This window comes from Tepidicella xavieri, from assembly GCF_004363315.1.
Classification (GTDB): Bacteria; Pseudomonadota; Gammaproteobacteria; order Burkholderiales; family Burkholderiaceae_C; genus Tepidicella; species Tepidicella xavieri.
This window is the reverse complement of sequence record NZ_SNYL01000017.1, coordinates 1-48,129: the sequence shown is the minus strand read 5'-3', so window position 1 is coordinate 48,129 and position 48,129 is coordinate 1. Positions and strand designations below refer to the sequence as shown.

Sequence of the window (48,129 nt, the reverse complement as noted above, 5' to 3'; positions counted from 1 at the left end):
AGGGCTGCCAGGGGCTGGAAATGCGGATCCAGCCGGTTGAAAGCCGACGCAGGCAGAGCCTCGGCTGCTTCGATGGGCACTTTTTCAACGGCCTGCTAAGGCGGCGCGGGCGACTGTCTCCCTGAGGACAAACGGCCTGCCGGCAGGCCGCTAGAGTGCGGGCCATGCGCACATTTCCGACCCTGGACGCCCTCGATGCTCTGGTGGGCGAGACCGTCGCCGTCAGCCCTTGGCTGGAGATCACACAGGAGCAGGTCAACCGTTTTGCCGATGCCACGGGCGACCATCAATGGATTCATGTGGACCCGCAGCGGGCCCGCCTAGGCCCCTTTGGGGGGCCGATCGCGCACGGCTTCCTGACCTTGTCGCTGATGCCCCGTTTCCTGGAATCGTCGTTGCGGGTGGAGGAGGTGCGCATGGGCGTGAATTACGGGATGAACCGGGTGCGCTTCACGGCGCCGGTGCCTGTGGGCAGCCGGTTGCGGGCGGTGTTGCGCTTGCTGGCCTGCGAGCCGGTCGAGCCCCGAGGGCGGCAACTCACCTGGGACGTGACGGTGGAGCGCGAAGGCAGCGACAAACCCGTGTGCGTGGCCGAATTCCTGGCCCGGCTATACGCCTGAAGCGGCCCCGGCAGGGGCGAGGGCCGCGCCCGCAAACCCCTGCTGTCGCCAGGCCTCGTAAGCCACCACGGCCACCGCATTCGACAGGTTCAGGCTGCGTTGGCCGGGTCGCATGGGCAGGCGCAGCCGCTGGGGCGCGGCGAAGGTGGCCAGCAGTTCCGGGGGCAAGCCCCGGGTTTCCGATCCAAAGACCAGCCAGTCGCCCGGCTGGAAAGCCACGTCATGCACCGCCCGGGTGCCTCGGGTGGTGAGGGCAAACAGCCGTTCGGCTGCGGGCTGCGTCTGTTGCAGAAAGTGGTTCCAATCGGCGTACCGGCGCACGTCGGCGTACTCGTGGTAGTCCAGCCCGGCCCGTCGCATCAGCCGGTCCTCCATCGAAAACCCCAAGGGCTCCACCAGATGCAGGGTGCACCCGGTGTTGGCGCACAGCCGGATGGCATTGCCGGTATTGGGTGGGATTTCGGGGTGAACGAGCACGATGTGGAACATGGGGCAGGCATTATTCCATGGGCTCGGCCAGCCAGTGCTGCGCCGAAGGGGCCGGCGTGCGGGCAAAGACCACCGCCCCGACCGACGCCGCCCCCGCTTCGCGCAGGCGCTGGGCGGCGGCTTGCAGGGTGGCGCCGGTGGTCATCACGTCGTCCACCAACATCCAGTGCCGACCGGCAATATGGGGGCGCTCCTGGGCGGCCACGGCGAAGGCCAGCCGCGCGTGGGCCTGGCGCTCGGCGCGGTCCAGCTCATGCTGGGTGCGCTGGGTTTCACGACGCAGCAGGGCATGAGGGCGTACCGGGCGGTGCAGGCGGCGGCCCAACTGGCGCGCCAGCTCGGCCGCCTGGTTGAAACCGCGTTCCCGCAGACGAGAGGGGGCCAGCGGGATGGGGATCAGCCCGTCGGCGGCGGCCAGCGCGGTGACGATTTGGGGGTCGTCGAGCATGAGCCGCGCCAGCTCACGCGCCCAGGCTGGCTGGGCACGAAACTTGAAGCGGGCCACGATGTCGTCCCACGGCCAGGCGTAGGCCACCCGCGCCATGCAGGCCGCAAGCGCCCCCGGCCCATCCTGTGCGCAGCGGTTGCACCGTGTCAGGCCGGGCGCCAGCGGATGGGCGCAACCGGGGCAGCGCGGGATGATCCGGGCATGGTCCTGCCGGCAGGCGGGGCAGAGCACGCTGTCGCTCCAGATGCGGCAAAGCGCGCAGGTAGTGGGCAGCCAGCGTATCCCATGATCGGGCGTGCCGGCTGACTGGCCCGATGAGCGGTTCCAGGTTTTCATGTGGCCTCCCGTCCGCCACTATACTGGCTGCCCCGTGATTGCCTGTCCGCCCATGTCCGACGCCGCCACGCCGGGGCCTGTGCCCGATCTCGATCCCGTTGCCGCCCGCCGCTGGCGTGAGCGCCTTCGGGCCACCAGCCCGTGGCTGAGTGAGGAAGTCGGCCGGCGCATGGCGCAGCGGCTGTCATGGTTCCGGCAGCGGCCGGCTGCCTGGGTGAACTGGAATCCGGTGCTGGGCGGCGTGCAGGCCCATCGCGCGGTGGCGGCCCAATGCCCCGAAGCCGTCGTCGAGCTGGCTGGCGACGAATCCCCCGTCACCTGGCAGGCCGCCGGTTTGCGGCCCGCTCCCGCGGCTGCGCCGTGGTGGCGGCGTTGGATTGGCGGGGCTGCCACGGCGAATGCCGCGGCGTCCTCGGCTGCCGCGGTGGCCCCGGGTCAGGCCGATCTGCTCTGGGCCAACCTGTCCCTGCATCTCTACGACCGTCCGCACGAGGTGCTCCAGACATGGAAGCAATGGCTGCGGACCGATGGCATCGTCATGTTCTCCTGTCTGGGGCCGGATACGCTGATCGAACTGCGCCGCGCTTACGCCCTGGCCGGCTGGCCACCGCCCGCGCCAGCCATGACCGACATGCACGATTGGGGCGACATGCTGGTGGCCACAGGCTTTGCCGAGCCTGTGATGGACATGGAGCGCCTCACGCTCACCTATCCGGATGCCCAGCGCCTGCTGGCCGATCTGCGGGCAGGGGGGCGCAATCTGCACCAAGGGCGCCGCGCGGTCACCCCCGGGCGCGCGCATCTGCGCGCCTGGCAGGCCCTGGTCGAGCGGGAATTGCCGCGCACCAGCGACGGGCACCTGAGCCTGACCGTGGAAGTCATTTACGGCCACGCCGTCAAGCCCGTGCCGCGTGCCCGGGTCAGCGCCAGCACCCAGGTGCCGCTGGACGACTTGCGTGCCATGCTGCGTCGTCCACCAGCGAACGGTTGAGCGGCCGCTTTTCCCGACCACCGCGCGGGGGAAGGCCAGCAAGCCCCGAAAGCGCGGCTACAATTGACATAGATCAAAAGCAGGCCGGCCTTCGGGGCGGCCTGTTGTTGTAAGTGTCTGTCACTGGATGAAGACCGTGCCCGAGTTCCCGGTGCGAGAACCGCTGGCCCACGCATCCGCTGATGGCGTCTCGTGGTTGTCGCGGCGCAACTGTTCGATGACGCCCCGTCAGATGGGGCTGGTGTATGTGCTGCTGTGCGGCACGTCGCTGAGCGTGGCGGCGTTCTTCTGGGGCATGGGGGCGATCCTGGTGTTGCCGTTTGCGGCGCTGGAACTGTTGGCCTTGGGCATCGCCTTCGTGGTGTATGCCCGCCACGCGACCGACCGTGAGCACATCCGCCTGGACGATCGCCGGCTCGTGGTCGAGTGGGAGTACGGTGGCAGATTGCAAAAACACGAGCTTCCTCGGGAGTGGGTGCGGGTCATTCCTTCCTCGGAGCGGTCAGCCCTCGTCGGTCTGACGGCGGCTGGCCAGACGGTGGAGGTGGGGCGCTACATGCGGCCCGAGCAGCGCAGACGGCTGGCCAACGAATTGCGGCAGGCCCTGCGCGGCCGCGGCGTGGCGCAGGTCAGGGAATGCCCCGACATGGGATGTTAGGAAAGTTTGGTGTAATCGGTATTGATATAAATCAATGCTTATATTTGAGGCAAGAAAAGTGAGCACGATGAAGAAAGCAGTTCATTCGTTGCGCCGGCGATGGGCCAGTGCGCAAGGCGCAGTGACCGCGACGACCCTGGGTGCGGCGGCGTGGTGGGCCACGGCGGCCCATGCCGTCGACAGTCTGCCAGGCGGCCCGCAACGCAACGGCTTGAACTTTCAGCCTCCGGCCAGCCGCATGGCCGAGGAACTGCACAGCCTGCACTGGTTCATGCTGGCCTTGTGCGCCGTCATCTTCGTGCTGGTCTTCGGGGTGATGTTCTACTCCATCCTCAAGCACCGCAAAGCCGCCGGTCACAAAGCGCAAGAACTGCCCGAGCCGCTGTGGGTGGAACTGGGCTGGACCATCGTGCCGCTGCTCATCGTGATCGGCATGGCCCTGCCGGCCACGCGCCTCGTCGTGGCGCAAAAAGACACCACCAACGCCGATCTGACCATCAAGGTCACCGGCATGCAGTGGAAGTGGGGTTACGACTACATCAAGGGCGAAGGCGAAGGCATTTCCGTGCTGCAGACGCTGGACCCCGAGCACCGCCGCATTGCCGATGAAGGCGCCCGTGGCGTCAAGCTCGACGACTACCTGCTCAAGGTGGACAACCCGCTGGTCGTGCCCGTGGGCAAGAAGGTTCGCGTGATCACCACCGCCACCGACGTGATCCACGCCTGGATGGTGCCGGCGTTTGGCATCAAGCAAGACGCCATCCCCGGCTTCGTGCGCGACAACTGGTTCCGTGCCGAGAAAACCGGCGACTATTATGGTCAGTGCGCCGAGCTCTGCGGCAAGGAGCATGCCTTCATGCCGATTCACGTGCGCGTGGTCACTCAGGAAGAGTACAGCGCCTGGGTGAAGGAGCAGCTCGAAATCATGGCAGCCAAGGCCGACGACCCCAACAAGGTCTGGACGCTGACCGATCTGGTGGCCCGTGGCGCCTCGGTGTATGCTGCCAACTGTGCCGTCTGCCACCAAGCCAACGGGCAGGGTTCCGGTCCGTTCAAGCCGCTGGACGGCTCGGCCATCGTGACCGCCCAGGACCACACCGAATTCCTGCAGATCATGCTCAACGGCAAAGGCGCGATGCCTGCCTGGCGTCAGCTCTCTGACACCGAGCTGGCTGCGGTGATGACCTACGCCAAGAACAGCTGGTCCAACAACACCGAGCGGCTGATCCAGCCTGCCGAAGTGATGGCGGCCCGGTGAGCGCCTGTCAGAATGTTTGAAACGAGGAAAACGCCATGAGTGCAGTTCTTGATCACCACGACGCTCACGCGCACGATCACGACCACCATCACGCGCCCACCGGCTGGCGCCGCTGGGTCTACGCCACCAACCACAAAGACATCGGGACCCTGTACCTGATCTTCAGCTTCGTCATGTTCTTGTTCGGTGGCGTGCTCGCCCTGGGCATCCGTGCCGAACTGTTCCAGCCTGGCCTGCAGGTGGTCAATCCGGAACTGTTCAACCAGTTCACCACCATGCACGGCCTCATCATGGTGTTCGGCGCCATCATGCCGGCCTTCGTGGGCTTCGCCAACTGGATGATCCCGCTGCAGATCGGCGCTTCCGACATGGCATTCGCCCGCATGAACAACTTCAGCTTCTGGCTGATGGTGCCCGCCGCCATCATTCTGGCTGCATCGTTCTTCATGCCCGGCGGCGCGCCGGCGGCTGGCTGGACGCTGTATGCCCCGCTGACGCTGCAAATGGGCCCGTCCATGGACGCCGCCATCTTTGCGCTGCACATCCTGGGCGCATCGTCCATCATGGGGGCGATCAACATCATCGTCACCATCCTGAACATGCGCGCCCCCGGCATGACGCTGATGAAGATGCCCATGTTCTGCTGGACGTGGCTCATCACCGCCTACCTGCTGATTGCCGTGATTCCCGTGTTGGCTGGCGCCATCACCATGACGCTGACCGACCGCCACTTCGGCACCGCCTTCTTCAACCCCGCCGGCGGCGGCGACCCGGTGATGTATCAGCACATCTTCTGGTTCTTCGGCCACCCCGAGGTGTACATCCTGATCCTGCCGGCCTTCGGCATCGTCAGCCAGATCATCCCGGCTTTCTCGCGCAAGAAGCTGTTTGGCTACACCTCCATGGTGTACGCCACCGCGTCGATCGCCATTCTGTCCTTCATCGTGTGGGCGCACCACATGTACACCACTGGCATGCCGGTGACAGGTCAGCTGTTCTTCATGTACGCCACCATGCTGATCGCCGTGCCCACGGGCGTGAAGGTGTTCAACTGGATCGCCACCATGTGGAAAGGCTCGATGACCTTCGAGACACCGATGCTGTGGGCCGTGGGCTTCATCTTCGTGTTCACCATGGGTGGTTTCACCGGGCTGATTCTGTCGATGGCGCCGCTCGACCAGCAGCTGCATGACACCTACTACGTGGTGGCGCACTTCCACTACACCATGGTGGCCGGTTCGCTCTTTGCCCTGTTCGGCGGCTTCTACTACTGGGCGCCCAAGTGGAGCGGCGTGATGTACAGCGAAGTGCGCGGCAAGATCCATTTCTGGCTGTCGTTGATCTTCTTCAACATCACCTTCTTCCCGCAGCACTTCCTGGGCTTGGCCGGCATGCCGCGCCGCTATGCGGACTACCCGATGCAGTTCGCCGACTTCAACATGATTTCGTCGATCGGCGCCTTTGGCTTCGGTCTGATGCAGGTGTACTTCCTGCTGTTCGTGGTGCTGCCTGTGATGCGCGGCCGCGGCGAGAAAGCGCCCCAGAAGCCCTGGGAGGCTGCCGAAGGGCTGGAGTGGGAAGTGCCTTCGCCGGCCCCCCACCACACCTACGAGACCCCGCCGAAGCTCGACGCCTCGGCCACCCGTGTGATCGGCTGATCGGGAGCCTGACGTGCCGATTTCGCCCGAAAAGCGCAAGAGCAACGTGAGGCTGGGCTTGATCCTCGCCTCCGTGGCCTTGGCCTTCATGCTGGGCTTCGTGGCCAAATTCCTTCTGTTCGGAGCTTGATGGATCCATCATGTCGTTGCGCAAGGAAAACCTGAAGATCGTTGGCAAACTCGCGGTGGTGGCGGTGGGCATGTTTGCCTTCGGCTACGCCCTGGTGCCGATTTATCGGGCCATCTGCGAAGCCACGGGCATCAACATCCTGGCGCTGTCGGAACGCAGCGTCCCGGGTCTGACGCCCTCGCTGCCGGCCAACACGCAGGTCGATACCACGCGCACCATCATCGTGGAGTTCGACACCAACGTGCGTGGCCCGTGGGATTTCCGTCCACTCGTGCGCTCCATGGAGGTGCATCCGGGCCAGCTGACCACGGTGATGTACGAGTTCCAGAACATTCAGGACCGTACCATGGCGGCGCAGGCCATTCCGAGTTACGCGCCCCGGCAGGCCGCCCGCCATTTCAACAAGCTGGAGTGTTTCTGCTTCACCCAGTACACCCTGGCGCCGGGTGAGAAGAAGGAATGGCCGGTGGCCTTCGTCATCGACCCCCGCATCCCGAAGGACGTGACCACGATCACCCTGTCATACACCTTCTTTGAGGTCGGCGGGCGCACACCCAGCCCGCCCCAGGCCGATGCCAGCGGGGCCGGGCAGCCTTCCGTGGCCCGCGGGGATACCCATGACGCAGGCAACGTATGACCCAACCACCTCAAAGGCGCCCATCGTCCTGGTGGGTCACGGTCCGGGCCGTGTTGTGGAGTTTTTTGGGTTTGCGCCGTCGCAAAGACTTCCACGAGGACGTCAAGCGGCTCAATCCCCTGCAGGTGATGGCCGTCGGCTTCATTTTGACCTTTCTGTTCGTCATCTTGCTGATGGTCATCGTCAACTGGATCGCCGGCTGAGGGGCGCGGTGGCGCGATCGGCGATCCATTAACATCGAATTCATAAGCGAAAGCAAAGCAATAGGAGTGAGCATGTCTGCAGCAACGCAAGGCACAACGCCGTACTACTTCGTGCCGGGTCTGTCGCGGCATCCGTTCATGTCGGCGTTTGGCCTGTTTTTCGTCATCCTGGGCGCGGGGCAGTGGGTCAACGGCTCGGCCTGGGCGCCGTACTCGGTGGCCTTTGGCCTGATCTGGTGGCTGGTCGTGCTGTACCAGTGGTTCCGCGATGCCATTGTCGAGAGCGAAGGCGGGCTGTATGGCCGCAAGATCGACATCTCCTACCGCTGGAGCATGACCTGGTTCATCTTCTCGGAAGTGATGTTCTTCGGCGCCTTCTTCACCGCGCTGTGGTGGGCCCGGGCGCATTCGGTGCCAACGCTGGGCAATAGCGAGCACGCCCTGCTGTGGCCCGACTTCCAGGCCGTCTGGCCGTCGGTGATGGCCGGCATGACCGCTTCGCCGGCCGGCATCGTCGAGCCGTTCCAGACCATGGGGCCGTTCTGGCTGCCGACCATCAACACGGCATTGCTGCTGACTTCCGGCGTGACGCTGACCATCGCCCACCATGCCATTCAGGACGGCAACCGCAGCAAGACGATTGCCTTCATGTGGCTGACGGTGCTGCTGGGCTTCGTGTTCCTGTGTGTGCAGGGCTATGAGTACTACCATGCCTACACCGACCTGAACCTGCGTCTGGATTCCGGCGTCTACGGCTCGACCTTCTTCATGCTGACCGGCTTCCACGGTTTCCACGTGTTCGTCGGCATGATTATGTTGCTGGTCATCACGCTGCGTCTGCAGAAAGGCCATTTCACCAAGGAGCGCCACTTCGGTTTCGAGGGCGCTGCCTGGTATTGGCACTTCGTGGACGTGGTGTGGCTGGGCTTGTACGTGGTGGTCTACTGGATGTGACCGTTGGCGTTCGGCCTCAGACGAAAGGCGCCCCAGGGCGCCTTTTTCGTGTCGGGTGAAGGATGCCCGCGTTAGCGCATGGGTATGCCGGTGGGCTGTATCCAGCCCAGGTGATAGCTGATGATGACGGCGATGAACAGCAGCACCGACAGGCTGATGCGTACCGTCAGCGCACGGGCCATGCGGCGGCTGCGGCGTTCGTCACCGCTGGCAGAGTCGCCCCGCATCATGGCGACGAGCGCGCCAGCGAGTGACGCGATGATGAGCAGCAATGCGATGATGAGCAGCCATTTCATGGAGAGGATTATCCAATGAGTGCGGTCCCCATGCGACGGGGGTTCTGGTGGATCACCCTGGCGGCGGTGGTGGCAATCGCCGTCACCGCGTCTTTGGGTTTCTGGCAACTCGGTCGGGCCGAGCAGAAACTGGCGCTACAGGCCCAGCGTGAGCAGCGGCAGGCCATGCCCCCCGTGGGGTGGGAAGCGGTTTTCGCCGCACAGGCGGACGGACGGCTGGACGAATTGCACGACCGCACGGTGCGGCTGGCTGGCCAGTGGGTGCATGAGGCCACCGTGTTTCTGGACAACCGCACCATGAATGGCCGTGTCGGCTTCGTGGTGGTGACGCCACTGCGCCATGCGTCGGGCCAGGCCATCGTGGTGCAGCGGGGTTGGGTGCCTCGCCGCATGGACGATCGCACCGCATTGCCCGAATTGCCTCAGATCGAGGGGGTGGTGACGGTGGAAGGGCGATTGGCGCCCCCGCCGTCCAGGTATTACGAGTTTGCCGCGGCGAACGAGGGCGTGATCCGGCAAAATATCGATTTGGATGCTTATGGGGCCGAGTGGTCCCTGGCATTGTTGCCGGCCTCGGTGCAGCAGGTGGCCACCGCTGGCCAAGCCGATGACGGTTTGTGGCGGGACTGGCCCGTGGTGGGCAGCGATGTGCACAAGCATTATGGCTACGCCTTCCAATGGTTTGGCCTGTCCACCCTCACAGTGATTCTCTATGTCTGGTTCCAAATCATCGTCCCCCGGCGCCGCCGCTGAATCGCCCGCGCCGGGTGATGAGCCGCTGACCATGACCGTGCACTCTCTGCCGTCGCCCGCTGCGCAACTGGCCCATGACGCGGCAGCCACGCGGCGCGGCCGCTGGAAGATGCTGCTGCTGTTGCTCATCTGCGCTTCGCCGGTGATCGCGTCCTATTTCACCTTTTACGTGATTCGGCCCGAAGGGCGTTCCAACTACGGGGAACTGATCGACCCGCCCCGGGACATGCCTGCCATCCGCGGTGTCGATGCCGAAGGGCGGGTGGTCGAATTGGCCGCGCTCAAGGACCAATGGCTGTTCCTGAGCGTGGCCGACAGCGCCTGCGATGCCCGTTGCGAGACGCACCTGTACCTGCAGCGCCAGATTCGGGAAAGCCTGGGCAAAGACAAAGACCGCGTGGACTGGGTGTGGCTGCGCACCGGCAGCGCCGAACTCGCCGAGCCGCTGCGCGAGGCCACCCGCGCGGCCGTGGTGCTGCACATGGAGGAGGCCGACATCGCCACCTGGCTGGCGCCAGCGCCCGGGCAGCGGCTGGCCGACCACTTGTACGTGATCGACCCCATGGGCCGCTGGATGATGCGCTTTCCGCCGGATGCCGATCCGGCCCGCATGCGCCGCGACTGGACGCGCCTGCTGCGCGCTTCCAGCTTTTGGGATCAACCGGGTCGCTGACTGATGGACACGCAAGCCCTGTACGACCTCTCCCCGGTGCTGTACCTGATGGCGCTGGGCATCCTCATTGCAGCCGGTCCCCTGTATTGGGTGTGGTTGCGTGGGCGTCGCGCGCCGATGGCGACTCGCCTGGCCTTGCTGACTGGGGTCACGCTGTTTCTCACGTTCGATCTGGTGCTGTTTGGCGCGTTTACCCGGCTGACCGATTCGGGCCTGGGTTGCCCGGACTGGCCGGGCTGCTATGGCAAAGCCAGCCCGATCGGCGCGCGGGCCGAGATTGCCGCCGCCCAGGAGGCCATGCCGCTGGGGCCGGTGACGTTTCCCAAGGCATGGATCGAAATGATCCACCGCTATCTGGCCACTGGGGTGGGGGTGCTCATCCTGGTGTTGGCGTTTTTCAGCTGGCGCGAGCGGCACCGGATCCAGGTGTCGGTGTTCTGGCCGATGGTCACGCTGTTCTGGGTCTGCCTGCAAGGCGCTTTTGGCGCCCTGACGGTGACGATGAAGTTGTTTCCGGCGATCGTGACGCTGCATTTGCTCGGTGGCATGGCGCTGCTGGCGCTCTTGCGGCTGCAGGCGGTGCGTTACCGCCAGGGCGGGGTGGGGGCCGATGCGCCGGGCTCGGCCTTTCTGCCCTTGCAGCCGGCCACGCGCGTCTGGCTTTGGGCCGCGTTTGCCGTGGTCTGGCTGCAGATTGCTTTAGGGGGGTGGGTGAGCACCAATTACGCGGTGCTGGCCTGCCGGGATTTCCCCACCTGCCAGGGCAGTTGGTGGCCACCCATGGACTTTGCCACCGGCTTCCAGCTCTGGCGTGAGCTGGGGGTGCAGCGCTCGGGAGAGTCCATCCCCTTCCCGGCCTTGACGGCCATCCATTACACCCACCGCCTGGCGGCCTATGGGGTGTTTGCCGTGCTGGGCTATCTGGCCTGGCGCTTCTGGAAGGTGGAGGGGCGTGCCTCGCATGCCCGATGGCTGCTGGGGCTGGCGGGGTGGCAATTGCTGACGGGTTTGTCCAACGTGGTGCTGGAGTGGCCGCTGCTGGCGGCCGTGTCGCACACGGGCGGCGCCGCCGCCTTGGTGGTGGTGTTGACCGGCTGGCTCACGGCTGCTTATCCGTCGCGCCGCCGGCACACGGCGGCTGAGCCTGTGTGGCGGGAGCAATCCGCATGAGCAGCCCGCCCGTGTCGCTGTCCACGCCACTGCCGCCCACCTGGCGGCAGTTCTACGCGCTGATGAAGCCGCGCGTGATCCAACTCATCGTGTTTTGCGCCCTCATTGGCATGGTGCTAGCCGTCCCAGGCGTGCCTACGTGGGCGCAGGTGGCCCGGGCGGCCGTGGCCTGCCTGGGCATCTGGCTCGTCGCGGGAGCGGCCGCGGCGTTCAACTGCGTGGTCGAGCAGCACATCGACGCCAAAATGAAGCGCACCGCCTGGCGCCCCACCGCCAAAGGCGAATTGACCAATGCGCAGACGCTGACTTTCTCGGCCATTTTGTGTGCCGTCGGTTCGGCCATCCTCTATGTGTGGGTCAATCCGCTGACCATGTGGCTGACTTTTGGCACCTTTGTTGGCTATGCGGTCATCTACACCGTGGTGCTCAAGCCGCTGACACCCCAGAACATCGTGATTGGCGGAGCCTCGGGCGCCATGCCCCCGGTGCTGGGCTGGGCGGCGATGGCCAACACCGTGTCGGCCGAGGCGCTGGTGCTGTTCCTCATCATCTTTCTGTGGACGCCGCCGCACTTCTGGGCGCTGGCCCTGTACCGGGTGGAGGACTACCGCAAGTCCGGCCTGCCCATGCTGCCGGTCACGCACGGCTCGGAATTCACGCGGCTGCACATTTTCCTGTACACGTTGATCCTGTTCGCCGCCTGCCTGATGCCTTTCATGCTGCGCATGAGCGGCTGGTTCTACCTCGTGGTGGCGGTGGGGCTGAGCATCGGGTTCAGCGGCTATGCCTGGGCCTTGTGGCGCCGTTATTCCGACCAACTGGCGCGCAAGACGTTCCGGTTTTCCCTGATTCACCTGTCGCTGCTGTTTGCGGCCATGCTGGTGGATCATTACCTGATGAGACTGTGGTGATGCGAGGATTTGTTCAGACGCGACGGCGATGGATCGCGGCGGCCGCGGCCGCGCTGGCGCTGGGGGGCTTGTCTGCCTGCAGTGACCAGCCGGCTTTCGTCGGGATCGACATCACGGGGGCGGACTACGCCCGCGATTTCGACCTGATCGACCACAATGGCCAGCGTCGCACGCTGGCAGACTTCCGCGGCAAGGTGGTGGTGGTGTTCTTTGGCTTCACCCAGTGCCCGGATGTGTGCCCGACCTCCATGGCCGAGATGGCCCAGGCCCGGGCCTTGCTGGGCGATCAGGCCGATCGCTTCCAGGGCTTGTTCATCAGCGTGGACCCGGAGCGCGACACGCCCGAGATCATGCGCGAATACATGGCCAGCTTCGACCCCACTTTCCTGGCGCTTTACACCGATCTGGAGCGCCTGCCCGAACTGGCGCGCTCGTTCAAGGTGTATTACAAAAAGGTCGAAGGGCCGACGCCGACGAGCTACACGCTCGATCATTCGGCGGGCAGCTACGTGTTCGACACGCAGGGGCGCATTCGCCTGTATCACCGCTACAACAGTGGCGCCGAAGCGCTGGCCAGCGACGTGCGGCGCCTGCTGGCCGAGGCGGATCGCTGAGGCGGCTCAGGTCACCTGAGCGCCGCTGAGTTTGACGGCGCGCTCGTATTTGGCCCGTTCGGCGGCCATAAATTGGCCGAAGGCTTCCGGTGTGGTAGGCGTGGGCTCGGCCATGAGGGTGGCGAATCGTGATCGTACCTCGGGGCTGCGCAATGCGGTGGTAAACACCCGGTTGAGCTCGGCCACGACGCTGGCTGGCGTGCCAGCGGGCACCACCAAGCCCCACCAGGTGTCGATTTCAAAGCCAGGATAGCTTTCGGCCACGGTCGGAATGTCGGGCATGACCGGGCTGCGTTGGGCCGTGGTCACGGCCAGGGCCCGCAAACGGCCTGCCCGGATGTTGGCTGCCGCCGTGGCCAGATTGTCGAAATTGAAGTCCACTTGTCCGCCGAGTAAGGCCACCTGAGCGGGGTTACCACCGTTATAGGGGATGTGAACGATGAAGATCCCGGCGGCGTTTTTGAACATTTCGCCTGCAAGATGGCCGGCGCTGCCGTTGCCGCCCGAGCCGTAGTTCAGTTTGCCGGGATGGGCTTTGGCGTAGCGGACCAAGTCGGCGACGGTGCGGATATTGAGGCGCTCGGCAGTCTGTTCATTCATCACCAGCACGTTGGGCACCCGAAGCATTTGCGTGACGGGCAGGAAGTCTTTGGCGGGGTCGTAAGGCAGCTTGGTAAATAGCCATGGATTGATGCCATGCGACGCCGTGGTGGCGATGCCCAGGGTGAGGCCGTCGGGCGCGGCTTTGGCCACGGCTTCCATGCCGATATTGCCCCCCGCACCAGGTCGGTTTTCCACGATGACGGGACCGCCGAGCGCGTCACGCACCTGCTCGGCCAGCACGCGTGCCGTGACATCGATAGGGCCCCCGGCTGCGAATGGCACGATGATGCGAGTGACTTTGCTTTGGCCCCAGGCCCATGGAGCAAACAAGGCAGAAGCGGCGGCTGCGGTACTGGCGAGGATGATGTGTCTGCGTTGCATGGTGTCTCCTTCGATGTGTGCGGGTCGCTGAGGCCGCTCAGGCCGCCAGCTTGTCTTTTTCCGAAGTGAAAGAGTCGGCAAAGAACTCCTCTGGCGGCAGGCCGGCGGCGATGTAGTCGCGTTGGGCGGATTCGACGACGATCGGGGCGCCGCAGGCATACACCTGATGGCCCGACAGGTCGGGGAAGTCTTGCAGGACGGCGAGGTGGACAAAGCCGGTGCGGCCACTCCAGCCGTCTTCAGGCAGGGCGTCGGAGACGACGGGCACGTAGCGCAGGTTGGGCATCTCGGCGCACTGGGCGCGCACCCAGGCGTCTTCGTACAGATCGGCCGGGCGTCGGCCCCCCCAGTACAGCACGGCCGGGCGCTGGATGTTCTTGAACCGCATGTGCTGGATCAGCGCCTTGATGGGGGCGAAACCCGTTCCCGAGGCCAGCAGGATCATGGGCTTGTCGCTGTCTTCGCGCAGGTAGAAGCTGCCGTAGGGGCCTTCGATGCGCAGGATTTCTTTTTCCTTCATGCCGCCAAAGACATGGTCGGTGAACTTGCCGCCAGGCATGTGGCGGATGTGCAATTCCATGCCGGGGGCTTCGGCCTGCAGATGCGGCGCGGTGGCCATGGAATAGCTGCGGCGGCTGCCGTCGCGCAGCAAGAACTCCACGTATTGCCCCGCGTGGTACTGGAAGGTGTCGCTCGCGGGCAACTGCAGCTTGACGATCATCACGTCGTCGGAGGCCTTGTGCAGCGAGGTCACGCGCACCGGCAGTTTCTTGATCGGGAAGGCCCCCGCTTCGGTGACCTGCTTGGATTCCAGCACCACGTCGCTGGTGGGGGTGGCGCAGCAGGTCAGTACCAGGCCGGCGGCTTCTTCTTCCGGGCTCAGGGCCTTGGATTGGTGCGGGCCGTGCACCACGCTGCCGGAGAGCTTGCGGCACTTGCACGAGCCGCAGGCGCCGTCTTTGCAGCCATAGGGCAGGCCGATGCCTTGCCGGATGCCGGCCGCCAGGATGGCTTCGCCGGGGTTGGCGGTGAAGGTGCGCCCGCTGGGCTCAACGGTGATCTGGAATGTCATACTTGGCAAGGATGAGGCAGGAAGGCCGGCGCGGCTGTCGCCCGGCGGACGCCCGATTTTCTCAGACTTGTGGAGGCACATGGTTGCAATGGGTGCATTGCCCGCGCGGTTTCGGCGCGAGCGCGTTCTGGTGGTGGGTTGTGGTGACGTGGGGCTGCGAACGGCCCGGGTGTTGGGCGGCGGGCGCCGGGCCCGCTTGCTGGCCCTGACATCATCGCCCGAGCGGCGGGCGCAGCTGCGCGCCCAGGGCATCGTGCCGCTGGTGGGCAATTTGGACGATCCTGCCAGCCTGCGCCGGCTCGCGGGCCTGGCGACCCGGGTGCTGCATCTGGCCCCCCCGCCCTCGGACTCTCTGCCGGATTGGCGTCAGGACCCGCGCAGCCGCCACTTGGCCCAGGCGCTGGCGCGGCGCAGCCGGCCGACCAAGCTGGTGTACGGTTCCACGACGGGCGTCTATGGCGACTGCGCGGGCGACTGGGCGGCCGAAACGCGCCCGCTGGCCGCGACCACGCCGCGGGCGTTGCGCCGCGTCGATGCCGAGGAGCGCCTGCGCTGGTGGGGGCGCGCCCTGGGGGTGGATGTGACGGTGTTGCGCATTCCGGGCATCTATGCCCCGGACCGAGCAGGCGGCCCGCGCGAGCGCCTGTTGCGTGGCACCCCCGTGTTGCGTGAGCGCGACGACGTTTACACCAACCACATCCATGCCGATGACTTGGCCCGTGCCTGCGCCCGCGCGCTCTGGCGCCACGCGCCGCAGCGGGTGTGGAACGTGAGCGACGACACCGCGCTGAAAATGGGTGACTATTTCGACCTGGTGGCCGATTGGTACGGCCTTCCGCGTCCCGAGCGCATCCCCCGCGAAGGCGCCGAGCAGCGCCTGTCGCTCATGGTGCTGAGCTTCATGAACGAGTCGCGCCGCCTGCGCAACGACCGCATGAAGCGCGAGCTGGGCTTGCGCCTGCGCTACCCCACGGTGCGCGAGGGGCTGGCAGGGGAAGGGGCCGCGCTGGCCCGACGCACCGGCTCAGCCGGCTGACGCACCCAGACTGCTGTAGAGCAACCACGTCGTGTAGGCCGCAAAGCTCAGTACCAGCAAGCCGCCTTCAGGCCGCGTGATGCGCCCCGGCTTGCCCTGGCGGCTGTAACCCAGGGCGAACAGGACGAGCGTCAGGGCCCCCATCACCGCCATGTCGCGGTACAGCACTGCCGGTTCCATGCCCAGGGGATGAATCGCGCCGGCCAGACCGACGACGGCCAGCGTGTTGAACAGGTTGGAGCCCAGCACATTGCCGATGGCCAGATCGTGTTCGTTCTTGCGTGCTGCTGCGATGCAGGACGCCAGTTCGGGCAGCGAGGTGCCCACGGCCACGATGGTCAGCCCAATGACCAACTCGCTGACGCCAAGCCCCTGAGCAATCGTCACCGCGCCCCACACCAGCAAGCGCGAACTGGCGATCAGCAACACCAGACCGGCCACCAGCCACCACCAGGCTTGGCCGATGGGCATGGGGTGGGCCTCCAGTTCGGCTTCCGTTTCCTGCGACAGCGGGTCTTGTCCGTCACGGATGCCTTCGCGGATCGACCAGGCCATCAAGGCCGCAAACACCAGCAGCAGGATGATGGCGTCCAGGCGGCTGATGCTCAGGTCCCACACCAGAGCGACGGACAGCAGCGTGACGGCGGTGAGCACCGGCAGCTCCTTGCGCAGGATTTGCGACTGCACCACGATCGGGCTGACGAGCGCCGTCAGGCCCAGAATGAGCGCGATGTTGGCGATGTTGGAGCCGTAGGCGTTGCCCAGCGCGATGCCCGGGCTGCCTTCCATGGCCGAGAGCACCGAGACCGCCAGCTCCGGTGCCGACGTGCCAAAGCCGATGATGACCGCGCCGATGAGCAACGGCGGCAGCGCGAAGTGCCGGGCAACGGCCGCTGCCGCGTCCACGAACTTGTCGGCCGACCAGACCAACACCGCCAGACCTGCCACCACCGCCAGCAAGGGCAAACCAACGTCCATGAAACGCCTGCCTTCGACTCAAGAGAGGGTCACGAAAAAGGGCAACATCGGTGAGGATGTTGCCCTGTGTTCTGGTGCCGGGGGCCGGACTCGAACCGGCACGGTGTGTTGCACCGGCAGATTTTGAATCTGCTGCGTCTACCAATTTCGCCACTCCGGCATCGGAGTAAGCCAGAATTATGGCACAGTGCAACCAGCATTCCGGGCGGCCAGCCCTTCTTTCTTCGCCTTTTTCATGAGCAAGCCTTCTTCCAAGAAACCCCCCGTTCGTCCGAACTACCCCACCATCGAGGCGGCCATTGGCCAGACGCCGCTGGTGGCGCTGCAGCGCATCGGGATGCCCGACAACCGCGCGCGCGGCAACGTGGTGCTGGGCAAGTTGGAGGGCAACAACCCGGCCGGCTCGGTCAAGGACCGGCCGGCGCTGTCGATGATCCGCCGCGCCGAGGAGCGCGGCGAGATCCGCCCCGGCGACACGCTGATCGAGGCCACCAGCGGCAACACCGGCATCGCGCTGGCGATGGCGGCGGCCATCCGTGGCTACCGCATGGTGCTGATCATGCCCGAGGACCTCTCCATCGAGCGCGCGCAGACCATGAAAGCCTTTGGCGCCGAGCTGATCCTCACGCCCAAGAGCGGCGGCATGGAGTACGCGCGCGACCTGGCCGAGAAAATGGAGCGCGAGGGCAAGGGCAAGGTGCTGGACCAGTTCGCCAACCCGGACAACCCGCGCATCCACTACGAGACCACCGGCCCCGAAATCTGGGCCCAGACGGCGGGGCAAATCACCCATTTCGTCAGCGCCATGGGCACCACCGGCACCATCACGGGGGTGAGCCGGTTCTTGAAAGAAAAGAACCCGGCGATTCGCATCATCGGCGCCCAACCGAGCGAGGGCTCGCGCATTCCGGGCATCCGCAAGTGGCCCCCGGAATACCTGCCCAAGATTTACGACCCCAGCGCGGTGGATGAACTGGTGTACGTCAGCCAGACCGATGCCGAGGCGATGTGCCGCCGCCTGGCCCGCGAGGAAGGCATTTTTGCCGGCATCTCGGCCGCCGGGGCGTGCTGGGTGGCGCAGAGAATCGCGGCCCAGGTGGAAAACGCCACCATCGTGTTCGTGGTGTGTGACCGGGGCGACCGGTATTTGTCCACGGGGGTGTTTCCCGCGTGATGGAGCGGGCGCTGACGTCTGACCGCCTGCCGTGGGCGGGCGTCAGCACGGTTTCAGGTGCGCCGGTACAATGCCGCCCACACACAGGTGATGATGACATGCAAGTAGATCGCGAACTCGACGCCCGTGGGCTCAACTGCCCGCTGCCGATTCTCAAAGCCAAAAAAGCCTTGGCCGAAATGAGCAGTGGACAGGTGTTGAAGGTGATTGCCACCGATGCCGGCTCGGTGCGGGATTTTCAGGCGTTTGCCAAGCAGACGGGCAATGAGCTGCTGCAGCAAGACGTGACCGGGCCGGATTACATCTCCATCCTGCGCCGGCGCTGAGCGCGGCGCATTTTCTCCGCTCCCTCCCGCCACCACCCAGGCCGCGCCATGCGGCCTTTCTCTTGCGCGGGCGGACGGCTTCTGCGCCGGCCGGTGGCGCTCAGCCCAGGCGTTGGAGCTGTTCCTGCAGCTTGGCCAAGGTGGCGCTGAAGTCGGCCACCCGCTGGCGTTCTTGCTCGATCACCGCAGCCGGGGCCTTGGCCACGAAGGCGTCGTTGGACAGCTTGCCCTGGGCCTTGGCGATTTCGCCTTGCAGTCGCGCCACCTCTTTGTGCAAGCGGGCTTTTTCGGCGGCGACGTCGATCTCCATGAACAGGCACAGGCGGGCCACGTCTTGCCCCAGGCTCACGACGGCCACCGGCGCGGCCTGGGCGGCGGCGCTCCAGCTGGCTTCGTCGGCAAAGAGGCGCACCTCGCTGAGCTTGGCCAGCGCCTGCAGGGCCGGCGCTGCGCTGCGCAGCATGTCGGCCCCGTTGGCGCTGCCGGCCACGGCATACAGCGGCAAGCGCTGCGCGGGCGAGACGTTCATCTGCCCGCGCAGATTGCGGCAGGCGTCCACCATGGCCTTGAGTTGGGCCACGTAGGCTTCGGCGGCTTCGTCGATGCGCTCGGGCTGGCTGACGGGGTAGGGCGCGATGCTGACGGACGCGCCGGCGCGGCCGGCCACCGGGGCCACCTTTTGCCACAGCTCTTCGGTGATGAAGGGGATGATGGGGTGCGCCAGCCGCAGGATGGTTTCCAGCGTGCGGATCAGCGTGCGGCGCGTGGCGCGCTGCTGGGCGGCGTCACCGGTCTGGATTTGCACTTTGGCGATTTCCAGGTACCAGTCGCAAAATTCGTTCCAGACGAAGTCGTAGATGGCGTTGGCCACGTGGTCGAGCCGGTAGTCGGCAAAGCCACGGGCCACGTCGGCCTCGACGCGCTGCAGCAGCGAGACGATCCAGCGGTCGGGCTGGCTGAAGTGCAGGTAGCTGCCGCCGGGCACGCACTGGTCGGCGGTGTGCTCGCTCAGCCCGCAGTCGTGGCCCTCGCAGTTCATGAGCACGAAGCGGGTGGCGTTCCAGAGCTTGTTGCAGAAGTTGCGGTAGCCCTCGCAGCGCTTGCTGTCGAAGTTGATGCTGCGGCCCAGGCTCGCCAGCGCCGCGAAGGTGAAGCGCAGCGCGTCCGCCCCGTAAGCCGGGATGCCTTGGGGGAATTCTTTTTCCGTGGCTTTGCGAACCTTGGGCGCGGTTTCGGGCTTGCGCAGGCCGGTGGTGCGTTTTGCCAGCAGGGTGGGCAGGTCGATGCCGTCGATGAGGTCCACCGGGTCGAGCACGTTGCCTTCGGACTTGCTCATTTTCTGGCCTTGCGCGTCGCGCACCAGGCCGTGGATGTAGACGTGGCGGAACGGCACCCGGCCGGTGAAGTGGGTGGTCATCATGATCATGCGAGCCACCCAGAAGAAGATGATGTCGTAGCCGGTCACCAGCACGGTGCTGGGCAGGTAGAGGTCGTAGTCGCTCGGGGCGACGGCGTCGCCGGTGGTGCCCGCGGCGGCTTCGGGCCAGCCCAGGGTGCTGAAGGGCACCAGCGCGCTGGAGTACCAGGTGTCGAGCACGTCCGGGTCGCGGGTCAGGCCGGCGGCTTGCAGGCGCTCGCGGGCCGGGGCGTCCAGCGTGTCCAGCCGGGCGCGGAACTGGGCTTGCGCATCGGCCTCGTGGCGCGCCACATAGACGTTACCCTCGGCGTCGTACCAGGCCGGGATCTGGTGCCCCCACCAGAGTTGGCGGCTGATGCACCAGTCCTGGATGTTGTTCATCCACTGGTTGAACGTGTTGACCCAGTTTTCCGGCACGAAGCGCACCTGGCCGCTGGCTACGGCGTCGATGGCCTTCTGCGCGATGCTCTTGCCGGTGGGGTCCTGCGGGCTGACCTGGGTCATGGCGACGAACCACTGGTCGGTCAGCATCGGCTCGACGATCTGGCCGGTGCGCGCGCAGCGCGGCACCATCAGGCGGTGCTTTTTCACCTCCACCAGCAGCCCCGCGGCTTCGAGGTCGGCCACGATGCGCCGGCGGGCTTCGAAGCGGTCCAGTCCGCGGTAAGCGCTGGGCGCTTGATCGTTGACTTTGGCATCCAGGGTCAGCACGCCGATGGTGGGCAACCCGTGCCGTTGCCCCACCGCGTAGTCGTTGTGGTCGTGCGCCGGCGTGACCTTGACCACCCCGGTGCCAAACGCCGGATCGACGTAGGCGTCGGCGATGACAGGGATCTCGCGCTCGCACAGCGGCAGCCGCACTTTCTGGCCGACCAGGTGGCGGTAGCGTTCGTCCTCGGGGTGCACCATCACGGCCACGTCGCCCAGCATGGTCTCGGGCCGGGTGGTGGCCACCACGAGCTGCCCCTCGCCGCTGGCCAGCGGATAGGCGATGTGCCACAGGAAGCCGTCCTCTTCCTCGCTTTCCACTTCCAGGTCCGACACCGCGCTCATCAGCACCGGGTCCCAGTTGACCAGGCGCTTGCCGCGGTAGATCAGGCCCTGTTCGTACAGCCGTACAAAGGTCTCGGTGACGACCTTGGAGAGCCGCTCGTCCATCGTGAAGTATTCGCGGCTCCAGTCCACGCTGTCGCCCATGCGGCGCATTTGCCGGGTGATGGTGTTGCCGCTTTTCTCCTTCCACTCCCACACCTTGGCGACGAAGTTTTTGCGCGCCTCCTCGGGGGTGGGGCCCATGTCGTGCCGGCTGATGCCCTGTTCCTGCAGCTGGCGCTCCACCACGATTTGCGTGGCGATGCCGGCGTGGTCGGTGCCCGGAATCCAGACCGTGTTGTGGCCCAACATGCGGTGGTAGCGCGTCAGGCTGTCCATGATGGTCTGGTTGAAGGCGTGCCCCATGTGGAGCGTGCCGGTCACGTTGGGCGGCGGCAGCTGGATGGCGAAATTGCGCCCTTCGGCGGCGGCTTGCGCGTCCGGCTTGCCCGTGCCGCGGCAGCCGGCTGCGCCATAGCCCAGGCGCTCCCAATGCGGGCCCCAGCGGGCTTCGATGGGCGCGGGTTCGAAAGATTTGGACAGGGCTTGCAAGCCCGGTTGGGCAATCGCGTCAGACATGGGGAAATCGGTGGAGAAACAGGCAGAGGAATTCGGGATTTTACGGGTGCCGGGTACCGGCCTGGGGGGCATGGACGCTGGGCAGCGCGCGCGGCGCGCGGCTTCGGGAGGGTTGTTTCGCAAATGCGAATCATTCTATTAAATTTCTGTCATCGATAGCTGTTATTTATGCGGTGGATAGCTGCATGCAATTAGACAAGGGTGTCGATTGGCGCTAAGGTTGTTGGCGTCGGTAGGGCATGGTCGTACCCGACGGTGCCCTGCGGCATTCCCACCCACACCGCAAGGAGATGCAACATGCCTCAACTCAAAGGCTCCAAGACCGAGCAGTGCCTCAAAGACGCCTTTGCCGGCGAATCCCAAGCCAACCGCCGCTACCTGTACTTCGCGAACAAGGCCGACGTGGAAGGCCAGAACGATGTGGCCGCGCTGTTCCGCTCCACCGCCGAAGGCGAGACGGGTCATGCCCACGGCCATCTGGAGTTTCTGGAGCAAGCCGGCGACCCGGCCACCGGCATGCCCATCGGCACCACGCGCCAGAACTTGGAGTCGGCCATTGCCGGTGAGACGCACGAGTACACCGACATGTACCCCGGCATGGCCAAGACGGCCCGGGAGGAAGGCTTCGACGAAATCGCCGACTGGTTCGAGACGCTGGCCAAGGCCGAGCGCTCGCACGCCAACCGCTACAGCAAGGCGCTGGCCGAGCTGGTGGACTGAGGCCGCAGCCGAAGTGAGCGTTGCTCATTGAGCGTCGGGCGTTGGCCGGCTTGGCCAGCGCCCCTCGCTGAATGCGTCGCGCAGCGCCTGCCGGCGAAGCGCCCGTCACCGTCCCGCCACTGGCAACCATAACAACCACAAGGAGCAACCATGTCGCGAGAAGGCAATCTGGAGGCCCCCATCCGGCACCCGCTGGACTGGAAGAACCCGGACTTTTACGACGAGGACAAGTGTCTGCAGGAACTGGAGCGCATCTTCGACATCTGCCACGGGTGCCGCCGCTGCGTGAGCCTGTGCAACGCCTTTCCGACGCTGTTCGACCTGGTGGACGAAAGCCCCACCATGGAGGTGGACGGCGTGGACAAGAAAGACTACTGGAAGGTGGTGGACCAGTGCTACATGTGCGATCTGTGCTACATGACCAAGTGCCCGTACACGCCGCCGCACGAGTGGAACCTGGACTTTCCGCACACCATGCTGCGCGCCAAGGCGATCAAGCACAAGAAGGGCGAAGTCAAGTTCAGCGAGAAGTTGCTGGCCTCCACCGACGTGCACGGCTCGCTGGCGGGCATTCCGGTGGTGGTGCAGGTGGTCAACGCCGTCAACAAGACCCAGGCCGCCCGCAGCGTGATGGAAAGCGCCTTGGGCGTGGACAAGCAGGCCTGGCTGCCGGCGCTGGCCACGCGCAAGTTCCGCGCCTCGGCCCCCGAAGCCCGCGCCACGCAGGTCAAGGACGGTGAGCGCACGCCGGGCAAGGTGGTGATCTTTTCCACCTGCTATGTGAACTACAACGAGCCCGGCATCGGCCACGACCTGCTGAAAATCCTCGATCACAACGAGATCCCCTACGTGATCGTGGAAAAGGAAAAATGCTGTGGCATGCCCAAGCTGGAGCTGGGCGACCTGGATGCAGTGGCCGCGAGCAAGGCGGCCAACATCCCCGTGCTGGCCAAATACGCCAAGGACGGTTTTGCCATTCTCAGCGCCGTGCCCAGCTGCACGCTGATGTTCAAGCAGGAAATTCCGCTCATGTTCCCCGACTGCGCCGACACCCAGCGCGTCAAGGAAGCGATGTGGGACCCGTTTGAATACCTGGTGGCCCGCAAGCGCGACGGCCTGCTGAAGACCGACTTCCCGCGCAAGCTGGGCAACGTGAGCTATCAGGTGCCGTGCCACAGCCGGGTGCAGAACATGGGCAAGAAGACCGAGGAAATCCTCAAGCTCATCCCGGACACCACGGTGCAGACCATCGAGCGCTGCTCGGGCCATGCCGGCACCTACGGCGTGAAGAAGGGCAGCCATCAGACGGCCATGAAGATCGGCAAGCCCGTGTTCAAGGCCATGGCGCAGATGAAAGACGGCGCCAAGCCCGACTACATCAGTTCCGATTGCCCGCTGGGCGGCCACCACATCGCCCAAGGCTTTGAAGTCAACCAGCTCGGCGAGCCCAAGTTGGCGCATCCGCTGACGCTGGTGCGCACCGCTTACGGCCTCGATTGAGCAGGAGAGCCCGCCATGCAACTGACCGGCAAGATCACCCCAGACAGCCTCATGACCCTGGAGGCTTACGCCAAATGGCGCAAAGTCCATAAACCCGAAGTGATGGCCCACCGCAAGCTGCGCACGGTGCATCTGGGCGAGCACCTGAGCGTGCAGTTCGAAAGCGAGCTGAGCATGCGCTACCAGATCCAGGAGATGCTGCGCATCGAAAAAATCTTCGAGGAAGAGGGCATTCAGGACGAAATCGACGCCTACGCCCCGCTGGTGCCCGACGGCACCAACTGGAAGGCCACCTTGCTCATCGAGTACCCCGACATCCACGAGCGCCGGCGCGAGCTGGCCCGGCTCATCGGGGTCGAGGACCGGATGTTCGTGGAAGTGGAGGGCCATGAGCGGGTGTACGCCATCGCCGACGAAGACCTGGACCGCGAGACGGCGGACAAGACCTCGGCGGTGCACTTCCTGCGCTTCGAATTCACGCCGGCCATGCGGGCCGCGATCAAGGCGGGCGCGGCGGTCAAGCTCGGGTGCGACCACACCCACTACCCGGCCCATGTGCAGATCGGGGCCGAGACGCTGGCCAGCCTGGCGGGGGATTTGCGATAGGCCGCCGCTCAGTCCACTTGCCAGCGCTGCCAGAGGCCCCAGGCAGCATCCGGTGGGGCCTCGATATGCAGCGCCGCCCCCGTGACGGGATGGGTCAGGCGCAGCCGGTGGGCGTGCAGCCACAGCCGGTGCTGTCCCAGCAGCGCGGCCACCGCGCGGTTCAGCGGCCCCTTGCCGTGGGTGGAATCGCCCAGGATGGGGTGCGCGATGTGCTTCATGTGCCGCCGCAACTGGTGCCGCCGCCCGGTCAGCGGCTGCAAGGCCAGCAGCGCCGCGCGGGTGCGCGGATGTGGGCCTTGCGGCAGCGGCAATTCGTAACAGGCCAGGCGCTGATAGCGGGTTTGCGCCGGCAGGCGGTCCAGGCGGCCGGCGCGCGCCTCATCGTCCATGCGCCGCAGGGGGTGGTCGATCTCGCCGTGATCTGCGGGCCAGCCGCGCACCACGGCCCAGTAGCTCTTGTGCAGGCCCTCGCCGTGCTCGAACGCGCTGCCCAGCCGGCGGGCCACCTCCGCGCTGAGCGCAAACAGCAGCACCCCGCTGGTGCCTTTGTCCAGCCGGTGCACGGGCCAGACCGGGCGGCCGAGCTGGTCGCGCAGCATCTGCAAGGCAAAGCGCGTCTCCCCCGCATCCAGCCCGGTGCGGTGCGTCAGCAGCCCCGCGGGCTTGTCCACGCTTGCAAGATAATCGTCCAGATAGAGGATGTTGAGCATGTTGTTCTTATTGTCTCCGGCCAAGGCGCTCGACTACGAGACGCCCCCCCATATCGAGCTGCACACCCAGCCGCTGTTCGTCGAGCAGGCGGCCGAGCTCATCGCCATCTTGCGCGAAAAGACGCCGCAGGAAATCGCCGCGCTGATGGACCTCAGCGACCCGCTGGCGGGCCTCAATGTGGCCCGCTACCAGGCCTGGCAGCCCACCTTCACCCCGGCCAACGCCAAGCCCGCGGTGCTGGCCTTCAACGGCGATGTGTACGAAGGGCTCGACGCCCGCAGCCTGAATGAGGCCCAACTGGCCTGGCTGCAGGAGCACCTGTGCATTTTGAGCGGCCTGTACGGCGTGCTGCGCCCGCTGGATTTGATGCAGCCCTACCGGCTCGAAATGGGCACCCGCCTGGCCACGCCCAAAGGGAAAAACCTGTACCAGTTCTGGGGCACCCAGATCGCCGAATACCTGAACCAGCGCGCCGCCGCCGAGGCGCAGCCCGTGGTGGTCAATCTGGCCAGCGAGGAGTACTTCAAGGCGGTGGACCGCAAGGCGCTCAAGCCGCCGGTGGTGACTTGCGTGTTCGAGGAGCTCAAGGGCAAGCAGTACAAAGTCATCAGCTTCCTGGCCAAGCGGGCCCGGGGGCTGATGGTGCGCTATGCCGTGCAGCGCCAAGCCGCCACGGTGGACGACCTCAAGGGCTTCGACCTGGAAGGCTACGCCTATGTGCCGGCCGCCTCCGAGCCGGACCGGCTGGTGTTCCGGCGCGACGAGCGGCCCTGACACCAGCGTGGAGAGACAACGGATGAGCAGGGAGCGCGCCGCATGACCCAGACCGTCACCCCCGAATTGCGCCAGTGGATCATCGAGCAGGCCCGCGCCGGCTTCAGCCCCGAAGCCGTGCTCAAGGCCATGATGGATGTGGGCTGGGAAGAATCGGTGGCCACCGAAGCGCTGGAGCAGACCCTGGAGCAATACGTGGCCGGCCTGGCCCCCGTGCCCATGCCGCGCCCGGATTTGAGCGGCTCGCCGCGGGCCATCGACGTGGGCGACCGCGTGGTGGACGTGCTCGTGGCCATGCGCCAGCCGGAGCTGGTGGTGTTTGGCAACCTGCTGTCCGACGACGAGTGCGAGGCGCTGATCGAAGCGGCGCGGCCGCGCATGACGCGCTCGCTGACGGTGCAGACGGCCACCGGCGGCGAGGAGCTCAACCCCGACCGCACCAGCCACGGCATGTTCTTCCGCCGCGGCGAAACCGACGTGGTGGCCCGGGTGGAGGCCCGCATCGCCCGGCTGCTGCGCTGGCCGGTGGACCATGGCGAGGGCCTGCAAGTCCTGCACTACCGGCCCGGGGCGGAATACAAGCCGCATTACGACTATTTCGACCCCAAGGAGCCGGGCACGGCCCACATCGTGCGCCGCGGCGGCCAGCGGGTGGCCACGCTCGTGATGTATCTGAACAACCCCTTGCGCGGTGGCGGCACCACCTTCCCCGACGTGGGGCTCGAAGTGGCACCCCAGCGCGGGCATGCGGTGTTTTTCGCCTATGAGCGGCCCCATCCGGCCACGCGCACCCTGCATGGCGGCGCCCCCGTGATCGAGGGCGAGAAATGGGTGGCCACGAAATGGCTGCGGCAGCGGGAGTTTGCATGAGCCAGCCGCAAGACAGCCCGCTGGGCAAGGCCACGGCCTATGTGGACCGGTACGACCCTTCCTTGCTCTTTGCGCTGCCGCGCCAGCCCAAGCGGGCCGAGATCGGCATCGAAGGGGCGCCGCCCTTCATGGGGGCCGATTTGTGGACGGCCTACGAACTGAGCTGGCTCAACCCGCGGGGCAAGCCCCAGGTGGCGCTGGCGCACATCACCGTGCCGTGCGAGACCCCGAACCTGGTGGAGAGCAAATCGCTCAAGCTCTACCTCAACAGCTTCAACCAGACGGTGTTCGAGTCGGCCGAGGCGGTGCGGCAGCGCCTGCGGCAGGATTTGAGCGAAGCCGTCTGGCGCGGCCAGCCGGTGGGCGGCAGCGTGGGCGTGCGGCTGCTGGAGCCGCCGGCCTGGTCGGCCGAAACCGTCGCCGCGCTGGAGGGGCTGAGCCTGGACCGGCTCGACGTGGAGTGCGCCGACTACACGCCCGCGCCGCACCACCTGCAGGCCGACCACAGCCAGCCCCAGGTGCAGGAGGCGCTGGTGAGCGACTTGCTCAAGAGCAACTGCCTGGTGACGGGGCAGCCAGACTGGGGCAGCGTGCGCATTGCGTATGTCGGCGCGCCCATCGATCAGGCCGGGCTGTTGCGCTATCTGGTGAGCTTTCGCCAGCACCACGAATTCCATGAGCAGTGCGTCGAGCGCATTTTCATGGACATCTGGACCCGCTGCCGCCCGGCGCGCCTGAGCGTGTATGCCCGCTACACCCGGCGCGGCGGGCTGGACATCAACCCCTGGCGCACCAGCCACCCGCAGCAGCCGCCGGCGTCGCAGCGCACCGCCCGGCAGTGAGCCTGGCCGGCCGCGTCAGGGCAGCCGGAACACCTCCACCGCCCGCTGCAGGCTGTGCGTGCCGGCGTTGAGCCGCTGCGCCGCCGTGCTGGTTTCTTCGACCAGCGCGGCATTGTGCTGCGTGACGGTGTCGAGCTGCGTCACGGCTTCATTGACCTGGGCGATGCCTTGCGTCTGTTCTTGCGTGGCCTGGGTGATCTGCATCACCAGCTCGGCCATGCGTTGCACCTCCTGCGCCACCCGGTCGATGGTCTCGGCCGCGTGGTGCATTTCCGCTGCCCCTTGGCTGACTTGCTCCACCGACTGGCCGATGAGGTCGCGGATTTCGCGTGCTGCCTGGGCGCTGCGCTGGGCCAGGGCGCGCACCTCGGCGGCCACCACCGCGAAGCCACGGCCGGCTTCACCGGCGCGGGCCGCTTCCACGGCGGCATTCAGGGCCAGGATGTTGGTCTGGAAGGCGATGCTTTCGATGACGCCGATGATGTCGTTCATGCGGCGCGAGGACTGCTCGATCGCGTCCATGGACTGGCGCACCGAGCGGATGGCGGCCTGCCCTTCGTTGGCGGTCTGGGTGCTGTGCTGGGTTTGCTGGGCCACCTGGGCGGCGGTCTCGGCGGTCTGGCGCACCGTGCCGGCGAGCTCTTCCATCGAGGCGGCCGTCTCTTCCAGGCTGCCGGCCTGGGCTTCGGTGCGCGCGGCCAGGTTCTGGCCGCCGGCGGCGATTTCCTCGGCCGAGCGGCTAAAGCCCGTGATTTCGGCACGCACGTCGCCAATGACCGCGCGCAGGTTGACTTGCACCTGCACCAGCTTGCGCATCAGCGAGCCCAGCGGTTCGGGGAAATGGTCGCTGGCCTGGGTGGTGAGGTTGCAGCTGGCCAGGTCGCGTGCGAAGCGGTCGGCCTCCTGCATGCCGGCGGCAAACCCCTGCCGGAACCAGGCATACACGGCGGCGGCTCCTGCCGCCATGAGGCCCGCCTGCAGGCCCAGGGTGGCCCCGTCGCCCAGCCATTCCGGGCGCCACCAGCGCAGCGCCGCGGGCACGGTGCCCAGCGCGGCCAGGCCCAGCAAGGCGCCGGCCAGGCGCTCGTTGAGCGTCAGATGGCGGTGCGCGTCGAGCCAGCCGCGCCAGCCCAGCCGCACCACGCGGCCTTCCTTCAAGGTGACGGTGTGGCGCCCGGTCTCGCGCTCGCGGGCCACTTGCGCGTACAGCGCCTCGGCCGCCTGGATCTGCGCCCGCGTGGGCTTGACCCGCACCGACAAATACCCCACCGGCTTGTTGCCTTGCAAAATGGGCGTGACGTTGGCCACCACCCAGTAATGGTCGCCATTCTTGCGCCGGTTTTTCACCACACCGGTCCAGGGGCGGCCGCGCCCGATGGTGGCCCACAAATCCTTGAAGCCCTCGGGGGGCATGTCCGGGTGGCGGATGAGGTTGTGGTTCTGCCCCAGCAGCTCCTCGCGCGAGTAGCCGCTGACGTTGATGAATGCCTGATTGCAATGGGTGATGTAGCCCTTGGTGTCGGTGGTGGACACCAGCATTTCGCTGCCGGGGTAGTCGTACTCCCGCTGGGTCACGGGCAGGTTCATTCTCATGGATGTCTCCTGGGCCAGGGCCGCGCGGTGGGCGCGGGCTGGTGTGTGTGAGAGGGGATTCTACGGAAGCCGTTCCGTGGCAAGGGGGCCCCGTATCGCCGCGGGCGGGGGGCTCAGAACAGGCTCGCCTGCCGCTCGGCGCCCGCCTCGGTGGCGCTGGCCTGTGGGGCGGGCCCGGTGGCGCTGGCCGCGTCGGCCCGCAGCAGCCCGTCGGCCCGCACGCCCAGCAGGCGTAGCGGCCGCTCCAGCGGGGCGCGCTTGAGCGCCTGCCCGGCGGCGCGGCGCAGGGTGGCGGCGTCGTCGGCCGGCGCGGCCAGCCGCTGCTGGCGCGTGACGGTCTTGAAGTCGTCGTACTTGAGCTTGACGGCCACGGCCCGGGCGCGGTAGCCCTTGCGTTGCAGGTCGGCTGCCACCTGCTCGCACAGCCGCGTGAACAGGGCGCCCAGGGCCTGGCGGTCGCGCCGTGGGTGCAGGTTGCGCTCGAAGGTGGTTTCCCGGCTCATGCTCACGGGCTCGCTGTGCGTCTGCACCGGGCGATCGTCGCGGCCCCAGGCCGCCTCGTGCAGCCATAGGCCGTGGCTGGGGCCAAACCAGGCCACCAGCGCGGGCAGGGGCTGCTGGGCCAGCTCACCGATGGTGCGCACGCCGTGCTCGGCCAGCTTGCGTGCTGTCTGGGGGCCGATGCCGTTGATCTTGTGGCACGGCAGGGGCCAGATGAGCGTCTGCAAGTCGGCCTCATGAATGACCGAGATGCCATTGGGCTTGCGGAACTCGCTGGCCATCTTGGCCAGCAGCTTGTTGGGCGCCACCCCGATCGAGCACGTCAGCCCGGTGGCTTCGAAGATGCTTTTCTGGATCAGCCGCGCCAGCACCCGGCCGCCTTCGCGCTGGCCGCCGGGCACGTCGGTGAAGTCGATGTACACCTCGTCCACCCCCCGGTCCTCCATCACCGGGGCCAACTCCTGGATCACCGCCTTGAAGCGGCGCGAATAGCGCCGGTATTCGTCGAAGTCCACCGGCAGCAGGATGGCGTCGGGGCAGAGCTGGGCGGCCTTCATCAGCCCCATGGCCGAGCCCACCCCAAACGCCCGCGCGGCATAGGTGGCGGTGGTGATGACGCCGCGGCCGACGTAGTCGCGCAGCCGGGCAAAGGCGCTCAGCGGCAGTTCGGCCAGCGGCTGGCCGTCGGCGGACGGCGGCTGGTGCTCGTCGGGCCAGCGGCGCCGCCCGCCGATGACCACCGGCAGACCGCGCAGCTGCGGGTAGCGCAGCAGCTCGACCGACGCATAGAAGGCGTCCATGTCCAGGTGGGCGATGCGTCGCATGGCGGGTGAACCCAGGGTGCTCAAACTTTGGGCAAAGCCTGCCAGCCCAATGCTGGCGCGGCCTGGCGCGATTGTCCACGGGCTTTTCCACAGATTGGGCCACAGCCGCCGTGGACAAGCGCAGTATGCTGGCGGCTGCAGCGATTTTCCGCAGGACATTTTCCAATGAGCAACCCCACCGACAAGGATTTCGAGCAGGGCCTGGCCATGCGCAAGCGCGTCATGGGCGAGGATTTCGTGGCGCGCGCCTTCAGCGGGCTGACCGAATTCACCGCCCCCCTGCAGCACTACATCACCCGCAACGCCTGGGGCGATGTGTGGCAGCGCCCGGGGCTCGATCTGAAAACCCGCAGCCTCGTCACCGTGGCCATGCTCACCGCCCTGGGCAAGACGCACGAGCTCAAAGGCCATGTGCGCGGGGCCCTGAACAACGGCGCCACGCCGCAGGAGATTCAGGAAGTGCTGCTGCACGCCAGCATCTACTGCGGCCTGCCCGCCGCGGTGGAGGGGTTCCGCGCCGCCGCCGAGGTGGTGGACGCCCCGCGCGGCTGAGCGCCCGGGGCGCGGGGTGGGCGTGGCGGGCGGCGCGGTGGCTCAGCCGGTCATGAGGCGCTGCACCAGGTCGATGGAGCTGCTGGCCTGGTATTTGCGCATCAGGCGGGCGCGGTAGATTTCCACCGTGCGCGGGCTGATGCGCAGCGCCTTGCCGATGGCCTTGGCCGTCAGCCCCTGGGTGACCAGGGCGGCGATTTCGCGCTCGCGCGGCGTCAGCGCGGCCGTGACCGGGCGGCGCGCGCTCAGGTCCTCGAAGCTCCAGATGCCCGCCGCATGGGGATGGTCGCGATCCAGCGCCCGGCCCGTCACGTGGCACCAGAACAGCTCGCCCTGGAAGCGGCCGCCGATGCGGCGCATCATGCGCTCGTCGGAATAATGGCCGCGCGCGTTGAGGATGGGCGCGATGCGCTCGCCGATGCGCTCGAACTCGTCGGCGCTGGGGTAGAGGATGCGAAAGCTCTGGCCGATGAGCTGCTCGCGCGTGGCGCCGAACATCTCGCACACCGCCTCGTTGCAGTCCACCATGGTGCGGTGGCGCGACAGCACCAGCCCCACCGGGGCCAGATCGAAGGCCAGGCGATAGTCGATGGCCGGCGGCGTGGCGTCCACAGGCATGGGCAGCGGCTTTACGCGGCGCCCAACGCCTGCAGCGCGCGGGCGCGGGTTTCGGCGTGCCCCAGCATGGCCGCCGACCAGGCCGCCGAGGGGCCGCCGCGGCTCAAGCGGCGCTGTTGCTGCTGGCGCTGGAACTCCTCCATCGCGATGCCTTGCACGCGCTCGACCGTCTCGGGCTTGAGCAGCACGCTGCCCGGCTCCATCTCGCGCAGCAGCTCGCGCGCGGCGCTGGCCGCGCCTTCGCCGCGGCCAAGCCGCTGCAGCACCTCCATCGCGCGGTCGGCCGGCAGGTTCAGCGCCAGCAGCCGGCGCATGTAGACCTCGGCCAACGCCAGCTCCGAGAGCACCTCCACGCTGTTGGGCCGCCCCGGCACGGAAAACGTCAGCCCCGCCTCGCGCGCCATGTCGAACGGATCGGGCGCGCCGGCCTCGGGCGCCTCGCCCAGCATGGTCACGGCCATCTCGCCGGCGCGGCGCACCCGATCGCGCAGGTCCTGGTCCTGCAGCAGCGGGTTGTCCGCATCGGCGCGCAGCAGCTGCACCTCCAGCGCGCAGCGCAGCGCCAGGTTGGCCGCGTGCCAGCGCCGCAGTTCCTCGCGCTCGGCGCTGAGCCGCTCGACCTGGCGCGCAGCCGCCTCGGCCCGCGAGACGGCCTCGGCCTCGCGCCGCTGCAACTCGGCCACCCGGGCCTTGAGTTCCTCGACCTGGCGCGTCTCGCGCTCCAGCGCCTGCTGCATCTGCTGGCGGTGCGCCTCGATGAGCTGGCGCTTTTCCTCTTGCAGCCGCTTCACCAGGGCGGTCGCATCGCGCAGGTGGGCCGTGGCCTCGTTCAGCGCCGCGGAGGTGCTGCGCAGATCGTCGTTGAGGCTTCGAATGACCCCCCGTGCGTCAGCCAGCTCCTGCGTGGCCTCGGCGAGCTTGCCCAGCAGGAAGTCGCGCGTCTGCCGCGCCTCCTGGGCCCCCTCCTTGGTGATGGTCAGCGCCTCGTAGAGCTTGTCGTAGGCCTCCTTGTAATCTTCGGCCAGGCGCCGGTAGCGCTTTGCCTGCGCGGCCCAGTCCTCGCCGCGCTCGCTGGCCGCGCGCGCCGCGGCAAAGGCCAGCCCCAGGGCGCCGGCGAACTGCCCGCCGGCCGAGGAAGTGAATGCGCTCATGCGTCTTGCTCCTTTCGAATGAGTTCGCGCAGCCGGGCCAGGGCGTCGCCGCCGGTGGGGCGGGGCGCCTCGCCCGGCTCGGGCGGGTCAGCGTACACCTTGACCGGCGCGGGCACCGTCAGCCGATCATAAGGCCAGGGGTTGGTCAAGCACAGCAGTTGGCCCTGCACCTCGATGAAGAAGGGCACGCACGAGACGGCCACCTGGTCGGGCCGCACCGGGTCCAGCTCATCGGCCCAGCGGGTGAGGAACTGGGCGTCGCTGTAGGCCCTGCCGGGCCGGCGCGGCTGGCCGGGCGGGGTCGGGTACTCGAATTTTTTCTCGATCACCTGCATGAGGTTGCGCACCTTGCTGAGGGCCTGGCCCAGTTCTTCGACGGCCTTGGCCAGTTGGCGGATGTCGGGGTCGTTGCGGATTTTGCGGCTTTCTTCGGGCGTGTGCCACGTCAGGCCCAGCTGCCGCGGCGCCCGGTAGGGCGAGACGAAGGGCGGCCGGCCCGGCTGCACCACTTGGCCGTGCGCCTCGCGCGAGCGCATCAGCGCGCGGTCGAACTGCCATTGGGGCAGCCGGTATTGGCCGGCCCGCATGCGGCACATCAGCCCGCGGTCGCCCGTGGGCAGCTCCAGCACCTGGAGCAGCCTGACGTCGGAAATCTTGGGGTTGAGCGCCTTGAGCGCCTGCATGAATTCCTGGGTGGGGTTGGTGTCGGTCGTGTTGTCCATGGTGGGTCGAGAATAGCACGGCGGGTTTCAAAAAATGTTGTGATTTCTTCGATTACAAAAACCTGTCTATCACAACATTTTCAGCTTCCATCGAATAAATGGAGTGAATATATTTTGGCAACTTTCGGCAAAACCTCCAAATCGGCCGAAAGCCATCGACATGCGAGGAAACCATGAAACGTGCTCGAACCCCATCCCCCACCCCCACCCCCACCCCCACCCCAGCCGCGGCGGTCCATGTGCTCGACGCCGACGCGACGCAGCGCATCGACCTGGCCGCCGCGCAGCTGGAGCGCGCGGGGCTGACGCTGGCGCCCAGCACGGCGCGGCTGCAAGACCCTTGGGGCTTGACGCGCCACCTCACGCCGTGCCGGCTGCGCAAGCCGCCGCTGCCCGCCGACGAGGACGAGGCCCCGGCCGCGTCGCGCCGCGCCCCCACCACAGGCGCCCCCACCACAGGCGCCCCCACCACAGACGCCGCCCTGGGCTGCCCGCCGGGCGTGCCGCCTGGGGGCGCCTGGATCGAGCCGGCGCCCGTGTTCGAGCGCGCCGCCGACGTGGCCGCCGCGCTGTGGCTGGTCATCGAGGGCTGGTGGCGGCAGGCCGCCCCGGCGGCCACGTCGGTCGAGCCACCCGCCCCAGGGCAGGCCGACGCTGGGGCGCAGGTGCCGCTGCCGTACGACGACCAATCGCCCCCGCTGCGCTTTGACGACGTGATGCTGATGGGCCGCGCCGAATGGCCGCTGCGCGACCTGGTGCATTGCATGGGCTTGGGCGAGACGGGCTCGGGCAAGACGTACTCGTATCTGCTGCCCGTGCTCAAGGCCGCCCTGGCCTACACTTGCGATGGCCTGGCTTCCAGCGTGCTGGTCATCGACCCCAAGCGCGAGCTGCTGCCCGAGGTGCAGGCGCGCATGGCGCAGATCGGGCGGCATGGGCAATGCGTGGTGCTGGGGCAGGCCCAGGCGCAGCAGCCGCCGGGCCGTCTGCGCCTGTTCGGTGGCGCGATGCAGCACCTGTCGCTGCGCGACCGCTATCACAAGGTGTGCGAGCTCCTGCCCTTGGCGCAGACCGGCTCCGACGAGAGCAGCCGCTGGCTGCAAAAGGGGCACGAATTGAATCTGGCGCTGCTGCACATCGACGAGCTGACGCGCCGCCGCCTCGGGCGCAGCCTGCTGTGCGAGCTGCACCGCGTGCTGGGCACGGGCTGCCAGCCGCGCAGCCAGTGGCAGGCGCTGGACCAGCTCTACGTCTGGGTCAGCGGCATGCCGCAGCTGCGCATGGTCAATGCCTTCTTGCAGCTGCTGACCGATCGCCTCTTGGCCGGGCAATTCGTGCCCAACCCGTTGGCGCGGTTTCCCAGCATGGGCTCCGGCCCCAATTCCGACGCCTACAACCAGTGGATGTACGAGTCGCGCATGGCGCGCATGATCACCGCGCTGGCTGGGGCCCCGGAGGTGGTGGAGGCCATTGACCTGGACCTTTGGCCGTGGCCCGATGACGCCGCCCTGACCTGGGAGACGGTGCTGGAGCAGGGGTGGGTGGTGGTCTATCAGCCGCAAAACACCCATGCCGCCAACTTCTGCGCCCGCGCGTTGAAAGCGGCGTATTTCCGCGCCTGCATGAGCCGCGCCTGCATGCGCCGCCCGGTGTTTTACGTGGTCGATGAGTTCCAGCGCTTCATCACCCTGGATGGCGACAGCGCGGAAGCGAGCTTTCTGGACCGCTGCCGCGCCTACCGGGTGACTTGCGTCATGGCCACCCAGAGCCATGCCAGCCTGCTGCATGTGATCCAGAACAAGGCGGCGCTGGATTGCCTGCTGCTGAACATTCCTACGGTGCTGGTGTTTCGCACCCGCGACCCCCACGCCCGCGGGCAGCTCGAAGGCACGTTCGCGCCGCCACGGCGCGACATGCCCCACGTGTTGGCGGTGCGCCCCATCGAGCGCCTGGAGACCGGGGAGTACTACTACGCCAGCCCGAGGCGGCACGGGCGCTACCGGGCGCGGTGGGGCGCGGCTGCCCAGGCGCCAGCGCGGCAGCCGGCCTGAGCGCCAAGCGCGACGAAGAGAACCCTCACAGTCATTCAAAAGGAGCGTGAATCATGATGACGATGCCAAACCTGTGGATGGATGCCGCCCGGGCGGCGACGCCGGGCACGGGCCTGCCCGCCACCGTCGGCCAGCCCGCGCCCGAGGTGCGCGTGACGGCGCAACCCCTGCCGCAGCAGGCGCTGGTGTGGTACCACGGCCCCATCACCGAAGAAGGGGCTGACGAATTGCAGCAGGTGGCGCAGACCTGCCTGGACTACTACCACTACGACCAGCTCGATCTGGGCTGGACGTCGCCCGGCGGCAGCGTGGTGGGCATGCGCCGCATCATGGGCAGCATGCAGGCGTGGCGGCGGCGCGGGGTACGGGTGCGCACCCAGGCCCATCGCATGGCGTGCAGCGCCGCGGCGGTGCTGCTGTCGCTGGGCGACTGGGGCCGGCGCTCGGCCCAGCCCCATGCGGAGCTGCTCTACCACCGCGTGGGCGTGCTCACCCGCGACTGGCAGCGCGTGACCGAAGCCGACGCCTGGCGCATGCGCACCCAGCTCAAGCGGCTGGACGAGGACATGGTGCAGACCTTGCTGGGGCACGCCCTGTCGCACGTGGGCGCCGAGGGCTTGCAGCGCACCGTGCAGCGCCGCACCGACTGGCTGCGCGCCCACTGGGCCGACGTGCGGCAGCGCTGCGTGCAGGCCGGCGGGCTGATCGACGCCCACGCGGGCCTGCCGGCCTGGCTCAAGCGGCCCGCGCCCAGGCGCTCCGACAAGACGTGGCTGGCCGCCTACGAGCACGGCCTGCAAGGCCTGCTCGCGGCCGATCAGGCCATCTCGCCGCTGCAAGCCTGGTGCTGGGCGCTCATCGACGAGGTGGAGCAGGTCGTCCACGGCGACGAGGCCCTGGCCTGACGGCGAGCGAGGCGGCGCTAGGGTTGGCCTTTAGGCAATACTACGTATGCCGTTACGTAGTATCGTATGGCTTTTCCATCACCATTGGACAGGAGCGTGCGAGCATGAACAAGGTGTACCCCAGCGCGGCCGAAGCCCTCAAGGGCGTGGTGGCCGACGGGCAACTCATCGCCGTGGGCGGTTTTGGCCTGTGCGGCATTCCTGAGGCGCTCATCGACGCGCTGCGCGACAGCGGCGTCAAGGACCTCACCGTCATCTCCAACAACGCCGGCGTGGACGGCTTCGGCCTGGGCAAGCTGCTGGAGACGCGCCAGATCAAGAAGATGATCTCCAGCTACGTGGGCGAGAACAAAGAGTTCGAGCGCCAGTACCTGGCTGGCGAGCTGGAGCTGGAGTTCACCCCGCAGGGCACGCTGGCCGAGAAGCTGCGCGCCGGCGGCGCGGGCATCCCGGCGTTCTTCACCAAGACGGGCGTGGGCACCATCGTGGCCGAGGGCAAGGAGCACCGCGAGTTCAACGGCGAGACCTACATCATGGAGCACGCCCTGTTCCCGGACGTGGCGCTCATCAAGGCCGACGTGGCCGACCTCTCGGGCAACCTGCGCTTTCACCTGACGGCGCGCAACTTCAACCCGGCCGCCGCCACGGCAGGCAAGATCTGCATCGTGGAGGTGGAGCGCGTGGTGGCCACCGGCGACATCGCCCCCGACGACGTGCACCTGCCCGGCATCTATGTGCACCGCATCGTGCACAACCCCACGCCTGAGAAACGCATCGAAAAGCGCACCACGCGCGAGCGCAAAGTTTGATCGAGGAGTACGGAACATGCCTTGGACCCAAGACCAGATGGCCGCGCGCGCGGCCCAAGAACTGCAGGACGGCTTCTACGTCAACCTGGGCATCGGCATCCCGACGCTGGTGGCCAACCACGTGCCCGACCACATCGAGGTCTGGCTGCAGAGCGAAAACGGCATGCTGGGCATCGGCCCCTTCCCTTATGAGGACGAGGTGGACCCCGACCTGATCAACGCCGGCAAGCAGACCGTCACCACCATCAAGGGCTCGTCCATCTTCGGCTCGGACCAGTCGTTTGCCATGATCCGCGGCGGCAAGATCAACCTGTCCATCCTGGGCGCGATGCAGGTCACGCACAAGGGCGACCTGGCCAACTGGATGATCCCGGGCAAGATGGTCAAGGGCATGGGCGGCGCGATGGACCTGGTGGCCGGTGTGAAGCGCGTGATCGTGCTGATGGAGCACGTCGCGCGCAAGAAGGACGGGACCGAGGACCTGAAGATCCTGCCCGAGTGCACGCTGCCGCTGACCGGCAAGGGCGTGGTGGACCGCATCATCACCGACCTGGGCGTGATGGACGTTACGCCCGAGGGGCTCAAGCTGGTGGAGCTGGCCCCCGGCGTGACGCGCGAGTTCATCCAGAGCAAGACGGGCGTGCCGCTGCTCTGAAAAGGCCCCTCAGGCCGTGGCCGGGTCCTGGGGCTCGGCCGCGGCGGCAGGCAGCCACGGCCGCAGGGCTTGACGCACCTGCGGGTCTTGCAGGGCCGCGCTCAGGCGCGGGCCCAGCGCGGCGGCCAGGTAAGACCGCGCCAGCGCGGTGTCGATGGCGTCGTCGGCCTGCCAGTCGAAAGCCTGCCAGTCTTCGATCTGGCGCGCGGCCAGCCGCTCCCCCATGCGCAGGCACCAGTAGGCCAGGGCCTGGGCGGTGGCCTCTGGGTGGATGGCGGTGGCCGGCGTCTCCAGCCAGCCGTGCAGGCGGGCCACCGCGTCGGTCAGCGCGTCGGGCAAGGCCCAAGACTGCATCAGCAGCCGGCCGATTTCCGCCCCGCTGAGGCCCAGCGCTTCCTGTTCCAGCTGGGCGCGGGCCAAGCCATCGCCTTGCGCCCAGGCGTTGGTCTGCTCGGCCGGCAACAGGGTGAGTACCGCCAGCGGCGCCAAAGACGCCAGCACCACTTGGGTGACGGCCGCGCCCGTCTCGGCCAGCCCCAGCTTTTGCCCCACGCGGGCGCACAGCTCGCTGGCCGCGGCGGTGGCTTGCCATTGGCGGTCGAACAGGGGGCGCAGCCCGTCCGGCGGGGTGGGAAAAGCGTCGCTGAGCAGGTGTTGTAGGCACAAGGCGCGGACCGTGTTGAGGCCCAGAAAGGTGATGCCCTGCCCGATGTGGACCACCGGGGTGCGCAGGCCATACAGCGGCGAGTTCACGGTGGCCAGCACCTTGGCCGCGATAGCCGGCTCGCTGAGCACCACGTCGGCCAGCTGGCTGGAGGTGGCTTTTTGCAGAAACGCCGGCGAGCTCAGCGCGTGCAAGGCGGGGGCCGGGCGGTGCAGGCGCTCCAGCCGTTGCATGAGCGCGTCGCGCTGCGTGGCTTGGAGGGCCGCTGCCGGCTCGCGCCGGAAGGCCGCCAGCGGCGCGGGCGCCTCCATGGGTGGCAAAGCGGGTGCCGCCCCTGACGGCGTGGGCCGGCCCGCGGGCGCCGGGCTGGCGGCGCTGGGCGCGGCGGCGGCAGGCAGGGTGGGCGGGGCAGGCTGGCGCGGCTGGTCCGACGCAGACGATGCCGATGAGCGGCCCCGGCCCAGGGCCCACCAGGCCAGCGCGGCGGCCAAGGCCACCACGGCGACGATCAGTATCCAGATCATGTGTGCGATTCCCTCTCAGTATCGACTGTAGCGCATCGCGGCAGGGCCGATGCGCGTGCCGGTCAGAACGGGGTGGGGCTGTCGAAGCGCAGCCGCTGGCCCGTCAGCGGGTGGTGCAGTTCGAGGCGGCAGGCGTGCAGCCACAGGCGGGGGCTGGCGCTGCGCCAAGGCTCGGGCGCGTACAGCTCGTCGCCCACGATCGGGTGGCCAATGGCTTGCAGGTGGACCCGCAACTGGTGCGAGCGGCCGGTCACGGGCATGAGTTCGAGCCGGCAGGCGCCGGCCAGCGGGGCTGGGCGGGGGTGGAGCCGCCAGCGGGTGTGGCTGGGCTTGCCGATGGCCGGGTCCACCTTGCTGCGGGGTCGGTTGGGCCAATCCACGATCAGGGGCAGGCGGATGTCGCTCCAGCCGTCGGCATCGGCGTCGCTGAGGGCGGGCGTGCCGGCCACCACCGCCTCGTAGCGCTTGCGCACCGTGCGCTGCGCGAACTGCCGGCTCAGGGCGCTTTGCGCCTCGGGCCCTTGCGCCATCACCACCAGGCCAGAGGTGGCCATGTCGAGGCGGTGCACCACCAGCGCGCGCGGGTACAGGGCCTGGGCCCGGGCGCTGAGGCAGTCGGCGTGCGCCGGGCCGCGCCCCGGCACCGAAAGCAGGCCGGCCGGCTTGTCCAGCACGAGCAGGGCCTCGTCGGCGTGCACCACGGTCAGGCCGCCGTGCCCCACGCTCACCACTCGGCCCCTTCCACCAGAAAGCGCACGCGGCGCTGGCCTTGCCATTCGTCGGCATCTAGCCGGAAGGCGAGCTTGACGCGGCTGGGCAGCGGCTCGGCATGGCCGAACCAGATGCCATCGACCACGTCGCCGCCGTGGCGCACCTTGAGTTGCAAATGTTTTTGGCCCACCAGCCGTTGCGAGACGATTTCCACCTCCTCGCAGAACACCGGCGGGGCGAAGCCTTGCCCCCACACCTGCTGGTGCAGGGTGTCGATCAGGTCCACGCGGCGGTATTGCGGGTCGAGCGCGCCGTCGGTTTCCAGGCGGCGCTGCAGCGTGGCGTCGTCCAGCCATTCGGCAGCGATTTGCTGAAACGCCTGATCGAAAGTGTCGAGGTGTTCTTCGGCGATGGTGCAGCCTGCCGCCGCCGCATGGCCGCCGAAGCGCAGCAGCACGCCGGGGTGGCGCTTGGCCATCAGGTCGAGCGCGTCGCGCAGGTGAAAGCCGGGGATGGAGCGGCCCGAGCCTTTGAGCTCGTGTGCTTTGCCTGGGGCCTGGCTGGCGGCAAACACGAAGGTGGGGCGGTAGAGCTTGTCTTTGAGGCGCGCGGCCACGATGCCGATGACGCCTTCGTGAAAGTCGGGATCGAACAGGCACAGCGCCGGCGGCGGGCTGTCGGCTTCGTCCCACAGGGCTTCGGCCAGTTGCATGGCTTGCTCGCGCATGTCGCCTTCCAGCGTCTTGCGCTCGCGGTTGATGGCGTCGAGCTGCTGGGCCAGTTCGGCGGCCCGCTGGGCGTCGTCGGTGCTCAGGCATTCGATGCCCAGCGTCATGTCGCGCAGGCGCCCGGCGGCATTGAGCCGCGGCCCGAGCGCGAAGCCCAGGTCGAAGCTGCTGGCCAGCAGGGGCTGGCGGCCCGCCACCTGAAACAGCGCGGCCATGCCCGGGGGCATCTGGCCGCTGCGGATGCGCTTGAGGCCCTGAGCCACCAGGCGGCGGTTGTGGGGGTCGAGCTTCACCACGTCGGCCACCGTGCCCAGCGCCACCAGCGGCAGCAGGGTGTCGATGCGTGGCTGGGTCTGGGCGGTGAACACGCCCCGGGCGCGCAACTCGGCCCGCAGGGCCAGCAGCACGTAGAACATCACGCCCACGCCAGCGATGGCTTTGCTTTCAAAGGGGCAGCCGGGCTGGTTGGGGTTGACGATGACGCAGTCTTGCGGCAGCCTGACCTGCCCGTCGATGACGGCAGGCAGGTGGTGGTCGGTCACGAGCACTTGCAGGCCGAGGGCGCGGGCGTGCGCCACGCCGTCCACGCTGGCGATACCGTTGTCCACCGTCACGAGCACGTCGGCCCCACGCGCCTGGACCCGTTCGGCAATGGCCGGGGTCAGGCCGTAGCCGTCGGTCACGCGGTCGGGCACCAGGTAGTCCACGGCCGCCCCGCCCAGCGGCGCGCCCAGCAGGCGCAGGCCGCGCAGCGCGGTGGCGCAGGCGGTGGCGCCGTCGCAGTCGTAGTCGGCCACGATGCAGATGCGCCGGCCGGCTTGCAGGGCATCGGCCAGGAGTTGGGCGGCTTCTGTGGCACCCCGCATGTGCTCCGGGGGCTGCAAGCGGGCGAGGCTGTCGTCGAGTTCGTCCGGGTGGCGCACGCCACGGGCGGCAAACAGCCGCGCCAGCAGCGGGTGGATGCCGGCTTGCTCCAGCGTCCAGACGCTGCGCGGAGGGATGTCGCGGGCAATGAGCTTCATGGGTTCAGAGCGATTGCAAGACGGTGGCCACGTTGGCTGGTCGGGCTGGTCGCCAGAGGCGGCGCAGCGTCTGGCGCCAGCGGCCCGCCAGCAGCGTGGCGTGGGTGGGGGTGGAGGGTGGCGCCCAGGTCTGCCAGTGGCTTTCGCCGCACAGGGTGATGGGGCCCGGGCGGGGGTGTCGCAGCCGCGGCGCGATGGCTTCACGGTCCAGCGTCTGCCAGGCGTCGCGCCAGGCGGCCCAGTCGCCATGCAGCGCCGGGCGGCGCAGCGCGTCGGTGAGTTGGGGCGGCGTGCCCTGCGGGGCCTCGTGGGGTTGCAGGGTGCCGCAGCCGTCGATCCACAGCCCGTTGATGGCCGGCAACCCTTGGGCGGCCCGCTCGTCGTGGACCGGGTGGGTGTAGAACAGCATTTGGGCCTCGTTGAGCAGCCGCAGCAAGGGGCGTGCGGCAGGGTGCGCGGCGCCGTCGGGCAGCCAGCCGTCGAGCCGGCGCTGAGCCACCCGGTCCAGGCTGGGCCAGGGCAGGTGGCGCAGCGGCTCGCCTTCGGCCCGCCAGCGGGTGGGCTGCTCCCACACCAGGGTCAGGCCGTCTTCGGCGGCCAGCGGCGCCAAGGCGGCCAGCAGCGCGCGCGACTGGTCCGGCGGCACGCTGGCCGGGTCCATGGCTTGCAGGCTGACCTGCTCCATGCCCACCGTCCAGTGGCACAGATGCAACCAGGCGCAAGGCCGGTCGATCACCCCGGCGTGCCACGCGGCCAGGGGCAGGAGACCGTCGGGGCGGGCGTCCCAGCCCAAGGCGGCGGCCAGCGCGTGTTCGTGCGGGGCGTTGCGGCTGTAGGCGTCGCCCCGCACGGGCCCGGGGGTGGACCATTCGGTCAGCACGGCTTGCAGCGCGGGCAGGGCCAGGCCGGCCAGCGCCTGGCGGCAGGCGTCGTCATCGGCGGCAGCGAACGGCACGATCAGCGCGCGTTCGGCAGAGAACTCGGGCATGGGCAGGGTGTTCATAGCAAGGCCAGACCGTGATTGTCGGGGATGCCACAATCCCCCCTGGCGAATTTCAAACACCATGCAGATCCCCTACGAATTCCTGCTCGGCTGGCGCTACACGCGCGCCGGCCGGGGCACGCGGCGCAACGGCTTCATTTCCTTCATCAGCGGTGTGTCCATGCTGGGCATTGCGCTGGGGGTGGCGGCCCTCATCATCGTGCTGAGTGTGATGAACGGGTTCCAGAAAGAGGTGCGCGACCGGATGCTGGGCGTGCTGTCGCACATCGAGGTGTTCGCCCCAGGCGGGCAGGCCATTCCTGATTTGGCGCAGACTTTGCGTGAGGTGCAGACGCACCCCGAAGTGCGGGGGGCGGCGCCCTTCATCGCGGCCCAGGGCTTGCTGGCGCGTGGCGAGGACATGCAGGGCGTGCTGATCCGGGGCATCGACCCGGCGCTGGAGCCACAAGTCACGGCACTGGCCGCCGAGCAGGCGCAAGCGGCGCTGGCCCGCCTGGAGCCTGGGCAGTTCGGGGTGGTGCTGGGAGTGGCGCTGGCGCGCAGCCTGGGCGTGATGCCGGGCGACCCGGTCACGCTGATCGTGCCCAGCGGGCAGCTCACGCCAGCCGGTGTGGTGCCGCGCCTGCGCCAGATGACGGTGGTGGGCTTGTTCGATTCCGGCCACTATGAATACGACTCGGCGCTGGCTTTCGTGCATCTGGAGGACGCCGCGCGCCTGTTCCGGCTCGAAGGGCCTACCGGGGTGCGGCTGAAAATCCGCGATTTGCATCAGGCGCGTGAGGTGGCGGTCGAGCTGGCGGCTTCGCTCAGCGGCGATTTGATCATCCGCGACTGGACGCGGCAGAACCGCACCTGGTTTGCCGCCGTGCAATTGGAAAAGCGCATGATGTTCATCATCCTGACGCTCATCGTGGCGGTGGCGGCGTTCAACCTGGTCTCCACCCTGGTGATGACGGTGACCGACAAGCGGGCCGACATCGCCATTTTGCGGACGCTGGGGGCCAGCCCGGGCAGCATCATGGCGGTGTTCGTGGTGCAGGGGGCGATGGTGGGCGTGATCGGGACCGGGCTGGGGCTGCTGCTGGGCCTGGGCGTGGCGTTTCACATCGACACGCTGGTGCCGGCGCTGGAGCGCCTGTTGGGGGCCAGCTTCCTGCCGCAGGACATCTACCTCATCAGCCGCATGCCCAGCGACCCGCAGCGCGGCGACATCGTCCCGATCGGCCTGATCTCGCTGGCGCTGGCTTTCGTGGCCACCCTGTATCCGAGCTGGCGGGCCAGCCGCGTCAACCCGGCGGAGGCACTGCGTTATGAGTGAAGTCACGGCACTGGCGAGCGTGGTCTTGCAGGCCACCGGGCTGGTCAAGCGCTTTCAGGAAGGCCGGCTCGATGTGACCGTGCTGCGGGGCGTGGACCTGAGCGTGCGCGCCGGCGAGACGCTGGCCATCGTCGGCGCCTCGGGCTCGGGCAAGAGCACGCTGCTGCACCTGCTGGGCGGGCTGGACGCCCCCAGCAGCGGCGAGGTGGTGCTCGCCGGCACGCGGCTGGCGGGGCTGAGCCCGGCGCGGCAGGGCGCTTTGCGCAACCGGCATCTGGGCTTTGTGTACCAGTTCCACCACCTGCTGCCCGAATTCAGCGCCCGCGACAACGTGGCCATGCCCCTGTGGATACGGCGCGAGCCGCGCGAAGCGGCGGCGCAGCAGGCTGCCGACTGGCTCGGCAAGGTGGGCCTGGCGCAGCGGCTGCACCATCGCCCGGCCGAGCTTTCCGGGGGAGAGCGCCAGCGCGTGGCCATCGCCCGGGCGCTGGTCACGCGGCCGGCCTGCGTGTTGGCCGACGAGCCGACGGGCAACCTCGACCGCGCATCGGCCGAGACGGTGTTTGCCCTCATGCTCAGCCTGGCGCGGGAGCAGGGCACCGCCTTCGTGGTGGTGACCCACGACCCCGATCTGGCCCGGCGCTGCGACCGCGTGCTGCACATGCGCGATGGCCGCTTGAGCGCCGGTTGATCCCGCCGCTTGTCAGCCTGCTGTCAGGCGTGGGCGGGTTTCAGGGTTTACACTAATCACTATATTAGCAATCAATCATATAGTTGGCGCATGACGTCCAGCACCACCCTCGGTCCCGTGCCTTCGAACGCCCTGCAGCCGGCGTTCGAGGCCGCCGCGCGCTATTTCGGGGTGCTGGGCGAGCCGACCCGACTGCACATTCTTCACACCATCTGTCAGGAAGAAAAGTGCGTCAATGACATCATCAAGGCCACGGGCATCGCCCAGGCCAACGTCTCTCGCCACCTGGGGCTGATGTACCAGGCGGGCATGTTGTCGCGGCGGCGCGAGGGCACGCAGGTGTTCTACCGTGTGGCCGACCGCGTGTTCGTGGAACTGTGTCGCAGCGTGATGGTGCAGGTCGTCTCGCGCATGGACGAGATGGCCCGCGCCCGCATGTTCGATGGCAGTTTTCACCCGATGGGCCTGGCCGGTCCCCTCGGTCCCGATCTTCCGGCCACACAGAAGGAATAAGCAAGTGTCCAGAGACCTGAGCGAAGTCATCGGGCGCGTCGTGCCAGCGCCCGAGAATCACCTGAGCCCCGAGCTGCTCGACAAGGCCCGCAAGGCCCGGCGCAGCTTCATGGGCAAAGCCTTGGCCATGGGGGCCGGGGCCGTGGCCGCCACCGCGTCGGCCACCCGCGCGCTGGCGGCCGAGGGGGAGGACGTGATCCTCAACCTGCCCGAGCACACCACCGGGCTGGGCCAGCCCGTGGCCGCCCTGGGCTATGGCCAGCCCAGCAAGTGGGAGGCCAACCTGCAGCGCCGCGAAAGCCCGGGCCTGACCCGCGTGTCGCAGGCGTCGGTGAGCTTCACGCCGCTGCAAGGCCTCTTTGGCATCATCACGCCCAGCGGCCTGCACTTCGAGCGCCATCACCAGGGCTGGTGGGACATCGATCCGTCCAAGCACCGCCTGATGGTGCATGGCGACGACGGCATGGTCAAGCGTCCGCGCGTCTTCACCATGGACGACCTGATGCGCCTGCCCAGCGTCTCGCGCATTCATTTCATCGAGTGTGGGGCCAACTCCGCGCCCGAGTGGGGCAACGTGGCGCTGCCTTCGGTGCAGTACACCCACGGCATGCTGAGCTGCTCCGAATTCACCGGCGTGCTGCTGTCCACCCTGCTGGAGATGTGCGGCATCGACAAGAAGCGCGCCAAGTATGTGCTCGCCGAAGGGGCGGATGGCTCCTCGATGACGCGCACGATTTCCATCGAACAGGCCATGGACGATGTGATCGTGGCCTGGGGCATGAACGGCGAGATGCTGCGCCCGGAAAACGGCTACCCGCTCCGTCTGGTGGTGCCGGGCGTGCAGGGGGTGAGCTGGGTCAAGTACCTGCGCCGCATCAAGGTGGGCGACATGAAGTGGGCCACCAAGGACGAGGCCATCCACTACGTCGATCTGATGCCGGACGGCACGCACCGCCAGTACACGGGCATCCAGGAGTGCAAGTCCGTCATCACCACCCCCTCGGGCGGGCAGACGCTGCTCGACCGTGGCTACTACAACGTCACCGGCCTGGCCTGGTCGGGCCGCGGCACCATCAAGCGCGTCGATGTGTCCTTCGACGGCGGGCGCAACTGGCGCACCGCGCGGCTGGAGGGCCCCATCCTGCCCAAGGCGCTGACCCGCTTCAACATCGACTGGGTGTGGGACGGCAAGCCCGCCATCCTGCAAAGCCGGGCCATCGACAGCACCGGCTATGTCCAGCCCAAGATCAACCAGCTGCGCGCCGTGCGCGGCACCCGCTCCATCTACCACCAGAACGCGATCCAGAGCTGGCTGGTGTCGGAAAACGGCGAAGTCTCCAACGTGCAGGTGTATTGATGAAAACCATGTGGCGCAAAACCCTTCAGGTGCTGGCCGTCTCGACCCTGGTCGGCGGCCTGGGCACCGGTCTGGCCCAAGCCCAGGCCAACAAGCCGTGGCACGAGATTGGCCGCGACGCCAAGCCGGCCGAGATCAAGGCCTGGAACATCGACGTGCGCCCCGACTTCAAGGGGCTGCCCAAAGGCTCGGGTTCGGTCAAGCTGGGCGAACAGGTGTGGGAGGCGCAATGCGCGTCCTGTCACGGCGTCTTTGGGGAATCCAACGAGGTGTTCACCCCCATCGTGGGCGGCACCACGAAGGAGGACATCCAGCGCGGCCGCGTCAAGAATCTGGAAGAAGGCTCCAACTACCCGCAGCGCACCACCATGATGAAGGTGGCCACCATCTCCACGCTGTGGGACTACATCAACCGCGCCATGCCGTGGAACAATCCCAAGAGCCTGAAGGTGGAAGAGGTCTATGGCGTGCTGGCCTACATCCTCAACCTGGCCGATGTGGTGCCCGAGGACTTCGTGCTCAGCGACCAGAACATCGCCGAAGTGCAGCAGCGCATGCCCAACCGCAACGGCATGGTGTTCTACGAGCCGCTGTGGCGCGTCGATGGCCGCGGTGACGTGCAGAACGTCGCCTGCATGCGCGACTGCCCGGTGCAGGTCTCCATCCGCTCGGTGCTGCCCGAGCACGCCCGGGATGCGCATGGCAACATCCGCGAGCAAAACCGCGTGATCGGTCCCGTGCGCGGCGCCGACACCACCCGCCCGCCGCCCACCGAGCCGCTGACCCAGCGCATCACCGTCGAGGCCGTGGTCGTGGCCCAGGCCGCGCCCGCCGCCAACGATCCGAAAGCGCTGCTCAACACGAACTCGTGCACCGCCTGCCACGGCATCAACAACAAAATCGTGGGCCCCGGGTTCAACGAAATCGCGGCCAAAAACAAAGACCGTGCTGGCGCTGTGGCTTATCTGATCGACAAGATCAAGAACGGTGGCCAGGGCGTGTATGGTGCGATTCCGATGCCCGCGCAGCCTCAGGTCAGTGATGCCGATGCCAAGGCCATTGCCGAGTGGATCGCCGCTGGCGCGAAGTGACGTTTTTTTCCCCAACCAGGAGTTGCAACCCCATGAACAAGACATTGTTCACCCTCGTCGGCGCCGTGACCTTCATGGCCGCCGGTGCCGCCCAGGCCAACGTCGATGGCGCCGCAGCCACTGCGCTGGCGCAGAAAAGCGCCTGCATGGCCTGCCATGCCATCGACCGGAAAATGGTGGGGCCGTCGTACAAAGACATCGCCGCCAAGTACAAAGGCATGGAGGTGGACAAGCTGGCGGCTTCGATCAAGGCCGGTGGCTCTGGCAAGTGGGGCCCCGTGCCCATGCCCGCCCAGCCGAACCTCAAAGACGAGGACGCCAAGACCCTCGCCGCCTGGATCCTCGCCGGCGCGCCCGCCAAGTGAGGCCAGTCGGCCATTTCCCTGAACGATTTCCCCGAAAGGAGAGCTTCATGAACCCAACACGCCGAACCGTACTGAAGAGCACGGGCGCGATGGCCACGCTGCTGTCGCTGGGCATTGTGACGGCCGAGCAGGCGCAGGCGGCTGGCCGCGCGGGCTTTGACGCCAAGAACCTGCAAGACGCGATCAAGGCGCTGGGCGGCAGCGTCTCGGCCAACGACCAGGTGCAGATCATTTCGCCGGACATTGCCGAAAACGGTGCCGTGGTGCCGGTGGGGGCGATC

51 protein-coding genes, 1 tRNA gene and 1 pseudogene are annotated in these 48,129 nt (G+C 67.5%); 35 read left to right on the top strand and 18 right to left on the bottom strand.

Going from position 1 to position 48,129, the window contains the following annotated elements:
• Window positions 1-164 precede the first annotated feature (164 nt).
• Entirely contained in the window at window positions 165-620 is a 456-nt protein-coding gene (locus tag DFR43_RS12000) for a MaoC family dehydratase (RefSeq protein ID WP_133599012.1), read from the top strand.
• Here the strand turns inward: DFR43_RS12000 and trmL are convergent.
• On the bottom strand, window positions 609-1,109 hold the full coding sequence (trmL, locus tag DFR43_RS11995) for a tRNA (uridine(34)/cytosine(34)/5-carboxymethylaminomethyluridine(34)-2'-O)-methyltransferase TrmL (RefSeq protein ID WP_133599010.1): 501 nt from the start codon (window positions 1,107-1,109) through the stop codon (window positions 609-611). The two genes, DFR43_RS12000 and trmL, sit on opposite strands and share 12 nt — an antisense overlap.
• Before the next feature lie 10 nt (window positions 1,110-1,119).
• A complete protein-coding gene (locus DFR43_RS11990; protein ID WP_133599008.1) occupies window positions 1,120-1,893 on the bottom strand; it encodes a ComF family protein in 774 nt (257 codons plus the stop codon).
• Window positions 1,894-1,945: 52 nt separating this feature from the next.
• Between DFR43_RS11990 and DFR43_RS11985 the strand changes: the two genes are divergently transcribed.
• The 8 genes from DFR43_RS11985 to DFR43_RS11955 all read left to right on the top strand — a co-directional run bounded on the left by DFR43_RS11985 (window position 1,946) and on the right by DFR43_RS11955 (window position 8,382).
• A complete protein-coding gene (locus DFR43_RS11985) occupies window positions 1,946-2,884 on the top strand; it encodes a class I SAM-dependent methyltransferase (protein ID WP_133599019.1) in 939 nt (312 codons plus the stop codon).
• Between the two features lie 127 nt (window positions 2,885-3,011).
• Entirely contained in the window at window positions 3,012-3,542 is a 531-nt protein-coding gene (locus DFR43_RS11980; RefSeq protein ID WP_133599006.1) for a DUF2244 domain-containing protein, read from the top strand.
• Between the two features lie 67 nt (window positions 3,543-3,609).
• Entirely contained in the window at window positions 3,610-4,800 is a 1,191-nt protein-coding gene (coxB, locus tag DFR43_RS11975; RefSeq protein WP_133599005.1) for a cytochrome c oxidase subunit II, read from the top strand.
• 35 nt (window positions 4,801-4,835) lie between these two features.
• On the top strand, window positions 4,836-6,458 hold the full coding sequence (ctaD, locus tag DFR43_RS11970; RefSeq protein WP_133599004.1) for a cytochrome c oxidase subunit I: 1,623 nt from the start codon (window positions 4,836-4,838) through the stop codon (window positions 6,456-6,458).
• Between the two features lie 13 nt (window positions 6,459-6,471).
• Window positions 6,472-6,588, top strand: coding sequence for a cytochrome oxidase small assembly protein (locus tag DFR43_RS13725; RefSeq protein ID WP_425471095.1), 117 nt, complete (start codon window positions 6,472-6,474; stop codon window positions 6,586-6,588).
• A 10-nt stretch (window positions 6,589-6,598) separates the two neighbouring features.
• On the top strand, window positions 6,599-7,225 hold the full coding sequence (locus DFR43_RS11965) for a cytochrome c oxidase assembly protein (RefSeq protein WP_133599003.1): 627 nt from the start codon (window positions 6,599-6,601) through the stop codon (window positions 7,223-7,225).
• The gene (locus DFR43_RS11960; RefSeq protein ID WP_133599002.1) at window positions 7,222-7,428 is read left to right on the top strand and encodes a DUF2970 domain-containing protein; all 207 of its coding nucleotides are present in this window, start codon (window positions 7,222-7,224) and stop codon (window positions 7,426-7,428) included. The genes DFR43_RS11965 and DFR43_RS11960 overlap by 4 nt, the downstream gene beginning before the upstream one ends.
• A gap of 72 nt (window positions 7,429-7,500) precedes the next feature.
• On the top strand, window positions 7,501-8,382 hold the full coding sequence (locus tag DFR43_RS11955; RefSeq protein WP_133599001.1) for a cytochrome c oxidase subunit 3: 882 nt from the start codon (window positions 7,501-7,503) through the stop codon (window positions 8,380-8,382).
• Window positions 8,383-8,453: 71 nt separating this feature from the next.
• Here the strand turns inward: DFR43_RS11955 and DFR43_RS11950 are convergent, their stop codons facing one another.
• A complete protein-coding gene (locus DFR43_RS11950; RefSeq protein WP_211338653.1) occupies window positions 8,454-8,678 on the bottom strand; it encodes a twin transmembrane helix small protein in 225 nt (74 codons plus the stop codon).
• A gap of 15 nt (window positions 8,679-8,693) precedes the next feature.
• Between DFR43_RS11950 and DFR43_RS11945 the strand changes: the two genes are divergently transcribed.
• The 5 genes from DFR43_RS11945 to DFR43_RS11925 are packed head-to-tail and all read left to right on the top strand — an operon-like array spanning window position 8,694 to window position 12,799.
• Window positions 8,694-9,431, top strand: a complete 738-nt coding sequence (locus DFR43_RS11945; RefSeq protein ID WP_245988918.1) for an SURF1 family protein — start codon at window positions 8,694-8,696, stop codon at window positions 9,429-9,431.
• Window positions 9,391-10,104: an SCO family protein gene (locus DFR43_RS11940; protein WP_133598997.1), complete on the top strand. Its 714-nt coding sequence runs from the start codon at window positions 9,391-9,393 to the stop codon at window positions 10,102-10,104. The genes DFR43_RS11945 and DFR43_RS11940 overlap by 41 nt, the downstream gene beginning before the upstream one ends.
• 3 nt (window positions 10,105-10,107) lie before the next feature.
• Entirely contained in the window at window positions 10,108-11,274 is a 1,167-nt protein-coding gene (locus DFR43_RS11935; RefSeq protein WP_211338652.1) for a COX15/CtaA family protein, read from the top strand.
• Window positions 11,271-12,185 (top strand): heme o synthase, encoded by a 915-nt coding sequence (cyoE, locus tag DFR43_RS11930; protein ID WP_133598993.1) that lies wholly within the window; start codon window positions 11,271-11,273, stop codon window positions 12,183-12,185. The genes DFR43_RS11935 and cyoE overlap by 4 nt, the downstream gene beginning before the upstream one ends.
• Window positions 12,185-12,799, top strand: coding sequence for an SCO family protein (locus tag DFR43_RS11925; protein ID WP_133598991.1), 615 nt, complete (start codon window positions 12,185-12,187; stop codon window positions 12,797-12,799). The genes cyoE and DFR43_RS11925 overlap by 1 nt, the downstream gene beginning before the upstream one ends.
• Window positions 12,800-12,805: 6 nt before the next feature.
• Here DFR43_RS11925 and DFR43_RS11920 read toward each other — a convergent pair whose 3' ends face one another.
• Together DFR43_RS11920 and DFR43_RS11915 are read right to left on the bottom strand one after the other, a co-directional pair.
• Window positions 12,806-13,783 (bottom strand): Bug family tripartite tricarboxylate transporter substrate binding protein, encoded by a 978-nt coding sequence (locus tag DFR43_RS11920; RefSeq protein ID WP_133598989.1) that lies wholly within the window; start codon window positions 13,781-13,783, stop codon window positions 12,806-12,808.
• Between the two features lie 37 nt (window positions 13,784-13,820).
• Window positions 13,821-14,855, bottom strand: a complete 1,035-nt coding sequence (locus DFR43_RS11915; protein ID WP_133598987.1) for a CDP-6-deoxy-delta-3,4-glucoseen reductase — start codon at window positions 14,853-14,855, stop codon at window positions 13,821-13,823.
• Between the two features lie 79 nt (window positions 14,856-14,934).
• On the opposite strand from DFR43_RS11915, the gene DFR43_RS11910 reads away from it, so the two are divergent.
• Window positions 14,935-15,891: an SDR family oxidoreductase gene (locus DFR43_RS11910; protein ID WP_133598985.1), complete on the top strand. Its 957-nt coding sequence runs from the start codon at window positions 14,935-14,937 to the stop codon at window positions 15,889-15,891.
• Here the strand turns inward: DFR43_RS11910 and DFR43_RS11905 are convergent.
• Window positions 15,880-16,869 (bottom strand): calcium/sodium antiporter, encoded by a 990-nt coding sequence (locus DFR43_RS11905; protein ID WP_133598983.1) that lies wholly within the window; start codon window positions 16,867-16,869, stop codon window positions 15,880-15,882. The genes DFR43_RS11910 and DFR43_RS11905 overlap by 12 nt on opposite strands.
• Window positions 16,870-16,941: 72 nt before the next feature.
• Window positions 16,942-17,029 (bottom strand) — tRNA-Leu (locus DFR43_RS11900).
• Window positions 17,030-17,104: 75 nt separating this feature from the next.
• Between DFR43_RS11900 and cysM the strand changes: the two genes are divergently transcribed.
• The gene (gene cysM, locus DFR43_RS11895) at window positions 17,105-18,043 is read left to right on the top strand and encodes a cysteine synthase CysM (RefSeq protein WP_133598981.1); all 939 of its coding nucleotides are present in this window, start codon (window positions 17,105-17,107) and stop codon (window positions 18,041-18,043) included.
• Window positions 18,044-18,141: 98 nt separating this feature from the next.
• Window positions 18,142-18,369, top strand: coding sequence for a sulfurtransferase TusA family protein (locus tag DFR43_RS11890; RefSeq protein ID WP_133598979.1), 228 nt, complete (start codon window positions 18,142-18,144; stop codon window positions 18,367-18,369).
• Between the two features lie 100 nt (window positions 18,370-18,469).
• On the opposite strand, the gene DFR43_RS11885 is transcribed toward DFR43_RS11890, so the two are convergent.
• Window positions 18,470-21,457, bottom strand: a complete 2,988-nt coding sequence (locus DFR43_RS11885) for a valine--tRNA ligase (RefSeq protein WP_133598977.1) — start codon at window positions 21,455-21,457, stop codon at window positions 18,470-18,472.
• Between the two features lie 297 nt (window positions 21,458-21,754).
• Between DFR43_RS11885 and DFR43_RS11880 the strand changes: the two genes are divergently transcribed.
• The 3 genes from DFR43_RS11880 to DFR43_RS11870 all read left to right on the top strand — a co-directional run bounded on the left by DFR43_RS11880 (window position 21,755) and on the right by DFR43_RS11870 (window position 24,283).
• On the top strand, window positions 21,755-22,177 hold the full coding sequence (locus tag DFR43_RS11880) for a rubrerythrin family protein (RefSeq protein WP_133598975.1): 423 nt from the start codon (window positions 21,755-21,757) through the stop codon (window positions 22,175-22,177).
• 150 nt (window positions 22,178-22,327) lie between these two features.
• On the top strand, window positions 22,328-23,677 hold the full coding sequence (locus tag DFR43_RS11875; protein WP_133598973.1) for a (Fe-S)-binding protein: 1,350 nt from the start codon (window positions 22,328-22,330) through the stop codon (window positions 23,675-23,677).
• A gap of 15 nt (window positions 23,678-23,692) precedes the next feature.
• Complete coding sequence (locus DFR43_RS11870) at window positions 23,693-24,283, top strand: DUF3501 family protein (RefSeq protein WP_133598971.1); 591 nt, start codon at window positions 23,693-23,695, stop codon at window positions 24,281-24,283.
• An 8-nt stretch (window positions 24,284-24,291) separates the two neighbouring features.
• On the opposite strand, the gene DFR43_RS11865 is transcribed toward DFR43_RS11870, so the two are convergent.
• Complete coding sequence (locus DFR43_RS11865; protein ID WP_133598969.1) at window positions 24,292-24,993, bottom strand: pseudouridine synthase; 702 nt, start codon at window positions 24,991-24,993, stop codon at window positions 24,292-24,294.
• Here DFR43_RS11865 and yaaA point away from each other — a divergent pair.
• From yaaA to queF, 3 genes are read left to right on the top strand one after another with little or no spacing between them, the layout of a single operon-like run.
• A complete protein-coding gene (gene yaaA / locus DFR43_RS11860) occupies window positions 24,992-25,768 on the top strand; it encodes a peroxide stress protein YaaA (RefSeq protein WP_133598967.1) in 777 nt (258 codons plus the stop codon). The two genes, DFR43_RS11865 and yaaA, sit on opposite strands and share 2 nt — an antisense overlap.
• A 42-nt stretch (window positions 25,769-25,810) precedes the next feature.
• Window positions 25,811-26,638, top strand: coding sequence for a 2OG-Fe(II) oxygenase (locus DFR43_RS11855; RefSeq protein WP_133598965.1), 828 nt, complete (start codon window positions 25,811-25,813; stop codon window positions 26,636-26,638).
• On the top strand, window positions 26,635-27,480 hold the full coding sequence (gene queF, locus DFR43_RS11850; protein WP_133598963.1) for an NADPH-dependent 7-cyano-7-deazaguanine reductase QueF: 846 nt from the start codon (window positions 26,635-26,637) through the stop codon (window positions 27,478-27,480). The genes DFR43_RS11855 and queF overlap by 4 nt, the downstream gene beginning before the upstream one ends.
• A 15-nt stretch (window positions 27,481-27,495) precedes the next feature.
• Here queF and DFR43_RS11845 read toward each other — a convergent pair whose 3' ends face one another.
• Together DFR43_RS11845 and dinB are read right to left on the bottom strand one after the other, a co-directional pair.
• The gene (locus DFR43_RS11845) at window positions 27,496-29,073 is read right to left on the bottom strand and encodes a methyl-accepting chemotaxis protein (protein WP_133598961.1); all 1,578 of its coding nucleotides are present in this window, start codon (window positions 29,071-29,073) and stop codon (window positions 27,496-27,498) included.
• A 113-nt stretch (window positions 29,074-29,186) separates the two neighbouring features.
• A complete protein-coding gene (dinB, locus tag DFR43_RS11840; RefSeq protein ID WP_245988916.1) occupies window positions 29,187-30,398 on the bottom strand; it encodes a DNA polymerase IV in 1,212 nt (403 codons plus the stop codon).
• Window positions 30,399-30,563: 165 nt separating this feature from the next.
• On the opposite strand from dinB, the gene DFR43_RS11835 reads away from it, so the two are divergent.
• On the top strand, window positions 30,564-30,950 hold the full coding sequence (locus DFR43_RS11835; protein WP_133598957.1) for a carboxymuconolactone decarboxylase family protein: 387 nt from the start codon (window positions 30,564-30,566) through the stop codon (window positions 30,948-30,950).
• 42 nt (window positions 30,951-30,992) lie between these two features.
• Here the strand turns inward: DFR43_RS11835 and DFR43_RS11830 are convergent, their stop codons facing one another.
• Genes DFR43_RS11830 through DFR43_RS11820 form a run of 3 tightly spaced genes read right to left on the bottom strand, consistent with a single transcriptional unit; the run spans window position 30,993 to window position 33,441 of the window.
• Window positions 30,993-31,568 carry a PAS and helix-turn-helix domain-containing protein gene (locus DFR43_RS11830; protein WP_133598955.1) on the bottom strand — a complete coding sequence of 192 codons (576 nt, stop codon included), beginning with the start codon at window positions 31,566-31,568 and terminating at the stop codon, window positions 30,993-30,995.
• Window positions 31,569-31,579: 11 nt separating this feature from the next.
• Window positions 31,580-32,719, bottom strand: a complete 1,140-nt coding sequence (locus DFR43_RS11825; protein ID WP_133598953.1) for a coiled-coil domain-containing protein — start codon at window positions 32,717-32,719, stop codon at window positions 31,580-31,582.
• A complete protein-coding gene (locus DFR43_RS11820; RefSeq protein WP_133598951.1) occupies window positions 32,716-33,441 on the bottom strand; it encodes a hypothetical protein in 726 nt (241 codons plus the stop codon). The genes DFR43_RS11825 and DFR43_RS11820 overlap by 4 nt, the downstream gene beginning before the upstream one ends.
• A gap of 173 nt (window positions 33,442-33,614) precedes the next feature.
• Here DFR43_RS11820 and DFR43_RS11815 point away from each other — a divergent pair, with 173 nt between their 5' ends.
• The 4 genes from DFR43_RS11815 (at window position 33,615) to DFR43_RS11800 (ending at window position 37,861) form a co-directional block, all read left to right on the top strand.
• Window positions 33,615-35,492 carry a DEAD/DEAH box helicase gene (locus DFR43_RS11815; RefSeq protein WP_133598949.1) on the top strand — a complete coding sequence of 626 codons (1,878 nt, stop codon included), beginning with the start codon at window positions 33,615-33,617 and terminating at the stop codon, window positions 35,490-35,492.
• A 53-nt stretch (window positions 35,493-35,545) separates the two neighbouring features.
• Complete coding sequence (locus tag DFR43_RS11810) at window positions 35,546-36,397, top strand: ATP-dependent Clp protease proteolytic subunit (protein WP_133598947.1); 852 nt, start codon at window positions 35,546-35,548, stop codon at window positions 36,395-36,397.
• A gap of 104 nt (window positions 36,398-36,501) precedes the next feature.
• Window positions 36,502-37,206: a CoA transferase subunit A gene (locus tag DFR43_RS11805; protein WP_133598945.1), complete on the top strand. Its 705-nt coding sequence runs from the start codon at window positions 36,502-36,504 to the stop codon at window positions 37,204-37,206.
• 16 nt (window positions 37,207-37,222) lie between these two features.
• Window positions 37,223-37,861, top strand: coding sequence for a CoA transferase subunit B (locus DFR43_RS11800; protein ID WP_133598943.1), 639 nt, complete (start codon window positions 37,223-37,225; stop codon window positions 37,859-37,861).
• Between the two features lie 9 nt (window positions 37,862-37,870).
• On the opposite strand, the gene DFR43_RS11795 is transcribed toward DFR43_RS11800, so the two are convergent.
• The 4 genes from DFR43_RS11795 to DFR43_RS11780 form a co-directional block, all read right to left on the bottom strand.
• The gene (locus tag DFR43_RS11795) at window positions 37,871-39,049 is read right to left on the bottom strand and encodes an HDOD domain-containing protein (protein ID WP_133598941.1); all 1,179 of its coding nucleotides are present in this window, start codon (window positions 39,047-39,049) and stop codon (window positions 37,871-37,873) included.
• A 62-nt stretch (window positions 39,050-39,111) separates the two neighbouring features.
• Window positions 39,112-39,777, bottom strand: coding sequence for an RluA family pseudouridine synthase (locus DFR43_RS11790; protein WP_245988915.1), 666 nt, complete (start codon window positions 39,775-39,777; stop codon window positions 39,112-39,114).
• A complete protein-coding gene (gene recJ, locus DFR43_RS11785; RefSeq protein WP_133598936.1) occupies window positions 39,774-41,510 on the bottom strand; it encodes a single-stranded-DNA-specific exonuclease RecJ in 1,737 nt (578 codons plus the stop codon). The genes DFR43_RS11790 and recJ overlap by 4 nt, the downstream gene beginning before the upstream one ends.
• 4 nt (window positions 41,511-41,514) lie before the next feature.
• A complete protein-coding gene (locus DFR43_RS11780; protein WP_133598934.1) occupies window positions 41,515-42,513 on the bottom strand; it encodes a phosphoglycerate mutase in 999 nt (332 codons plus the stop codon).
• Between the two features lie 61 nt (window positions 42,514-42,574).
• Between DFR43_RS11780 and DFR43_RS11775 the strand changes: the two genes are divergently transcribed.
• From DFR43_RS11775 to DFR43_RS11745, 7 genes and pseudogenes are all read left to right on the top strand, one after another.
• Window positions 42,575-43,831 carry a lipoprotein-releasing ABC transporter permease subunit gene (locus DFR43_RS11775; RefSeq protein WP_133598932.1) on the top strand — a complete coding sequence of 419 codons (1,257 nt, stop codon included), beginning with the start codon at window positions 42,575-42,577 and terminating at the stop codon, window positions 43,829-43,831.
• Window positions 43,824-44,522, top strand: a complete 699-nt coding sequence (gene lolD / locus DFR43_RS11770) for a lipoprotein-releasing ABC transporter ATP-binding protein LolD (RefSeq protein ID WP_133598930.1) — start codon at window positions 43,824-43,826, stop codon at window positions 44,520-44,522. Before DFR43_RS11775 ends, lolD begins: the two co-directional genes overlap by 8 nt.
• Window positions 44,523-44,612: 90 nt before the next feature.
• Complete coding sequence (locus DFR43_RS11765; protein WP_133598928.1) at window positions 44,613-45,035, top strand: ArsR/SmtB family transcription factor; 423 nt, start codon at window positions 44,613-44,615, stop codon at window positions 45,033-45,035.
• A gap of 4 nt (window positions 45,036-45,039) precedes the next feature.
• Window positions 45,040-46,392, top strand: a complete 1,353-nt coding sequence (soxC, locus tag DFR43_RS11760; RefSeq protein ID WP_245988914.1) for a sulfite dehydrogenase — start codon at window positions 45,040-45,042, stop codon at window positions 46,390-46,392.
• Between the two features lie 8 nt (window positions 46,393-46,400).
• Window positions 46,401-47,483, top strand: a complete 1,083-nt coding sequence (locus DFR43_RS11755) for a c-type cytochrome (RefSeq protein ID WP_133599015.1) — start codon at window positions 46,401-46,403, stop codon at window positions 47,481-47,483.
• 32 nt (window positions 47,484-47,515) lie between these two features.
• Window positions 47,516-47,848: a c-type cytochrome gene (locus DFR43_RS11750; protein ID WP_133598924.1), complete on the top strand. Its 333-nt coding sequence runs from the start codon at window positions 47,516-47,518 to the stop codon at window positions 47,846-47,848.
• A 47-nt stretch (window positions 47,849-47,895) separates the two neighbouring features.
• Window positions 47,896-48,129 (top strand): annotated as a pseudogene (locus DFR43_RS11745) (thiosulfate oxidation carrier protein SoxY); the annotation flags it as partial.

What these genes read in the sequence shown, in the direction of transcription:
- DFR43_RS11855 (WP_133598965.1), top strand. Translation starts at nt 25,811, where the DNA reads ATGACCCAGACCGTCACCCCCGAATTGCGCCAGTGGATCATCGAGCAG.
- DFR43_RS11865 (WP_133598969.1), bottom strand. Translation starts at nt 24,993, where the DNA reads ATGCTCAACATCCTCTATCTGGACGATTATCTTGCAAGCGTGGACAAG.
- recJ (WP_133598936.1), bottom strand. Translation starts at nt 41,510, where the DNA reads ATGAAGCTCATTGCCCGCGACATCCCTCCGCGCAGCGTCTGGACGCTG.
- coxB (WP_133599005.1), top strand. Translation starts at nt 3,610, where the DNA reads ATGAAGAAAGCAGTTCATTCGTTGCGCCGGCGATGGGCCAGTGCGCAA.
- DFR43_RS11985 (WP_133599019.1), top strand. Translation starts at nt 1,946, where the DNA reads ATGTCCGACGCCGCCACGCCGGGGCCTGTGCCCGATCTCGATCCCGTT.
- DFR43_RS11870 (WP_133598971.1), top strand. Translation starts at nt 23,693, where the DNA reads ATGCAACTGACCGGCAAGATCACCCCAGACAGCCTCATGACCCTGGAG.
- DFR43_RS11815 (WP_133598949.1), top strand. Translation starts at nt 33,615, where the DNA reads ATGAAACGTGCTCGAACCCCATCCCCCACCCCCACCCCCACCCCCACC.
- DFR43_RS11965 (WP_133599003.1), top strand. Translation starts at nt 6,599, where the DNA reads ATGTCGTTGCGCAAGGAAAACCTGAAGATCGTTGGCAAACTCGCGGTG.
- DFR43_RS11845 (WP_133598961.1), bottom strand. Translation starts at nt 29,073, where the DNA reads ATGAGAATGAACCTGCCCGTGACCCAGCGGGAGTACGACTACCCCGGC.
- DFR43_RS11910 (WP_133598985.1), top strand. Translation starts at nt 14,935, where the DNA reads ATGGTTGCAATGGGTGCATTGCCCGCGCGGTTTCGGCGCGAGCGCGTT.
- cysM (WP_133598981.1), top strand. Translation starts at nt 17,105, where the DNA reads ATGAGCAAGCCTTCTTCCAAGAAACCCCCCGTTCGTCCGAACTACCCC.
- DFR43_RS11775 (WP_133598932.1), top strand. Translation starts at nt 42,575, where the DNA reads ATGCAGATCCCCTACGAATTCCTGCTCGGCTGGCGCTACACGCGCGCC.
- DFR43_RS12000 (WP_133599012.1), top strand. Translation starts at nt 165, where the DNA reads ATGCGCACATTTCCGACCCTGGACGCCCTCGATGCTCTGGTGGGCGAG.
- cyoE (WP_133598993.1), top strand. Translation starts at nt 11,271, where the DNA reads ATGAGCAGCCCGCCCGTGTCGCTGTCCACGCCACTGCCGCCCACCTGG.
- DFR43_RS11945 (WP_245988918.1), top strand. Translation starts at nt 8,694, where the DNA reads ATGAGTGCGGTCCCCATGCGACGGGGGTTCTGGTGGATCACCCTGGCG.
- DFR43_RS11805 (WP_133598945.1), top strand. Translation starts at nt 36,502, where the DNA reads ATGAACAAGGTGTACCCCAGCGCGGCCGAAGCCCTCAAGGGCGTGGTG.
- DFR43_RS11835 (WP_133598957.1), top strand. Translation starts at nt 30,564, where the DNA reads ATGAGCAACCCCACCGACAAGGATTTCGAGCAGGGCCTGGCCATGCGC.
- DFR43_RS11880 (WP_133598975.1), top strand. Translation starts at nt 21,755, where the DNA reads ATGCCTCAACTCAAAGGCTCCAAGACCGAGCAGTGCCTCAAAGACGCC.
- DFR43_RS11905 (WP_133598983.1), bottom strand. Translation starts at nt 16,869, where the DNA reads ATGGACGTTGGTTTGCCCTTGCTGGCGGTGGTGGCAGGTCTGGCGGTG.
- DFR43_RS11990 (WP_133599008.1), bottom strand. Translation starts at nt 1,893, where the DNA reads ATGAAAACCTGGAACCGCTCATCGGGCCAGTCAGCCGGCACGCCCGAT.
- DFR43_RS11810 (WP_133598947.1), top strand. Translation starts at nt 35,546, where the DNA reads ATGATGACGATGCCAAACCTGTGGATGGATGCCGCCCGGGCGGCGACG.
- DFR43_RS11830 (WP_133598955.1), bottom strand. Translation starts at nt 31,568, where the DNA reads ATGCCTGTGGACGCCACGCCGCCGGCCATCGACTATCGCCTGGCCTTC.
- DFR43_RS11765 (WP_133598928.1), top strand. Translation starts at nt 44,613, where the DNA reads ATGACGTCCAGCACCACCCTCGGTCCCGTGCCTTCGAACGCCCTGCAG.
- DFR43_RS11935 (WP_211338652.1), top strand. Translation starts at nt 10,108, where the DNA reads ATGGACACGCAAGCCCTGTACGACCTCTCCCCGGTGCTGTACCTGATG.
- DFR43_RS11960 (WP_133599002.1), top strand. Translation starts at nt 7,222, where the DNA reads ATGACCCAACCACCTCAAAGGCGCCCATCGTCCTGGTGGGTCACGGTC.
- DFR43_RS11820 (WP_133598951.1), bottom strand. Translation starts at nt 33,441, where the DNA reads ATGGACAACACGACCGACACCAACCCCACCCAGGAATTCATGCAGGCG.
- DFR43_RS11755 (WP_133599015.1), top strand. Translation starts at nt 46,401, where the DNA reads ATGTGGCGCAAAACCCTTCAGGTGCTGGCCGTCTCGACCCTGGTCGGC.
- DFR43_RS11955 (WP_133599001.1), top strand. Translation starts at nt 7,501, where the DNA reads ATGTCTGCAGCAACGCAAGGCACAACGCCGTACTACTTCGTGCCGGGT.
- DFR43_RS11795 (WP_133598941.1), bottom strand. Translation starts at nt 39,049, where the DNA reads ATGATCTGGATACTGATCGTCGCCGTGGTGGCCTTGGCCGCCGCGCTG.
- lolD (WP_133598930.1), top strand. Translation starts at nt 43,824, where the DNA reads ATGAGTGAAGTCACGGCACTGGCGAGCGTGGTCTTGCAGGCCACCGGG.
- queF (WP_133598963.1), top strand. Translation starts at nt 26,635, where the DNA reads ATGAGCCAGCCGCAAGACAGCCCGCTGGGCAAGGCCACGGCCTATGTG.
- dinB (WP_245988916.1), bottom strand. Translation starts at nt 30,398, where the DNA reads ATGCGACGCATCGCCCACCTGGACATGGACGCCTTCTATGCGTCGGTC.
- yaaA (WP_133598967.1), top strand. Translation starts at nt 24,992, where the DNA reads ATGTTGTTCTTATTGTCTCCGGCCAAGGCGCTCGACTACGAGACGCCC.
- DFR43_RS11890 (WP_133598979.1), top strand. Translation starts at nt 18,142, where the DNA reads ATGCAAGTAGATCGCGAACTCGACGCCCGTGGGCTCAACTGCCCGCTG.
- DFR43_RS11800 (WP_133598943.1), top strand. Translation starts at nt 37,223, where the DNA reads ATGCCTTGGACCCAAGACCAGATGGCCGCGCGCGCGGCCCAAGAACTG.
- DFR43_RS11825 (WP_133598953.1), bottom strand. Translation starts at nt 32,719, where the DNA reads ATGAGCGCATTCACTTCCTCGGCCGGCGGGCAGTTCGCCGGCGCCCTG.
- DFR43_RS11875 (WP_133598973.1), top strand. Translation starts at nt 22,328, where the DNA reads ATGTCGCGAGAAGGCAATCTGGAGGCCCCCATCCGGCACCCGCTGGAC.
- DFR43_RS11950 (WP_211338653.1), bottom strand. Translation starts at nt 8,678, where the DNA reads ATGAAATGGCTGCTCATCATCGCATTGCTGCTCATCATCGCGTCACTC.
- DFR43_RS11980 (WP_133599006.1), top strand. Translation starts at nt 3,012, where the DNA reads ATGAAGACCGTGCCCGAGTTCCCGGTGCGAGAACCGCTGGCCCACGCA.
- ctaD (WP_133599004.1), top strand. Translation starts at nt 4,836, where the DNA reads ATGAGTGCAGTTCTTGATCACCACGACGCTCACGCGCACGATCACGAC.
- DFR43_RS11925 (WP_133598991.1), top strand. Translation starts at nt 12,185, where the DNA reads ATGCGAGGATTTGTTCAGACGCGACGGCGATGGATCGCGGCGGCCGCG.
- DFR43_RS11885 (WP_133598977.1), bottom strand. Translation starts at nt 21,457, where the DNA reads ATGTCTGACGCGATTGCCCAACCGGGCTTGCAAGCCCTGTCCAAATCT.
- DFR43_RS11750 (WP_133598924.1), top strand. Translation starts at nt 47,516, where the DNA reads ATGAACAAGACATTGTTCACCCTCGTCGGCGCCGTGACCTTCATGGCC.
- DFR43_RS11915 (WP_133598987.1), bottom strand. Translation starts at nt 14,855, where the DNA reads ATGACATTCCAGATCACCGTTGAGCCCAGCGGGCGCACCTTCACCGCC.
- trmL (WP_133599010.1), bottom strand. Translation starts at nt 1,109, where the DNA reads ATGTTCCACATCGTGCTCGTTCACCCCGAAATCCCACCCAATACCGGC.
- DFR43_RS11920 (WP_133598989.1), bottom strand. Translation starts at nt 13,783, where the DNA reads ATGCAACGCAGACACATCATCCTCGCCAGTACCGCAGCCGCCGCTTCT.
- DFR43_RS11780 (WP_133598934.1), bottom strand. Translation starts at nt 42,513, where the DNA reads ATGAACACCCTGCCCATGCCCGAGTTCTCTGCCGAACGCGCGCTGATC.
- DFR43_RS11940 (WP_133598997.1), top strand. Translation starts at nt 9,391, where the DNA reads ATGTCTGGTTCCAAATCATCGTCCCCCGGCGCCGCCGCTGAATCGCCC.